Below are 57,671 nucleotides of genomic sequence, written 5' to 3'. Positions count from 1 at the left end.
CCCCGCGTCGCCGCCCGGTTCGGCCGCAGCCTGCTGGAGCTGGGCGGCAACAACGCCGCGATCGTCGCCCCGTCCGCCGATCCCGACCTCGCCGTCCAGGGCATCGTCTTCGCCGCGGCCGGCACGGCGGGACAGCGCTGTACGACCCTGCGCCGCCTCATCGTCCACCGGGACATCGCCGACAGCCTCGTCGCGCGCCTGACCGCCGCCTACCGCAAGCTGCCCATCGGCGACCCGTTCGACGAGTCCACCCTCGTCGGCCCGCTCATCTCCCCGGCGGCCCTCGACCGGATGCGCGGCGCCCTCGACCGCGCGCGGGACCAGGGCGGCGAGGTCCTGGTCGGCGGCGGCCGCCGGCTGGCCGACGCGGCACCGAGGGCCGCCTATGCCGAGCCGGCCATCGTGCGCGTCCCCGAGCAGACCGGCGTCGTCCGGGAGGAGACGTTCGCGCCGATCCTGTACGTGCTGACGTACGACACCCTCGACGAGGCCATCGCGCTGCACAACGACGTCCCGCAGGGCCTGTCGTCCAGCATCTTCACCCGTGACCAGCGGGAGGCCGAGATCTTCCTGTCCGCGGAGGGCTCCGACTGCGGTATCGCCAACGTCAACATCGGCACCTCCGGCGCCGAGATCGGCGGCGCGTTCGGCGGCGAGAAGGAGACCGGCGGCGGCCGCGAGTCCGGCTCCGACGCCTGGCGCGCGTACATGCGCTCCGCCACCAACACGATCAACTACTCCAGCCGGCTCTCGCTGGCCCAGAACGTCAGCTTCCTCTGACGTCTCTCCGCTGACGTCTCTCCGGTATTCCAGGACGGGAAACGCGGCGGCCCCCGCCCGGATTCGCTCCGGGCGGGGGCCGCCGTGGTGCCTTCGCGGACCCGGGGTGGCGGGTCAGTCGGCGCCGAACTCCATCGCGGCGCGGTCGAGCAGCTGGTCGTCGCCCGAGGCCTCGCCGCTGGAGGCGATGGCCTCCGCCGCGCCCTTGGGCATCGCGCCGATCAGCCCGGTCGAGGCCGCCTGCGCGGCGCCGATCAGCGCCGGCTGGGCGTCGCCGACCATGCCGAGCCCGGCGTACTGCTCGAGCTTGGCGCGCGAGTCGGCGATGTCCAGGTTGCGCATGGTCAGCTGGCCGATCCGGTCCACGGGGCCGAAGGCGGAGTCCTCGGTCCGCTCCATGGAGAGCTTGTCCGGGTGGTAGCTGAAGGCCGGCCCGGTGGTGTCGAGGATGGAGTAGTCCTCACCGCGCCGCAGCCGCAGGGTCACCTCGCCGGTGACCGCCATGCCGACCCAGCGCTGCAGCGACTCGCGCAGCATCAGCGCCTGCGGGTCCAGCCAGCGGCCCTCGTACATCAGCCGGCCGAGCCGCCGGCCCTCGGTGTGGTAGGCGGCGACGGTGTCCTCGTTGTGGATCGCGTTGACCAGGCGCTCGTACGCCGCGTGCAGCAGCGCCATGCCCGGGGCCTCGTAGATGCCCCGACTCTTGGCCTCGATGACACGGTTCTCGATCTGGTCGGACATGCCCAGGCCGTGCCGGCCGCCGATGGCGTTGGCCTCCAGCACCAGATCGACGGCGGAGGGGAACTCCTTGCCGTTGATCGTCACCGGGCGTCCCCGCTCGAAGCCGATCGTGACGTCCTCGGCCGCTATCTCGACGGTGGGGTCCCAGAACCGCACGCCCATGATCGGCTCGACGATCTCGATGCCGGCGTCGAGGTGCTCGAGCGCCTTGGCCTCGTGGGTCGCGCCCCAGATGTTCGCGTCGGTGGAGTAGGCCTTCTCCGTGCTGTCGCGGTAGGGCAGCCCGTGGGCCACCAGCCACTCGGACATCTCCTTGCGGCCGCCGAGCTCGCTGACGAAGTCGGCGTCCAGCCACGGCTTGTAGATCCGCAGCGAGGGGTTGGCCAGCAGGCCGTAGCGGTAGAACCGCTCGATGTCGTTGCCCTTGAAGGTGGAGCCGTCGCCCCAGATCTGGACGTCGTCCTCGAGCATGGCGCGCACCAGCAGGGTGCCGGTGACCGCCCGCCCGAGCGGGGTGGTGTTGAAGTAGCTGCGGCCACCGGACCGGATGTGGAACGCCCCGCAGGCCAGGGCCGCGAGGCCCTCCTCCACGAGGGCGGCCCGGCAGTCGACCAGCCGGGCGACCTCCGCGCCGTACGTCGTGGCGCGCCCGGGGACCGAGGCGATGTCGGGCTCGTCGTACTGGCCGATGTCGGCGGTATAGGTGCACGGCACCGCGCCCTTGTCGCGCATCCACGCGACGGCTACCGAGGTGTCGAGGCCGCCGGAGAAAGCGATGCCGACGCGCTCGCCGACAGGGAGGGAGGTGAGTACTTTGGACACAGCAGAAGTATGCATGAGCACGCATGACCATGCAAGCTCGCCTCGGTCCGGACCCCGCCGGGTACGCGTGGGGTGCGCCGAACAGCGCGCCGAACAGCGCGCCGCGTGCGCCACGGGGCAGCCCGCGGTGGGCGACCACGGGGTCAGCCCGCGGTGGGCCGGCCCGGGGCGTCGGCGGGGCGTTCGGGGGACAGGCTCCCCAGTTTGCCGAGCAGCTCGCCGGTGGACGGGTGGCCGATCTCCTCGGAGATCGCCACGGCCCGCCGCCAGGCCAGCCGGGCCGCCCCGGGGTCGCCGTCCGCGAGATGGGTGTCGCCGAGGTGGCCCAGGATCTCCGTCTCGCCGTACCGGTCGCCGAACCCGCGCACCAGCTCGAGCGCCCGCTGATAGCAGCCGACGGCCTCGGTGTACTCGGCGAGGTGGTGGTGGGCGTAGCCGAGGCTGTCCCACGCCCCCGCCTCGGCGTGCCGGTCGCCGATCTCCCGGTTGAGGGCCACCGCCTGGGCGCAGTGGTCGAGGGCCTGCCGGTGGTCGCCGAGCACGATGCGCAGCCAGCCGGCGTTGTTCAGCGCCTTGGCCTGCCCGGCCCGGTGCCCCTTCCGCCGGTACAGGGCCAGCGCCCGCTCGTTGTGGTCCAGCGCCTCGCTCTGGCGCCCCTGCTGGTCGCACACCCAGCCCAGGCCGCGGTGGGTGTGGGCCTGGTTGACCAGGTCGCCCAGGGCGCCGTAGAGCTCCAGCGCGCGGCGGAGGTGGGCCTCCCCGTCGTCGAGCCGGCCCAGCTGCGTGGAGACGTTGCCGAGCCCGCGGTGCGCCCCCGCCTCCAGGAACCGGTCGCCCAGGCGGCGCGCCGCGTCGATCGCGAGGTGCTGGGCGGCCACCCAGTCCTGCCAGTGGCCGCGGTAGTCGAAGAACGTCTCGAGGGCCCAGGCCAGTTGCCAGGCCCGGGCGTCCAGCCCGGCCCCGACCGCCACGTCCAGAGTGGAGAGCAGCACGGCGTGTTCGGTGGTGAACCAGTCCAGGGCCGCCCCGTGGTCGGCCGGCTCCAGGGGCGCCACCCCGGGGCGGGCGGCGTCCAGGGGGATCGGGTCCCGGTGCGGGTCCAGCAGAGCGGCGGCGGCGTGGGCCGTGTGGAGGTAGAAGTCGACCACCCTCGGCAGCGCGTCCTCGTCGCCGCCGGCCGGCTCCTCCCGCGCCCGTTCGGCCGCGTAGAGGCGGATGAGGTCGTGCATCCGGTAGCGCCCCGGGGTGTGCTCCTGGACCAGGTGCGCGGCCTGGAGCCTGCGCAGCAGCGCGCGTATCCGCGGCAGGGGGAGGGCGGTGAGGCAGGCGGCGGCGGGCAGGCCGATGTCGGGGCCGGGCGCCAGGCCCAGCAGCCGGAAGGCCCGCGCGGCGTCCCCGTCGAGCGCGCGGTACGAGGAGGCGAACACCGCGCGGAGATCGGCGGTGAGGTCCCCGGTGTCCAGGGCGTCGAGCCGGGTCTGGGTCTCGTCGAGCTCCTCGGCCAGGTCGGTCAGCGGGGCGTCCGGGTCCATGGTGGCGCGGGCGGCCAGGATCCCGATGGCCAGCGGAAGCCCGGCACAGTGCCGGAGCAGGGCGGCCACCGCCTCGGGCTCGGCGGCCACGCGCTCGCCGCCGAGGTGGCGGGCGAGCAGGTGGCGGGCCTCCGTGTCGCCGAGCACGTCGAGGGCCAGGGGCGAGGCGCCGTGGGCGGCGGTCAGGCCGGTGAGCCGGCTGCGGCTGGTGACGATGACGGCGCAGCCGGCGCTGCCGGGCAGCAGGGGGACGACCTGGGCGGTGTCGCGGGCGTTGTCCAGGAGCACCAGCAGGCGCTTGCCGGCGGTCAGGCTGCGGTAGAGCGCGGCCTGCGCGTCCGGGTCCGTGGGGACGGTCGACGGGGCGGCGCCGAGGGCTTCGAGGAAGCCGCGCACCGCCGTCTGCGACGGCACCGGGTCGCCGGTGGGGTCGAATCCCCGCAGGTTCACATACAGCTGCCCGTCGGGGAAGTCGTCGAGGTGGGCGTGGGCCCAGCGCAGGGCCAGCCAGGTCTTGCCGACCCCGCCCGTGCCGCCGATCGCGGAGATCACCACGGCACGGCCCGGCCCGCCCGGCCCGGCCAGCAGGTCGTCCAGGCGGGACAGCTCGCTCGTCCGGCCGGTGAACAACGGCGGTGCCGCAGGTAACTGGCGCGGCACCACCGCGGCCGCCGGCGCCGGCCGGGCGGTGGACCCGGCCGCGGGCGGGGGCGTGGGCGCGGGGGCGCTGAGGTCCGGGTCGGCGGTGAGGACCTGCTGGTGGAGCCGGCGCAGCGCGGGGCCGGGGTCGGTGCCCAGCTCGTCGGCCAGCCGCCGCCGGACGTCCTCGTACCGATTCAGCGCGTCCGCGACCCGCCCGCTGCGGTACAGGGCGGTGACGAGCTGGCCCACCACCCGCTCGTCCAGCGGATGCCGCTCCGCCCGAGCGGACAGCTCGGGCAGCAGCTCGGCGTGGTGGCCGTGGCGCAGCCGGATGTCGGCGAGGCGCAGCTCGGCGGCGAGCCGCTCCTGGTCCACGGTGGCGCGCAGCGCGTTGAACCAGGGGGTGTCCACGGAGGCGAAGGCGTCCCCGCGCCACAGCCCGAGGGCCTGCTCCAGGAGCGCGGCGGCGTGCTCGTCCCCCTCCGCGGTGCCGGCCTGGGCCACCAGGTGGCGGAAGCGGTGCAGGTCCACCGCCGAGGCATCGGCGCTGAGCAGGTATCCGCCGGGCTGCCGGGCGATGCGCACCTCCTCGGCGGCGGGCGCCAGGGCCCGGCGCAGCCGGGAGATGCAGCTGTACAGCGTGTTCAGGGCGCGCTGCGGTGGCCGGTCGGCCCACACCCGGTGGACCAGCTGCTCCGTCGGCACCACCCGGTTGGCGTCCACCAGCAGCGCCGCCAGCACGCACCGCTGGCGCGAGTGCCCCAAGTCCTCGACGAGCAGTCCGTCGATACGCGCCTCGATGGCGCCCAGCAATCCGAAATCGACCGTCACGGTCAGCCCCTCCCCTGTGTGCCCGGATCTTGCCTACCCGCTGTGGTCTGCGGATTCAAGGTTTCGCGAAGGATCCCGCAAGGCGGGCCGGGCACGGTGGTGTCCGTTCGGGGCAAGGGGGGTGCACACGGCCGGCCGCACGGCCGTGGCATCACGACCCCGGGCGGACGGGGGAGGGGCTGACCGGCCGGCGCCGGTCAGTGCCCCCGCACGGGGCCGACCGACTCCAGGGTCGGCACCACCGGCTCGATCGTCCCGTCCTCCGCGAACTCCAGACGGTCGATGGTGGTCTCGCGGTGGGTGCCGTCGCCGCCGGCCTTCCCGGGGCCGTTGACGGCGAACCGGTGGCAGGCGATGTACCAGTCGTCGGTGCCGGGGGCCTTCACCACCGAGTGGTGGCCCGTGCCCTTGATCCCGTACTCGGGGCGCTTGGAGAGGATGGTGCCCCGCTCGCGCACGTCAATGGGTGCGCGGCGGTGGGAGCGGCGAATTCCGTGGGGCGGCCCGCCCGGCGCGCGTCGACCGCCCCACGCCGGGTGCTCCCTGACGGGAGGTGCACGCCCGAGCCGGGGTGCACGCCCGGCGGACGCCGCGCACGCTGGAGACATGGCGCGGAATCCCGGCACGAGGCCGGACACGGGCCCGAGGGTGCGGGTCAACCAGGTCGGCTATCCGCCCTCCGGGCCCAAGCGCGCCACCGTCGTCACCGACGCCGCCGCACCGGTCCCCTGGCGGGTGAGCGCCGGCGACGGCAGCACCGTGGCGTACGGCACCACGACGCCGCGCGGGACCGACGCCTCCTCCGGACAGCGGGTGCACACCGTCGACTTCAGCGCGGTCACCCGGGCCGGCTCCGGGTACACGCTGACCGCCGACGGACAGACCAGCCATCCCTTCGCGATCTCCCCGACCGTCTACGACCGGCTGCGCTCCGACGCCCCGCACTTCCTCTACCTCCAGCGCAGCGGCATCCCCATCGCCGACGCGCCGGCGCCCGGATACGGCAGGCCGGCCGGACACCTCGGCGTCCACCCCAACCAGGGCGACACCAGCGTGCCCTGCCTGCCGGGGGCGGGCCGCCACCGGCTCGATGTGCGCGGCGGCTGGTACGACGCGGGCGACCACGGCAAATACGTGGTCAGCGGCGCGATCGCCACCTGTCTGCTGCTCGGCCTGTACGAGCGGACGCGGACCGCGGCCGAGGGGCGCCCCCGCCCGCCGCGCGACGGCGACCTGCGGATCCCCGAACACGGCGACGGCGTACCGGACATCCTCGACGAGGCGCGCTGGGAGCTGGAGTTCCTGCTGCGCATGCGGGTGCCCGCGGGCGAGCCGCTCGCGGGCATGGCACACCACAAGGTGCACGACGACCAGTGGACCGGGCTGCCGCTCTCCCCGGACCAGGACCCGCGGCCGCGTCATCTCCACCCGCCGTCCACGGCGGCCACGCTCGACCTGGCCGCGACCGCCGCCCAGGGCGCCCGGCTGTACCGCCCCTTCGACCGGGCCTTCGCCCAGCGCTGCCTGACCGCGGCCCGCGCCGCCTGGGCCGCCGCGCGGGCCCACCCCGAGGTGTTCGCCGACGCGGCCGACTCGACCGGCGGCGGCGCGTACGACGACGGCGACGTGAGCGACGAGTTCTACTGGGCCGCCGCCGAACTGTTCCTCACCACCGGCGAGCCCGCGTTCCTGACGGCGCTGCGGGCCTCGCCGCACCACGCGGGCGGCGCGGCCTTCCCGCCGTCCGGGTTCAGCTGGCGGGAGGTCGCCGCCCTCGGCCGACTCGACCTGGCGACCGTGCCCGGCCGGCTGCCGGACGCCGACCGGGAAGCCGCCCGCGCCTCGGTGGTGGCGGCCGCGGACCGCTACCTGGAGACGGCACACGGCCAGGCGTACGGGATGCCGCTCACGGAAGGCGAGTACATCCAGGGCTCCAACGCCGTGGTGCTCGACAAGCTCGTGGTCATCGCCACCGCCTTCGACCTGACCGGCGAGCGGCGCTACCGCGACGGGGCGCTGGAAGGACTCGACTACCTCCTCGGGCGCAACGCCCTCAACCAGTCCTACGTGACCGGATACGGCGCCCACCACTCCCACAACCAGCACAGCCGGCTCTACGGACACCAGGCCGACCCGGCGTTTCCGCCGCCACCCCCCGGCGCGCTCGCCGGCGGCCCCAGCGCCGGGCTGGAGGACCCCGAGGCCGGCAGGGTGCTCATCGACCGCACGGCCGACCCGCCCCGGCGGCCCCCGCCGCAGCTCTGCTACCTCGACGACATCGCGTCCTGGTCGACCAACGAGGTCGCCGTCAACTGGAACGCGGCGCTGTCATGGGTCGTCTCCTTCGCGGCCGACCAGGCCACCGCCCCGCCCTGACGGCCCGCCGCCCGCGCCGCCTTTCAGAGGGAATTCCCTCTTTCGGGTGGCCTTCCGCGACTGTCCCGCCCCGGGCGGGTCCGTCCCCCGGAGACTGAACGGCCAGATACGGCGGGGACGGCACATGGAGGAGGGGGACATGGCGGGCGACACCGTTTTGTTCGCGGTACGGGAGCACCCCGGGGACGACAGCGCCGGAGCCGAGCAACTGCGCAGGATCCGGGGGGAGATCGAGGCCGGCGGCCTCACCGTGCGCTGGGCGGGCGACGGTGCCGACGCCCGGACCGTGCTCGGCACCGAGGCCGGCCTGGCCGCCGCGCTGGTCGACTGGGACCTCGGGCCGCGCGACGGCGCCGACGGCGAACCGGGCGGCGCCGCGGTGCTGCGCCACATCGGCAGGCGCTTCCAGAACCTGCCGGTCTTCCTGATCACGGCCGACGAGAACCTCGAAGACCTGCCGCTGTGGGTGTCCGAGACCGTGGTCGGCTACGTCTGGCCGGCCGAGGACACCGCGACCTTCATCGCCGGGCGGATCGCCCGCGCCGCCCGCGCCTACCGCGAGGCCGTGCTGCCGCCCTTCTTCAAGGCGCTGCGCCGCTTCGACGACACCCACGAGTACTCCTGGCACACCCCCGCCCACTCCGGCGGCGTCGCCTTCCTCAAGTCGCCGGTGGGCCGGGCCTTCCACGACTACTTCGGGGAGCGGCTGTTCCGCAGCGACCTGTCCATCTCGGTCGAGGAGCTCGGCTCCCTGTTCGAGCACACGGGACCGATCGGCGAGGCGGAGAAGAACGCCGCCCGGGTCTTCGGCGCCGACCTCAGCTACTTCGTCCTCCACGGCGACTCCACCTGCGACCGGCTGGTCGGCCACTTCTGCGTCACCCGCGACGAGATCGCCCTCGTGGACCGCAACTGCCACAAGTCGGTGCTCCACGGCCTGGTGGTCTCCGGCGCCCGGCCGGTGTATCTGATCCCCACCCGCAACGGCTACGGGCTGGCCGGGCCGCTGCCCCCGGGCGAGATCCAGGCGGACACGGTGACCGCGCGCATCGGGGGAAACCCGCTCGCGCGGGGCGCCCTCTCGCCCCGGGCCCAGTACGCGGTCTTCACCAACTCCACCTACGACGGCCTGTGCTACGACGCCGTCCAGGCCGCCCGCTCCCTCGCGGCCAGCACCCCCCGGGTCCACTTCGACGAGGCGTGGTTCGCCTACGCCCGCTTCCACCCGCTCTACGCCGGGCGCTACGGCATGTCGGTGGGGCCCGACACCTTCCCCGGGCCGGACCGGCCCACCGTCTTCGCCACCCAGTCCACCCACAAGCTGCTGGCCGCGCTGTCGCAGAGCGCCATGGTGCACATCAGGCCCGCGCCGCGCGCCCCGGTGGAACACGACCGGTTCAACGAGGTGCTGATGATGCACGGCACCACCTCGCCGCTGTACCCGATGATCGCCTCCCTGGACGTGGCCACCGCGATGATGGACGGCCCCCAGGGCCGCTGGCTGATCGACGAGGCGGTGACCGAGGCGGTCCGCTTCCGCCGGGCCATGGTGCGGATCGGGCGCCGTATCGAGGCTGCCGGGGACCGCCCCGCCTGGTTCTTCGGCGTGTGGCAGCCGGAGGCGGTGACCGACCCCGCCACCGGCGAGCGGCTGTCCTTCGACGAGGCCCCGCTCGAGCTGCTGTGCACCGAACCCTCCTGCTGGGAACTGGAACCGGGGGCCGACTGGCACGGCTTCCCCGGACTCGGCGAGGGCTACTGCATGCTCGACCCGCTGAAGGTGACCCTCACCTGCCCGGGGATCGACGCCACCGGCCGGATGGCCGAATGGGGCATCCCCGCCCGGGTCCTCACCGCCTACCTGGCCACCCGCAACGTGGTGGTCGAGAAGACGGACAGCTACACCACACTGGTCCTGTTCTCCATGGGCATCACCAAGGGCAAGTGGGGCACGCTGCTCGACGCCCTGATGGACTTCAAGTCCCTGTACGACGAGGACGCCCCGCTCGACCGCGTGCTGCCCGGCCTGGTCACCGCGTACCCCGCCCGCTACACCGGCCGCACCCTGCGCGAGCTGTGCCAGGAGATGCACGACCACCTGCGCGAGGTGAGTCTGGTGCGGCTGCTGGACACCGCCTTCCAGGAGCTCCCGGAGCCGGTCGCCCCGCCGCAGCTGTGCTACCAGCGGCTGATCCGCGGCGGCACCGAGCGCGTCCGGCTGGCCGAGGCGGCCGGGCGGGTGGCCGCCGCCATGGTCACCGTCACCCCGCCCGGTATCCCGGTGCTGATGCCCGGTGAGGGCGTCGGTGGCGCGCAGGGGCCGCTGCTGCGCTATCTGACCGCGCTGGAGTCCTTCGACCGGCGCTTCCCCGGCTTCCGCAGCGAGACCCACGGGGTGACCATCGACCCGGAAAACGGCGACTATCTGATCGAGTGCCTGTCCCGGGAGCAGGGCGCCGACCACGGCGCGGACCAGGGCGCCGACCACCGGGCCGGGAGCGAGCCGCGGGCCCTCGGCGTACCGGCCCCGGCCCCCGCCCCCGGCGGTGCTCACCCCACCGGGCCGGCGCCGTCCCGCTGAGCCCCCGCCGTGAGGAACCATTCGACCGCCGCGGTCACCGCGGCGGGGTCCTCCACCGGCAGTTCGTGCCCCGCGTCGACGATCCGCACCACCGCGTCCGGGCAGCCCTTGGCCATCCGCAGCATCTGCGCCACCGGCAGCTGGATGTCGTGGTAGCCGTGCAGCAGCAGGGTGGGCGTCCGGATCTCACCGACCCGTTCCAGCACGTCGAAGGCCCGCATCGCGTCGTAGCACCGCATGACCACCTCCCGCGGCGTGGCCGCGGACGCGCGGACGTACGCCCGCACCTCCTCGCGGGGGTGGCCCGGCCCGAAGGCCCGGTGGATGTTGGCCGAGACGAACAGGCGGAACGGCAACAGCGTCGAGACCGCCATCAGCAGACCACGGCCGCGGCTGTAGGTCATCCGGCTGATCGAGCCCACGAGCACCATGCGCTCGATCCGCTCCGGATGGCCCAGCGCCAGCTTTTGGGCGATCATGCCGCCCATCGAGTGGCCGACCGGCACGAAGCGGTCCACGTCCAGGCGGTCCAGCAGGACGCGCACGTCGTCGGCCAACTCGTCGAGGGAGCGCGGCACCCCCTCGCTCTCGCCGTGCCCGCGCAGATCGAGGCGGATCACGCGCCGGTGCGGGGCGAAGTGCGCCATCTGGTGGTCCCAGCGGTGCCGGTCGGCCGTCCAGCCGTGCAGGAACACCAGCGGCACACCGTCCCGGCGACCCTCGTCGTCGAACCTCAGTCTGGCGCCACCGACCTCGATGTGCGGCATGGGTCATGTCCTTTGGACCGATGAACGTGTCGTGGTGACCGTAGCCGGGGGCCTCGGCGTACGCCACCTCCCACCGCGGCCGTCGCACCCCGACTGGTTCGATACGGGCAGGAGACGCGGCGGGGCGCGGGCGATGACGGAGAGTCGGCCCGCCGGGGAAAGACCGCCGTGGGCCCGCGGACGGGTGTCCACGGGCCCACGGGGCACGGCTCATGCGGCGCGGGTCACCGGGTCACATGACCTCGGACGGCCTTGGCGCCGGGCGACGCGTGGCCGACCGGCGCCGCGATGTGCGCGGCGGCCGCGGTGCCGGGGACGGAGCAGGACTTGCCGTTCAGGGTGAAGCCGCGCGGCGCCGAGTTGGTGCCGGTGTAGCCGCCGTTGAAGCCGACGGTCGTGGAGCCGCCGGTGGCCAGGGCGGCGTTCCAGCCGGCGTCCTTGACGGTGACCTGGGCGCCGCTCTGGCTCCAGGTGCCGTTCCAGCCCTGGGTAACCTTCTGGTTGCCGGCGAAGGAGAAGCCCAGCTGCCAGCCGTCGAGGGCCGGGCCCTTGTTGGTGATGGTGGCGGTGGCCGTGAACCCGCCGCCCCAGTCGTTGCTCACCCGGTAGTCGACCGTGCAGGTGGCGGCCGGGGCCGCGGCGGTGGTCAGCCGCACCGGCGCCGAGGCCGGGGAGCTGCGGCCGGCGGTGTCCTTCGCCACGACGCGGAAGGTGTAGGCGGTGGCCGGGGACAGCCCGGTCACGGTGGCGCTGGTGGCGGGGGCGTCGACCGTGGCGACGGGGGCGCTGCCGGCGGGGTCGCCGGAGTACACCTGGTAGCTCGCCACCGGGGACGAACCGGCGGTGGACGCCGCCCAGGTCAGGGTGGCCCGATCCGAGCCGACCGCGGAGGCGGCCGGGGTGCCGGGGGCGGTGGGCAGCTTCGTCTCGGAGGAGCCCGCGGGCAGCACGTACTCAGTGATGGAGTACGCGGGGAAGGTGGCGGTGAAGCCGCCGTCGGCCAGCGGCTGGTCGGCCAGGTGCTTGATCGAGGTGACGTCGTCCTGGCCGTAGCGGTAGACCTGCGCCGAGCCGGCCGTCCCGGTGCGGCCGGTCACGGACACCGGGGCGGTCAGATCGCCGGTGGTCTTGTTGATGACCATCACGGTCAGCGCGTGGTCGCCGCTGCGCTCGGCCGCGTAGACCGAGAGCTTGTCCTGGTCGGCACTGGCCGCCTGGACCGCGGTGTCGCCGAAGGCGCCCCCGTTGCCGTCGTAGTTGCGGAACATGCGGAAGGCGTAGGCGCCGGGATCGGTCGACTTGGGCGGCGACCACAAGGTGGCCAGGTCGAGCCCTTCTCTGCCGAAGATGCCGAGCACGTCGGCCTGCGCGAGGGCGCCGTCGATGTGGTCCAGGGCACCCCAGTTGTACTCGGTGATGGCGAGCTTGGTGCCCGGGTAGTTCTCGTCGACGAGGGAGCGCATGCGCGGAATGAACTGGACGGGCTGGTTGATCCAGCTCTCGTCCACATACGTGGGGTCCCACAGCTGTCGCGTGGAACGCAGCCGCAGCTCCTGGGTCGCGGGGTCGTCATTGCCGCTGGACACCCCGGACTGCTGCGGATAGATGTGGTTGTCGAAGTAGTCCAGGACGCGGCGGCCGTGGCTCTGCTCGTAGGCCTTCATCTGCTGGAGGTACCAGGGGGCGAACTGCTGTCCCCCGTGGGCCGCCCGGTCCGGCGGGTCGGACCAGCAGTCGCCGCCCTTCTCGCCGCAGGTCTTCTGGTCGAGGCCGGAGTAGATGAGGGAGTTCAGGCCCCAGCCGACCGGGCCGAGGGTCTTCGCGCCGGGGTCGGCATCCTTGATCGCGGCGGCGGTGGCGTACGTGCTGTCCCGCATCTCGTCGTATCCCGCCCCGGCGGGGTGGACATCCCGGTGGGTGGAGAACCACAGGTCGGGCTCGTTGTCGAGGTTGTAGAAGCGCACCCCGCCGCTGTCGGCGGCGCCGTACGCGCGGTTCAGGTACTGCACCCAGCCCTTGGTGAACTCCGGGCCGGCCGCGACGCTGGTGTCGGCCGGGTCGTTGCCGGTGACGTTGGTGCCGTCGTTCTTCACGCCGTTGCCGCAGTCCGGGCGCCACTGTGCGTCGCTGCCCTTCTGGGGCCCGTACTTGGAGATGCTGAAGCCGCAGGCGGCGTTGCGTGCCGCCGTCGTCGAGCCGATCATCGGCACGGTCAGGATGGTGTCGGTTCCGGTGCGGCGGTCCTGCTCGACGAACTTGTCGGCTTCCGAACCGTCCGGCAGCGAGGCGGTGCCGTTGTCGTAGTACAGGTTCTCGAAATACCAGTCCGCGCCCGCGTTGTAGGCGTCGAGCTTGTAGTTGTAGCGGGTGGTGGCGTTTCCGCCCCACCGCCTGACCGGCAGTCGCAGCTCCTTGGCCAGCGACTCCTCGGCGAAGTTGATCCCGTAGACGTGCGGGTCGATCGCGTGGCGCCCGGTGGTGGCGTCGACCTTGAGCGCGGGGCCCTCCGCGGCGGAGGCGGCGACCTGCCGCGCGCCCCGGTCCGGTAAGGCACTCGCCCGGACGGGATCGGCCAGGGCGGTACCGGCCACCAGTAACACCGCGGTCACCAGCGCGGCTCTCGGAGTCATGCGCATGTCTCCTCCCAGGCGGCCTGAACGACCAGAGGGGGTGAGGGGGACGGGAGCGTGGGCACAGGAGAGCGTATGGGAGCGCTCCCAAGCTCTCACATGGTCAGTGCGCCCTCAAGTGCTGTCAACCGTCTGGGGCGAAGCCGAAGAGGTGACGCCCCGGATGCGGGCCCGCACCGGCGGAAACCGCCGCCCTCGGGTCGGACCACCCCCGGCCCGGCCGCGCTACAGTCGGCCGGGTACGGGCTCGTACGAACATGTGCGAGACGGTACGAGAAGGTGCGAGACGGTACGAGAACCCCTTGCTCCGGGGAGCCACTCATGACCACACCGCGGGACCTGTTGATCATCGCCATGGACACGGTGCCCAACCGCCCCGTGGAGCGGGGGGACCTGTCGCTCGCGCTCGCCGGAGCCGAGGTGATCGACCTCGTCGAGGCGGAGGCCCTCGTCCTGGAGGGCGACCGCATCGTGCCGGGCCTCCAGCCCGCGCTCGACGACCCTCTGCTGGCGCAGGCCGCGTCGTCGCTCGAGCGGCAGGCGCCGTACGAGGCGGTCGGCGACTGGCTGTGGCGCCGGGGCCGCGGGCTGTCCTCGGCCTATCTGGCGGCGCTGGAGAGCGAGGGCGAGGTGGCCCGGCGACGCCACCGCTGGACGCCCTTCCGGAGCGGCCGTACGGCACTGGTGGACTCGCCCGCGCGCAGCCGGGCGGCCGACCGCTGGGCCTCGGGCGAGCCGGTCCTCGCCGCCCTCGCGGCGGCCGTGGGGATCGGCGACGAGCCGGCCGAGGACGCGGTGGACGCGGCCGGCGAGGCGGTGGTGACGGTGCTCGCCGCGGTGAACGACGCGGTGATGGAGCTGGGGGCCGTGCGGCAGCGGAAGACCATCGAGGACGCGGCCTTCGACAACATCTGGCGGGGCGATTAGCCGGGGCGCTCGGACGCGCCTGCCGCACGGCCGGTGCCGGTGGCGCGGTGTCAGCTCTCCTCCGCGGGCGAGCTGACCGGTTCGATCGGGGCGGCAGGGTCGGCCAGGTCGGCCGGGACGGTTGGCTCGGCGTACTGCGCCAGCCCGTGGCCGAACGACCAGTCGACCGACTCGTTCTCGGTCAGGACGACGAACACGTTGCGCGGCTCCGTCCCCGCGTATTCCTGGGCCAGCTCGGCAACCCGCCGGTACAGCGCCTTCTTCCGCTCCGGTGGGCGCCCGGAGCGCAGGGTGATCGCGATGTAGACGACGCCGTCGTCGCGGTGCACGCCGAGGTAGTCGTCGTAGCGCAGGGTGCTGACGGCGCCCTGGTGGCCCACCAGGACCTGGAAGCGGTCGTCGGGCGGGAAGCCGATCGTCTCGACCATGGCGTCGTGCACGGCGCGGCCGAGCGCGTCGAGCCGGTCTCGGTCGGCCCCCAGCGCGTCGATGCGAACGAATGGCATGTCGGCGGTTCTCCTCTCGGGTGTGTTCGGGTGTGTCGCCGACCGATCGTACATACTAGTAGGTACAGAAGCGAGGTGCCCCGGTGCGGCGGATGGTGGGTAGGACTGATCACACCGTCACGACGGGAATTCCCGGGACGGGAGTCGTTACCGAACGTCACCACAGGAGGGGCCAGAGATGACGCGCATCGTGCGCTTCGCCGACGACCGCGAGACCGTCCGGACCGGCGTCGCCGACGACGCCGGCGCGATCCGGACCTTCCCCGGGGCGCCGCTCGTCGCCGAGCTGCTGCGGCTGCCCGCGGAGGAGCTGCGGACCCTGGTCGAGGACACCGCCCGGGGCCCGGCCGGCTTCGCCGAGCGGGACGTGCTGCCGCTGCCGCCGCTGGACGGGCTGATGGAGCTGTGGGCCGCGGGGGTGACCTACGAACGCTCACGCGAGGCCAGGGTGGAGGAGAGCGCCGAGCGGTCGGTCTACGAGCGGATCTACGACGCCGAGCGCCCGGAGCTGTTCTACAAGGCGCCGCCGTGGCGGGTGGTGACCGACGGCGAGCCGATCGCGGTACGGGACGACTCCGAGTTGAACGTCCCCGAACCCGAGCTGGCGCTGGTCGTCAACCGGTACGGCGAGACCGTCGGGTACCTGGTCGCCGACGACGTCAGCTCGCGGTCCATCGAGGGCGAGAACCCGCTCTACCTGCCCCAGGCCAAGATCTACGCCGGAAGCGTCGCGGTCTCCCCGGGCATCGTGCCCGCCTGGGAGATCGAGGCCCCCGACGCGCTGGCGATCGGCATGGTGGTGTGGCGCGACGGCGCGCCGGTGTTCCGGGGCGCGACCTCCACCGCCGCGTTCCACCGCACCCCGCGGGGGCTCGTGGACCACCTGTGGCGCTCCCAGCCCTTCCCGGACGGCGCCGTGCTGTCCACCGGCACCGGCATCGTGCCCGCACTCGACTTCACGCTGAGCGCCGGGGACGTGGTGGAGATAACCATCGACGGGGTCGGCACGCTGCGCAATCCGGTACGGGGCCGTCAATCCGAGCTGGACTGGCTCGTGGAGGCGATCGACCACCCGCTGAAGCGCCGCGCGCACCGGGGGGAGTGAGGGCGCCCTCTTTGACGACAGACCCCTACGGAAGGATGGAGTCGACGTAGCCGCCGTCGACGCGCACGGCCCCGCCGGTGGTGGCCGAGGCGAAGGGGGAGCTGAGGTAGACCGCCATGTTGGCGATCTCCTCCGGCTCGATCAGCCTCTGGAGCAGCGACTGGGGCCGGTGCGCGGCCATGAACTCCCGCTGGGCCTCGTCCCAGGGCAGGTTCGCGTCCACCAGTTCGTACACGAAGTCCTCGACGCCGCCGGTGTGCGTCGGCCCGGCGATCAGCGAGTTGACGGTCACTCCCGTGCCCGCGGCCTCCTTGGCGAAGCCGCGGGTCACCGCGAGCAGCGCGGTCTTCGACATGCCGTAGTGGATCATCTCGGCGGGGATGACGACGGCGGAGTCGCTGGCGACGTTCAGGATCCGGCCCCAGGAGCGGTCCTTCATCCCGGGCAGGTAGGCGCGGATCATCCGTACGGCGGTCAGCACGTTCACCTCGAAGTAGCGTCGCCATTCGGCGTCGCTGATCTCCAGGGCCGGGACGGCGCCGAAGACGCCCAGGTTGTTCACGAGGATGTCGGCGTCCGGGACGGCGGTGCCGACCTGGTGGGCGCCCTCGTCGGTGGCGATGTCGCCGGGGGCGGGGACGAAGGCGCCCTCGCGGTCGGTCTCCTCCTCCAGCTTGGTGATGGCGGCCGCCACGGACTCCTGCCTGCGGCCGTTGACGGCCACCCGGGCGCCCGCCCGGGCCAGGCCGGCGGCGATGGCGAAGCCGATGCCCTGGGTGGATCCGGTGACGAGGGCGGTCTTGCCGGTGAGGTCGATCAGCACGGCGCTCCTCCAGAGGGGTGGGTGCGGGAAACCGCCGGGTGTCCGCGTCGGCGCCGCGGAAACAGCGCGGGGCGGCCCGGCGCCCTTGACAAGCGATCACAATAATTGCGTACGCTATTAGTTGCAAGCGCCGATTGTCACTCCCTCGCGCCCCGGGATGCCGCGCAGATGGTCGTCGAGGACCTCGCGAGCCGCCTCGGGGGTGAGGTGGCCGATGAGAACGTGGGTGGTGAGGCCGTCCGCGAGGGCGAGCAGCGCGTGGGCCGCCCGCCGCGGCTCGCCGGCGCCGGCCGCGTCGAGCAGACGGCTGAACAGGCCGTGCAGCTCCCGGTAGTTGTCCCTGAGGAGGCCGGCCAGCGACGGGGTGACGGCGGCCTGGGCGACGAAGGCGAGCCAGACGCGTGCCTCGGCCCGGCGCTCGGGTGAGACCAGCGAGATCTCGGCGGCGGCGTGTGCGAGCTCCGCCCGGGGGTCCGCCCCGCTCGTCCCGTCCTCCGCGAGCCGCTCCTCGATCCGCCCGGACACCGCCTCCCCGACATGGGCCAGCGCGAAGACCAGCATCTCCTCCTTGGTGCGGAAGCAGCGCTGCACGGCCCCCATGGAGACCTCCGCCCGCGCGGCGACATCCCGCAGCGTGACCCCCTCCAGGCCGTGCTCGTCGGCCAGCCGGCACACCGCGTCGGCGATCCGGCGGCGCCGGCTCTCATGATCCACCTGGCGTGGCATCCGTTCCGTCCTCCGCTCGATCCCGCTCAGTCCCGCTCGGTCCCGCTCGGTCCCGCTCAATATTGCGATGCGCTCGCATCGGTACGCGCTAGTCTAGGGGCGGTATCCGATGCAAGCGCATTGGTACGGCCGACGAGTGACGGACGAGCGACAGGAGCGACCCGTGATGACAGCGGACCCCGGGGCGGAGCGGAAAGAAGCCCCCTGGTGGGCGCGGACGGCCCGGGAGCAGGCCGCGGCCGTACGGGAGGGCCGGGTGACGGCGGCCGAGGTGGCCGAGAGCCACCTGGAGCGCATCGCCGAGGTCAACCCCGTGGTGAACGCGGTCACCCAACTGCTCGCCGACCAGGCCCGCGAGGCCGCGGCCGGGCTGGACCGGCGCCGCGAGCGGGGCGAGGACCTGCCGCCGCTCGCCGGGGTCTGCTTCACCGTCAAGGAGAGCATCGCCGTGCGCGGCGTGCCCACCACCCACGGCGCGACGCGTTTCAAGGACGCCGTGGCCGCCGCGGACGCGCCCCCCGTGGCCCGGCTGCGGGCGGCCGGTGCGATCCCGGTCGGGCACAGCAACATGCCCACCCTCACCCTGGCCGGCATGCACTCCCGCAGCCAGCTGTTCGGCGACACCCTCAACCCGTGGGACCCCGGCCGTACGCCCGGGGGCAGTAGCGGAGGCGACGGGGCGGCCGTGGCGTGCGGCATGGCGGGGCTCGGCCTCGGCAACGACGCGGGAGGCTCGGTGCGCATCCCGGCCGCCTTCTGCGGCACCGCCGCGCTCAAACCCACCTACGGCAGGTTTCCCGCCGACCACCGCATCGGCCCGGAGGACCCGCCGCTGGGCGCTCAGCTCTGCGTGGTGGACGGTCCGTTGGCGCGTACGGTCGCCGATCTGTGGCCGGCCTTCGAGGCCCTGGCGGGGGCCGATCCCGCCGACCCCCGCGCCGTGCCGGTGCCCCCGCGCGGCGCGCCCGTGGCGCGGCCCGTCCGGGTCGCGGTCGTCGCCGACCCGGGGGGATCGGGGGTGCACCCCACCGTACGGCGCGCGGTGGAACGGGCGGCCGACGCGCTCGCGGACGCGGGATACGCGGTGGAGGAGGTCGCCGACGTGCCCCGCCTCGGCGAGGCGCTGGAGGTCTATGACAGCCTGCTGATGACCGAGTTCTCCCTCAGCTGGCCGGCCGTCAGGACGCTGCTCGGCACCGAGGGACGGCGGTACATCGAGATGCACCTGCCCAAGACGCGGATGGTGGACCTGCCCGGTTACATAGGGCTGACCGGCGTCCTGCTGAATCTGCGGCGCGCCTGGGCGGAGTTCCTCGACCGGTATCCGCTCGTGCTCGGCCCGGTGTTCACCGAGCCGCCGGTCGAGCCGGGCGTGGAATCCCGTGACAAGGCGGGGAACGCGCGCGTGCGCGCGGCCATGCGCCTGTGCTCGGCCACCAGCCTGGTCGGGGTGCCGGCGGTGGCCGTCCCCACCGGTCTGGCCGACGGCCTGCCCACCGGTGTGCAGCTCATCGGCCGCGCCTACCGCGAGGACCTGTGCCTGGACGCCGCCGCTGCCGTCGAGGAGCGGCTGGGCGTCCTCACCCCGATCACCCCGGTCATGCCGGTCACACCGACTGTCCCGGCCACACCGACTGCCCCGGGCGGAACTCCCGGCCGGACGTGAGGTGGGGGCGGGACGCCGCCGCCGATGTCCGCGGCGTCCTGCCCCCGGCCCCGCGGCCCTGCCCCGCCCCGGCGGGGGGCCCGGCGGCCCGGGAATGCCGGGGTGCGCCAGGCGTTGAACCCTGTGTGAGTTCAGTGATCGCGTCGACTCGGTTCTCGGTCCTCGACCGCTCGCGGATCCGGGAGGGACACGGCGGTCCGCGCGCGCTGCGCGACACCGTGCGCCTGGCCCGGGAGGTGGAGCGGCTCGGCTACCACCGGATCTGGGTCGCCGAGCACCACGGGGTGCCGGGAGTGGCGGGCTCCGCGCCCACCGTGCTGGCCGCCGCGATCGCCGCTGCCACGCGCGTGATCCGGGTCGGCACCGGCGGGGTGATGCTGCCCAACCACCAACCGCTGGTCGTCGCCGAGCAGTTCGGCGTGCTCGAATCCCTCTTCCCCGGGCGGATCGACATGGGTCTGGGCCGCTCGGTCGGCTTCACGGGCGGGGTGCGCAAGGCCCTGGGCCGGGACAAGGAGGACGCCGGCGACTTCGCGGGGCAGCTGGCCGAACTCCTCGGCTGGTTCGAGGGCACCTCGCCGACCGGAGCCCACGCCCGCCCCGCCGAGGGGCTGCGCGTGCCGCCGTACGTCCTGGCCACCGGCGAGGGCGCCGCGATCGCCGCCGAGGCCGGGCTCCCGCTGGTGGTCGGCGACCTCAGGGGCCGCGAGCGGCTGCTGCGCGCGATCGACCGCTACCGCGCCGGTTTCCGCGCCTCCGCGTGGGCCGAGGAGCCGTACGTGGTCGTCGCGGGCACGGTCGCCGTCGCCGAGACCCCCGAACTGGCGCGCCGGCTGCTGGTCCCCGAGGCGTGGGCCGTCGCGTACTCGGGCACCCGCGGCACCTTCCCGCCGCTCGTCCCGGCGGAGGAGATCGAGCGCCGGGCGATGACGGCGAAGGAGCGGGACCTGTACGAGTCCGCGCTGCGCGGCCACATCCACGGCACCGAGGAGCAGGTGGCCGACGCGCTGGAGACGGCCGTCAAGGAGACAGGCGCCCAGGAGATCCTGGTCACGACCAGCACCTACGACCGGGACGCCCTGCTCGAATCCCACCGCAGGCTGGCCCGGCTCGCGGGGCTCACCGCGAGCCGGTAGCCGCGCCCGGCCCCCGGCGGTGTCGGCCCGCCCGCCCGGCCGGGGCGGCCGCCGCGCCCGCCGCCGGTGCGGTAGAGTAGGGGGCAGCCGTCAGCCTCCTCGCCGCGGACCCGTCCGCGCCGGGGAGGCTTTTTTCATGCGTGAGAAGACAAGGCCCACCATGGCCCAAGAGACCCACACCGCCGCCGCGGGCACCTGGACCCTCGGCGACCTGACCGTCAACCGCCTGGGATTCGGGGCGATGCGGCTGACCGGCAGCGCCGCCTTCGACCTCGGCGCCGCCCGTGACCGCGACCGTTCGATGGGCGTGCTGCGGCGCGCGATCGAACTCGGCGTCAACCACATCGACACCGCCTCGTTCTACTTCTCGTCCCTGCGGTCCGCCAACGAACTGATCAACAGCGCGCTGGCCCCCTACCCCGACGACCTCGTCATCGCCACGAAGGTCTGGCCGGCCAGGGACCCCTCGGGCGACTGGTGGTGGGCCACCCCGGAGCAGTTGCGCGGTCAGGTCGAGGAGAACCTCCGGCAGCTGGGCCGCGACCACCTGGACGTGGTGAATCTGCGGGTGCCGCCGAGCCGCGGGTCCGGCTCGATCGCCGAACACTTCGGCGCGCTGGCCGAACTCCGCGACGCCGGGCTCATACGCCACCTGGGCCTGTCCAACGTCACGCCGGAGCAGCTGGCCGAGGCCCGGGCCATCGCGCCGGTGGTCTGTGTGCAGAACGCCTACGGGATCGGGGCGCCGGCCCATGAGCAGGCACTCCTGCGGTCCTGCGGCGAGCAGGGCATCGCCTATGTGCCGTTCTTCGCGATCGCCGGCGCCGGGCGCGAGGCCGGCCCGAGCGCGGCCGACAGCGCTGCGGTGCTCGCCGTCGCGCGCGCCCACGACGCGACCCCCGCGCAGGTCCGGCTGGCGTGGACGCTGCGGCAGGGACCGCATGTGCTGGCCATCCCCGGCACGGGCGATCCGGACCACCTCGAGGAGAACGTGGCCGCGGCGGCGCTGCGGCTCTCGGACGACGAGGTGTCCGCGCTGACGGAGGACGCGACACCGAGCCGCTGAGCGTGTGACGCCGAGCAGGTGACGCCGAGCATGTGACGCCGGTGCGCGGGACGCGCCCGGCGGCGGACGCGCGCTCGCTCCGGTGCCGAGAGGGAGTCGGTGCCGGAGCGGGCGTGTGGGGCGGGGGAAGCGGCTAGACGCCGAAGGCGTCGAGACAGGCCTCGACGGCGAGGACGCCACCGAGTCCGAGGACCGCGAGGGTGGTGGTGTAGGTGGTGCGCGCCTTGATGGCGTCGATGACGGAGAGGTTGAAGTACTCCTTGAACATCCAGAACCCGGGGTCGTTGACATGGCTGAAGGCGATGGACCCGCAGGAGACGGCCAGCACCATCATCTCGGGGTGGACCCCGCTGCCCGCGACCAGCGGCTGCACCACACCGGCCGCGGTGACGACGGCCACCGTCGCCGATCCGAGGGCGATCCGGAGGATGACGGCGATCAGCCACGCCAGGATGATCGGCGAGATGTTCCAGCCCTCGGTGACGTCCTTGATGTAGTCGGAGATGCCGCCCTCGACGAGAACGCCCTTGAAGGCACCGCCCGCGCCGATCACCAGGAGGATCATGGCCATCGCCTGGGCCGCCGAGTTGCAGGACGCGCTGACCTCGGAGAGCGACCGGCCGATGCGCGGGCCGAAGGCCCAGACGGCCAGGAGCAGCGTCAGCAGCAGGGCGACCGGGGCCGAGCCGATGAAGGTGATGAAGGGCCGGGCCGGGTTGGACTCGGACACCGCCATGTCGTACACGGCGGCGGAAGCGATCAGCACCACCGGGACCAGCGCCACCGACAGGGACCAGCCCATGCCGGGCATCTCCTCCTCGGTGAAGGTGCGCTCCGAGACCAGGCCCTTGGGCATGGTGGGGTTCATCTTCCTGACGAACGGCAGGCGCGGCCACACCAGGGCGATGAGCGCTCCGAAGGGGATGGCGAAGAACAGGCCGTAGAAGAGGGTCAGCCCGACGGAGGCGTGGAAGGTGGCGGCGACGGCGGTGGGGCCGGGGTGGGGCGGCAGGAAGCTGTGCATGGTGGACAGGGCGATCGACATCGGGAGCCCGACCCACAGCAGGTTCTTGCCCGTCACCCGGACGATGGTGAACGCGACGGGCACGATGATGACGAAGGCGACCTCGTAGAACATGGTCACGCCCAGGAGCATGGCCGTGACCACCATGGCCACCTGGACCCGGCGCAGCCCGAAGGTGTCGACGAGTTTGCCGGATATGCGCTGGGCGGCGCCGGAGTCGCCCATGACCCGGCCGAGCATGGCGCCGAGCCCGACGACGATCAGTGTGTCGCCGATCTGCCCCCCGACGCCCTCGCCGAGGACATCCGGGATCTTCTCCATGGGGACGCCCCGGACGAGCGCCACGGCGACGGCCACGAGGAGGAGGGAGATGAAGCCGTTCAGCTTCACCTTGGTCATCAGGAACAGCAGTGCCAGGACGCTGATTCCGACTACGACAAGAGGCATGGGTCAGTTCCCCTTTGAACTGCGCTCAGGGAGTGGCTCCCGGTCCGTGGCATCACGGGCACGGAGCGGGACGGTGGGAGTGGGGGGATGGCCCGGTGTCCGGGTCCTTGTCGCTGTGAGGCAGCGGTGGCCGGGCCGGGCGGCGCGGGAGGCCGCCCGGTCCCGTATGTGAATCGGTGAGTCGGAAGGTCAGCGGCCGGCGGCCAGGGCCAGGCCGGTCTCCAGGAGCTTCTCCAGGTCGGCGAGGTCGGCCGGGGCCGGGTCGGTGAGCGGGGCGCGCACCGGGCCGACCGGCTTGCCGCGCAGCCGGGCGGCGGCCTTCACCAACGACACGGCATAGCCCGGCACCCGGTCGCGCAGTTCCACCAGCGGGACGTAGAAGTCCCGCAGGAGCGTGTCCACGCGCTCGTCGTCGCCGTCCCGCAGGGCGGTGAAGAACGCGCCCGCGATCTCGGGCGCGAAGGCGTGGACGGCGGAGGAGTACGCGGGCACGCCGACGGCGGCGTACGCGCGGGCCTGCACCTCGGCGGTGGCGGCCCCGTTGAAGAACAGCAGGTGGTCGGGGGCGGCGAGGGTCAGCCGCTGGAGCCGGTCCAGGTCGCTGTGGCCGTCCTTCACGCCGATGACGGTCGGGATCTCGGCGATCCGGCGCAGGCCGTCGATGGTGAACGCCACCTGGTCCCGCTGGTAGGCGATCAGCGGCAGCCGGGTCCCGGCGGCGATCCGGCGCACCTGCTCCACCAGGCCGTCCTGGGGCGCCTTGACCAGGTAGTGGGGGAGCACCAGGGCGGCGTCCGCCCCGGCCTCCTCCGCGATCCGGGCGAAGCGCAGCGCCTGCGCGTAGCCGTAGCCGATGCCCGCCACCACCGGCATGCGGCCGCCGGCCACGTCCACCGCGGCGGCGATCACCTGGCCGTACTCCTCCTCGTCCAGGGCGGTGAACTCCCCGGTGCCGCACGCGGGGAACACCGCGCCGGGCTCGGTGGCCAGCTGAGCGGCCAGGTACTCGCGGTAGGCGTCCAGGTCGAGGCTGCCGTCCTCACGAAAGCTGGTGAGGGGGAAGGACAGCACGCCGTGCGCCATGCCGTCACGCAGTCGCTGCGCGACTTCCTGGGCCGCCGTGTTCAGAGTCATGAACTAGTCTCCACATACATGCACTAGGTCTAGATATGGGAATGGAGGTTAGGGTGGCCCACCCGGCAGGTCAATGGGTGTGCGACCCCGCTCGCGCCGAGCGGTAGGTTCAGGGGCGGTTGCCGAGTTCGTGCTCCGCCTGAGTCCAGGCCCGCGCCTGCTCGCTGAGGGTGATGCCGAGACCCGGCCGGGAGGACACGTGCATACGGCCGCCGCTGATGTGCAGCCGCTCGTTGAAGAGCGGCTCCAGCCAGTCGAAGTGCTCCACCCACGGCTCGTACGGGTAGGCCGCGGCGAGGTGGAGGTGGATCTCCATCGCGAAATGCGGCGCGAGCTGGAGGTTCTGGTGCTCGGCGAGAGTGGCCAGCTTCAGGAACTGGGTGATGCCCCCGATGCGCGGCGCGTCGGGCTGGACGATGTCCGCGGCCTCGTTGCGGATCAGCTCCCAGTGCTCCGCCACGCTGGCCAGCATCTCGCCGGTGGCCACCGGGGTGTCCAGCGAGGCCGCGAGGGCGGCGTGGCCGCGGGCGTCATAGGCGTCCAGGGGCTCCTCGATCCAGCCGAGGCCGAACTCCTCAAGGGCCCGCCCCATGCGCTGGGCGGTGGGCCGGTCCCACTGCTGGTTGGCGTCCACCATCAGCGGCACCTCGTCGCCCAGGTGCTCCCGCACGGCCGTCACCCGGCGCAGGTCCACCTTGCCGTCCGGGTGGCCGACCTTGATCTTGATGCCGCCGATGCCCTGGGCCAGGGACGCCGAGGCGTTCTCCAGCACCTGCTCGGTGGGCGTGTGCAGGAAGCCACCGGAGGTGTTGTAGCAGCGCACGGAGTCGCGGTGGGCGCCCAGCAGCTTGGCCAGGGGCAGACCGGCCCGCTTGGCCTTCAGGTCCCACAGGGCGATGTCGAACGCGGCGACGGCCTGGGTGGACAGCCCGCTGCGCCCCACCGAGGCGCCCGCCCACACCAGCTTCGTCCAGAGCTTGGCGATGTCGCTGGGGTCCTCGCCGAGCAGGGTGGGGGCGATCTCCTTGGCGTGTGCGAACTGGCCGGGGCCACCGGCCCGCTTGGAGTAGCTGAAACCGATGCCCTGATGGCCCTCCTCGGTGGCGAGCTCGACGAAGAGGAAAGCCACCTCCGTCATCGGCTTCTGCCGGCCGGTGAACACCTTGGCGTCGCTGATGGGGGTGGCCAGCGGAAGGGTGACCGAGGACAGCTTGATCCAGGAGATCCTGTCGAGGGTCGCCTCCCCTGCCTGCTGCGCGGCGTGGGCCGGTGTGGCCGGCGTATCCGGTGTGCTCATCACTTAGCGTTCCCTGTCGGTGCGGGCGGGTCGGCCGGCCCCTGAACAGGCCCGGCCGCGGTGTCGGCGAGCGTTTCCCGCTCAGCCGCCCCTTGAAGCTAAGTCGTCGATTGATCTACGTCTAACTCAACTTTTGTATGCGCTGATACAGGGAGAGCATCATTGTTCACTCTCGCCCAACTGGCCAGCTTTGTGGCGGTCGCCGAGGAACTGCACTTCACCCGGGCCGCCGAGCGGCTCAAGATGACACAACCACCGCTCAGCCGCCAGATCCAGCTGCTGGAGGGCGAGCTGCGGGTGCAGCTCCTGGACCGCACCAACCGATCGGTGCGGCTCACCCCCGCGGGCCGCGCCTTCCTCACCGAGGCCCGCCGCATCCTGCGGCAGACCGAACACGCGGCGCTCGCCGTCCGCCAGGTCTCCACCGGGGAGGCGGGGAGCATCGCCATCGGCTTCACCGCCGCCAGCGCCTACTCCACGCTCGGCACCCTTCTGGAGACCGCCCGCGCGGCCATGCCCGGCGCGGAGATCGTGCTGCAGGAAATGGTCACCCGCGACCAGTTGGAGGCCCTCGCCGAGAACCGCCTGGACCTCGGGCTCGGACGGCCCTCCGTCACCGGCCCGGACCTGCGGTCCCGGCCCGCCGTGCGGGAACGGCTGCTGGCGGCGCTGCCGACGGAACACCCCCTCGCGGAGCGGGAGGGCGCGCTCGAGGTCGCCGACTTCGACGGAGAGCCGTTCCTGATGTACTCGCCTACCGACGCCCGCTACTTCCACGAGCTGCTCATCAGCATCTTCAGCGCGGCCCACGTGGCCCCGGTCTTCTCCCAGTACCTGAGCCAGGTCCACAGCATTCTGGCCCTGGTCAACTGCGGCCTGGGAGTGTCCCTGGTCCCCGAGGCCGCCGCGCGGCTGCGCTACGCCGACGTGGTGTTCAAACCGGTCGAGCTGGAGACCCCCGACCCGGTGGAACTCAACCTCGTCTGGCGCGAGAACAACGACAACCCCGTGCTGCACGCGCTGCTCCGCCACCTGTGAGCGCCACCGCTGCCCTCAGGACCGTCATCCGGTGCGGTACAGCCCGGTGAGCAGCTCGATCGCGGCCGGGGCCGCGGGATGCGGGTCGTCCCGCCACCACGCGAGCCGCACCGCGATCGGCTCGGCGTCGCGCACCGGCCGGTAGACGACACCCGGCCGCGGGTACTGGTTGGCGGTGGCCTCCGCCGTGATCCCCACACAGCGGCCCGTCGCGATCACGGTGAGCCAGTCGTCCACGTCGTGGGTCTCCTCGGTCGCCGGGCGGGCACCGGACGGCCACAGCTCCGTGGTGGTGGTGCCGGTCCGCCGGTCGACCAGCAGGGTGCGCCCGCCGATGTCGGCGAGCCGGACCGAGCGGCGGGAGGCCAGCGGGTCGTCGGCGGCCAGGGCGCACAGCCGCCGCTCAAGCCCCACGATGGCGGAGTCGAAGCGGCGGTCGTCGAGCGGCCTGCGGACCACCGAGAGGTCGCACATGCCCTCCGCCAGCCCCGCGGTGGCCGAGTTGACACGGACCAGGTGCAGTTCCGTCCCCGGCCGGGTCTGCGCCCAGCGGCGCTGGAAGGCCAGCGTGTGGCGGCCCAGCGCCGACCAGGCGTAGCCGATCCGCAGCCGCGTGTGGCCCGAGATGGCCTCCTGGACCAGCGCGTCCACCTCGCCAAGCACCCGCCGGGCGTGCGCCACGACACGCAAGCCCGTCCCCGTCGGCGTCACATGGCGCGAGGTCCGCAGCAGCAGCCGCACCCCCAGCGCGCGCTCGAGCGAGGCGAGCGTACGGGACACCGCCGCCTGGGAGACCCCGAGCGCGAGGGCGGCATCGGTGAAACCGCCCTCGTCGACGATGGCGACGAGGCAGCGCAACTGCCGCAGCTCCACGTTCCCGGCCGAAGCGCCATCCATGGCCCCAGCATCCATGACCCCAGCATCCATGACTTCAGCGTATAGAACGCGCCGTCGATGCATTTTGCGCAAGCGGCGGGCCGTCCCATGATCGGGCCATGCGAGCAGCATCCGCGCGCGCGGCAGCCCCCGCGCCCCAGACCGCCCCGGCGCCCGCCACCCCCGAGCCCGGCGGGGGACCGCTCGCCGGCGTGGCCACCATGGTCGGCAGCGGCCTCAGCAACCAGATCGGCGCCGCGACCGGCTCCTTCGCCTTCCCCGTGCTCGGGCCCCTCGGCGTCGTCGCGGTACGCCAGTACGTCGCCGCCGCCGTTCTGCTGGCCATCGGCCGGCCCCGGCCGTGGACCTTCACCCGGCGGCAGTGGTGGCCCGTGCTGCTGCTGGCCCTCGTGTTCGGGACGATGAACCTCTCCCTGTACAGCGCCATCGACCGCATCGGCCTCGGGCTGGCGGTGACCTTGGAGTTCCTCGGCCCGCTGACCATCGCCCTGGCCGCCTCGCGCCGCCGCGCCGACGCGTGCTACGCGCTGATCGCCGCCGCGGGCGTCGCCGTCCTGATGCGCCCTCAACCCTCCACCGACTACCTCGGGATGGGCCTGGGCCTGCTGGCCGCCCTCTGCTGGGCGTCCTACATCCTGCTCAACCGCACCGTCGGCCGACGCGTCCCCGGCGCCCAGGGATCGGCCGCCGCGGCCGGACTCTCCGCCCTGATGTTCCTGCCCGCCGGCGTCGTCCTCGTCGTCCGGCAACCACCGACCGCGCCGGCCGTCGGCTGCGCCGTCGCCGCCGGTGTCCTCTCCTCGGCCGTGCCCTACCTCGCGGACCTGTTCACCCTGCGCCGCGTGCCGGCCCCGGCCTTCGGGCTCTTCATGAGCGTCAACCCCGTTCTCGCCGCGGTCGTCGGGTGGATCGTCCTCGGGCAGCGCCTGGGGTGGACCGAGTGGGCCGGCATGGGAGCCGTCGTCGCCGCCAACGCGCTCAGCATCACGGCGCGCCATCGCGGATCGCCGGTGGTGTCATGACCCCCGCCGGTGGTGTCATGACAGCCGGTGGTCCCATGACACGGGTCACGGGCCGGTTCGAGGAAGGGCAGCCATGGTGAGTGCGCTCGGCGTCGCCGTCGTGGGATTCGGCTGGATGGGACGGGTGCACACCCAGGCGTACCTCCGCCTGCCGCACCACTTCCCCGGCCTGTCCCTGCGGCCCCGACTCGTGGCCGTCGCCGACGAGGTGCCCGGCCGGGCCGAGGAGGCCGCCGCGCGGTACGGCTTCGCCACCGCGGCCCGGGACTGGCGCGAGATCGCCGCCGATCCCCGGGTCCGGGCGGTGAGCATCGCCGCCCCCAACCATCTGCACCGCGAGATCGGCACCGCCATGGCCGAGGCGGGCAAGCACATCTGGATCGAGAAGCCGGTCGGCCTGACCGCCGAGGACGCCCGCGCCGTCGCCGAAGCGGCGGCCGGGGCCGGCGTCCAGGGCACCGTGGGCTTCAACTACCGCAACGCGCCCGCCGTCGCCGCCGCCCGGGAGCTGATCGCCACCGGGGAGATCGGCGCCGTCACCCATGTCCGCGTCCGGCTGTTCAGCGACTACGCCGCCCATCCCGAGGCCGCCCTCACCTGGCGGTACGAGCGCGAGCGCGGCGGCAGCGGGGTGCTGGGCGACCTCGCCTCCCACGGGGTGGACCTGGCCCGCTTCCTGCTCGGCGAGATCGAGTCGCTGGCCGCCGACACCGCCCGCTTCGTGCCCGAACGCGCCCGTCCCACCGGGGCCACCGCCGGCCACGCCCGCGCGGCGGGCGGCGAGCTGGGCCCGGTGGAGAACGAGGACTACGTCTCCTGCCTGCTGCGCTTCTCCTCCGGCGCGCGGGGCGTGCTGGAGGCGTGCCGGGTCTCGGTCGGCGAGCAGAACAACTACGGCTTCGAGATCCATGGCACCAAGGGCGCGGTCTTCTGGGACTTCCGCCGCATGGGCGAGCTCGGCGTCAGCCGTGGCACCGCCTACCAGGACCAGTCCGTCACCACCGTGTACGTGGGCCCCGGGCACGGCGAGTACGCCGCCTTCCAGCCCGGCTCGGCCAACAGCATGGGCTACGACGACCTCAAGGTCATCGAGGCGTACCACTTCCTGCGCTCCATCGAGGAGGGCACGGCTTACGGCGCCACGCTGGAGGACGCCGTCCGCAGCGCCGCCGTGCTGGATGCCATGGCCCGCTCCGCCGAGCGCGGCACCTGGGCGAGCCCGGCCTGAGGCCCGCCCGGCCGGCACCGGTCACACGGCGATGCCGGCGATCACGACACGGCCTGGGAGGAGCGCCCCAGCCTGCGGTTGGCCAGCACGGACACCTTGCGCCGCACGGTGGTGACCTCCTCCGGGTCCACGTCCCCCACCAGCAGGCCCGGGCCCGCCTCCAGCCGTTCCCGTACGGTGCCGTCGGGCCCGACCAGGGCGCTGTGGCCGATGCCGGTGGGGGCCGAGGTCGCGGGGGCGGGGCCGGTCGCGGCCGGGTCGGCCTGGCCGACGGCGGCCAGCCATACGGTGGCGTCCAGCGCCCGGGCCCGGGTCAGCAGCTCCCACTGCTCGCGCTTGCCGGGCCCCGCGCCCCAGGAGGCGGGCAGCAGCGACAGCCGCGCCCCGGCGTCGGCGTGGGCCCGGAACAGTTCGGGGAAGCGCACGTCGTAGCAGGTGGCCAGGCCGATCCGGACGCCGTCGAGGTCGAAGGTCACCACCCGGGAACCCGGGGCCACGGTCCTGGACTCGGTGAAGCCGAAGGCGTCGTACAGGTGGATCTTGTCGTACGAGGTCTCGACCCCGGGCCCGGTGGCCAGCAGGGTGTTGGTCACCCGGCCGTCGGGCGCCGGGGTGAACATGCCGGCCACCACCACCAGGCCGGCGTCCTCGGCGATCCGCCGCACCCCGGTGGCCCACGCGCCGTCGAGCGGCTCGGCCAGGGGCGCCAGCGGGGTGCCGAAGCACGCCATCGTCGCTTCGGGGAACACCACGAGCCGGGCGCCGGCCTGTGCCGCGCGGTCCGCCTGCTCGCGCAGGACGGCGAGGTTCCGCTCGGGCTCCGGGCCGGTGGTGATCTGGCTGAGTGCGATGCGCATGCGGGGTGCGGCCTCTCTGTCGGATGGGTGGTCCCGGCGCCGGGCGAGGTGCTCTGCATACCCCTCATGAGGAGGGTTACCCGGCGGCCACCCGCTGTCCGGCGAAGGGAGAAGGTCATGTACGCCCCGATGAGGCCTCACCACATCGCTCCTCGGCTGACCACCGGAGCGTTCATTCTGTACTCGGGCCTGCAGCATCTCCACGCCGACGAGCGGACCGGTCAGGGACTCCACAGCATGACCGCCGGAGCCTATCCCGTCGTCGACCGGATGTCGCCCCACCGGTTCACCAGGCTGCTGGCCTGCGCCGAGGTCGGTCTGGGGGCGGCGCTCCTGTCACCCATGGTGCCCACCGCCCTGGCCGGGGCCGCGCTGACCACTTTCGCGTCCAGTCTGGTCGGGCTGTATCTGCGCACTCCCGGCCTGCATAAAAAGGGCAGCCCGCTGCCCACCGAGGAGGGCATTCCCCTGGCGAAGGACTTCTGGCTGCTCGGCATCGGTCTGGGGTTCCTCTGTGACCGCCAGGCATGGACGCGGCCCTGCCTGGCGGTCTGCCGGAAGTGAGGGGTACACGCGCGCTGAACCGGCCCCCCGTCAGGCGTTGGGGTCGAATGGGATGCCGGTCGGCGTTGGCGGGCAGGCCCGGGATCCGGTCCGCCGTCAGGTGCGGCGGGTGACGGGGGCCAGCCACAGTCCGACGAGCGCGTCGATCAGACCGGTGGCCGTGTCGTGCCAGTCGGGCCGGGGCGCCGGAGAGTTCTCGGCGAGCTCGCGCTCCCGCTCGGCGCTGACGTGCAGGATCAGCTCGCGGGCCATGACGCCGCGCTCGGCGCGGACCTCGGGGGGCAGTTCGGGCAGGCGCCGGTTGAGCCCCTCGATGACGCGCAGCAGCGACGAGGAGGAGAGGGACTCCTCGACGATGATCTCGCGCAGCGCCGGGTCGGTCATCGCCTGGGCGCAGAACCGCGCGTACCACGTCGGGCTGCCCAGGGCGGCCAGGTGCTCGGGGACCGGGCGCACCAGGCAGGCCACCCAGTCGCGTATGTCGTCGGAGTCGCCGATCTCGGCCAGCAGCCGGGTGCGGATCCGGTCGATCCGTGCGGCGTGCTTGCGGGCGATCGCGCGCACCAGGTCGGCCTTGGTGCCGAAGTGGTAGCCGACCGCGGCGTTGTTCCCCTGCCCCGCGGCCTCGCTGACCTGCCGGTTGGACACCGCGTACACGCCGCGCTCGGCGAACAGCCGCTCCGCCGCCGTCAGGATCAGCTCCCTCGTCGCGCTGACCTGCTCAGCCCGCGCCGTCCTGCCAGCCATGATCACCACCGCACCGGGACTTCTCGCAGCCTTCCGACGGCCAGTCCCTCGAGCCGTCGTGGGTCATCCCCGTCCGCCATGATAGTCAAGCAATTGCTTTAAACTCACCGGTGTCGCCCTCAGGCGGCCCCGCGCTGCGGGCGCGGCGGGACGCCGGCGCCCTCGGCCAGCCGGCCGGCCACCAGCTCGTGGAGGGCGGCGGCCGGCGGCCGCTCCTGGCACAGGAAGCCGTGGCCGCCCGCGAAGTCCCGCGGCTTCGGCGGGGACGGCGTGCTCAGCCGCCACCGCTCCAGCTCCGCCGGCGACAGGCTGCCGTCGCCACGGCCGGACCACACGTGGTAGTCCGTGCCGCCACCCGGCGGCGGCGCGGCCGGCTCCCGGTAGGTGTCCAGCAGGTGCAGATCCCGGCCCAGCATCGTGACCGCGTAGTCGAGCAGGTGGGGATAGTCGAACAGCTCGGCGGGGCAGCCGCCGTCCCGCCGCAGCTCCGCGGCGAGCTCCTCCCGGGTCCTGGTCAGGAACGGGGCGCGCGGGTGCGACGCCAGGCGGGCGGTGGTCGCCGGGGACCGGGACCCCGCCAGTACGACGTCCCTGATGTGGTGGCCCTGCCCGTGGGGGAGCGCCGCGACCAGGGCATGGGCGAGGAGGGCGCCCACCCCGTGCCCCACCACCACGGCGGGCCGGTCCCCCCAGCTGCGGAACGCCGGGAGGAGCCGCTTCACGGCGTCGTCGAAGCAGCGCACCGGGGGAGCGTCGGCCAGCTCGCCCCGCCCGTCCAGCTCGAACGCGACGGCGGCACAGCCCGCCGGCAGGGCCCGGGCGAGCGGGAGCATGGACAGCGCGGTCGCCCCCGCGTCATGGAGGAGGAGCACCCGCAGCGGAAGCCTGGGATCACCGATCAGGAGATGACCGTCAACGGTGGTGATACGCACGCCGTTCCCCTTGTCCCCTGCGGATGCCCACTCTCCCGGGCGTGGCCGGGAGACGCTCGGCGATCGTCGGAACCAGGATGACTCGAACAGGAGCCGGGCGAGCCGGGACGGCGCACAGAATGGCAGGAAGATGCCCCGGCCCCGCCCGGGGGGCCACCTGCCCGCCGACGGCCGGTCCGCCGTGCGAGCGGGGGCAACCCTGGCCGAGGCGGCATTAGGATCCGCAGGTATGTCGCCCCCGCAGCAGCACCCTGGAGAAGGTCCGCGCACCTCGGCACGCCCTGACGCGGCACAGTGCTTCGCGCGCCGCTTCCAGCGCCTGCAAGAGGTCATCTACCCCGCCGACGTGGGCAGGCCGTACACGGAGCGGGAGATCGCGGAGGCCGTCGGGATGTCCGTCAGCCAGATCAGCAACCTGCGCAACGGCCGCTCGGTCCCCCGCGCGGACCGGGCCGTGGCGCTGGCGACCCTCTTCGGGGTGCGCGTGGAGTACTTCTTCTCGCCCGACGAGGACCCCTACGCGCGCGACGTGGAGGCGCATCTGCGGGCCATCGAACAGGAGCGGCGCGGCGAGCCGGTCGGCCACCGCGACCGCGCCGCCGGCGGCCCGGCGCGGGCCGGGGCCGGACTGCTGGACGACGACCAGGTCCGTCAGATCGCCGAGGGCGTCGCCGTGTTGCCCCGCGACATGCGCGAGACCGTCGGCGCCCTGGTGGACCAGCTGCGCCGCGCCGTCGGCCGCCCGCACAGGCAGCGCGAGCGGAAACCGTGGTGAACCGGCCGCCCCGCCCCCGCCGCGCCGTACGCCGGCGGTACGGCGACCTCCCGGCAGTGCGGTGACGTCCGGGCAGTGCGATGACCTCCTGACAGTCGCGTCGAGGGAAAGGACGACAGCGTGGGCATGCGGTCACAACGGCGCCGGGTGCGGGCCTTGTTGAAGGAGCTGGGCCTACCGCCGCACCCGACCCTCGCCGAGTTGCACGCCGCCTACGAGGCCCGCACCCGGCGAACGCTGCGACTCATCGAACGGGACGTGGCACCCGGCGAACCGACGGGGACGTACGAGCAGTACCTGACCCAGGACCGCATCTACTACCCCGAGCACACCAGCCCGGCCCACCAACTGCTGGTGATCTGCCATGAACTCGCCCACCTGCTGCTCGGCCACATCCCGCGCCACCACGCCATCGACCCCGCCGTGGTCCGCCGGGTCCTGGGGCGGTCCCACTACGACGACCCCACCGAACACGAGGCCGAGACCATCGGCACGCTGCTCTACCAGCAGCTGAACCTCGCCCCGGACGTCGGCCCGGCCGCCCGGATCGCCCCGTCCCTCGTCCACCGGGAGGGACGCCATGTCTGAGGGCGGCGGCCTGCACACCGTCGGCTACTTCACCGTGGGCGCCGTCACCTACGGGCTGGCCGCGTACAAGGCCCGGGCCTGGGCCGCCGAGCGGATCCCCAGCCTGCTGCTGATGGCGATCGGGGCGCTGGCCGTCGGCACCGGCTTCATCGCCGCCGCCCCGGCGGTCTACCGGTGGATCGGCGAGACCGCCGGGGTCTCCAACCTGGCCACCCTCGTCGTCTACACCGCCGTCACCGTGTGCTGCGGATGCATCCTCACGCTGGCGCTGTTGTGGTCCCCGCGGCGATCCGCCGGCGCGGAGGTCGGCCGGCCGCCCACGGAGACCGGCATGCGCGACGCCCTGGGCCGGGTCGCGCCGTACTACGGCGCCGCCACGGCCGTCATGGTGGGGCTGTTCCTCTCCGCCGACCTGCCGCCCGGCGAGAAGCCCCTGACCTTCGACACCGCCTTCGCCGACCGGCCCGTCGTGCTGGCGTTCCTGATGGTCTATCAGGCGGCGTACGGCTGGGCGATCTGGTCGATGGTGTACGTGTGCCACCGGCGCCTGAAGGACATCCCCGACCCGGTCCTGCGGGTCAGTCTGCGGCGCCTGGCGATCGGCTGCGTGTGCGTCGGAGGGTACGGCGTGTGCAAGGTCCTCGCCGTCTCCGGCGCGGTCCTCGGCTCCCACGCCCTGGACGTCCTGAGTACGGACGCGGGCCCCGCGCTGTCCTCCATCGGCGGGGTGATCATGGCCACGGGCTGGGCCGGCGCCGCCCTGCGGGCCCGCCGCCAGCGCCGCCGGGACTTCCTTGCGCTGGAGACCTTGTGGACCACCGTGACCCAGGCCGACCCCGGCGTCGTCCTCCACAGCCCGCCCTCCGGCGCCGCCTGGGACTTCCACACCCTGCGCCGCGCCCACGAGATCCGCGACGGGCAACTCGCGCTGCGCCCCTGGACCTCCCAGACCGTCGTCGACGCCGCGCGGCGCCTCACCGACGACCACGGCCTGGAGGCGCCGGAGCGCGACGCGCTGGCCGCGGCCGCGGGGATCAAGGGCGCTCTGGAGGCGCTGCGTTCGGGGCGGCCTCCGCTGCGGCCGTGCGCACGGCTGCCGGGCATCGACGTACCGCCGCAGGCCGAGCGCCGCCACCTGGTCGCCGTGGCCCGTCGGCTCGACAGCCCCCTCGTCGACCGGATCCTGGCGGAGGCGCGGAAGTGAACTCCGGGCGCCGCCCCGTATGGTGGGTCGGTCACACCCCAGGGCGGCCCGCGCCGCGCCTGCCGCCGTATCGTCCGGGAAGCCCGCATGACCCGACGCCGCCCAGATGAAGGTCAGCCGCCGGACCTGACCCGGCCCGGCCTCACTGCCCGTCCGACGCCAGGGCGTGCAGCAGCCCGACGGTGAGCGCGGTGCGGGCGGGGAGGTGGTCGAGCAGGGTGTGCTCGTGGCGGGCGTGGGCGCCGGAGCCCACGGCGCCCAGTCCGTCGAGCACCGGCCGGCCCAGGGCGGAGACGAAGTTGCCGTCGCTCGCCCCGCCGACCGCGGTCCCGCGCAGCTCCCAGCCCTGTGCGGCCGCGATGGCGCGGGCCCGCTCGAACAGCGCCGCCGACGCCTCGTGGGCGACCATCGGCGGCCGGTTCCACCCGCCGCTGACGGTCAGCCGCACCCGCGGGTCGGAGGGCGCCAGCGCGCTCAGCCCGGCGTCCAGCCGCGCCATCTCCGCCGGCTCGGCGATCCGGACGTCGATCCCGCACCACGCCCGGGCGGCCACCACATTGCGGCCCGTACCGCCGCTGATCAGCCCCACGTTCACGGTGGTCCCGTGTTCCCTGGAGCCCAGCGCGACGACGGCGGGGACGACCTCGGCCAGGGCGTGGATCGCGCTCGCCCCGGCGTACGGATCGAGGCCGGCGTGCGACTCGACGCCGTGCGCGGTCACCTCGAACAGCCCGACGCCCTTGCGCGCGGTCTTCAGCGCCCCGTCCTGCGCGGCCTCGAAGACGAACGTGGCCAGCACGTCCTCGCTCAGCCGCTCGATGTGCGGGCGGGAGGCAGGACTGCCGATCTCCTCGTCGCCGTTGAGCAGCAGGCGCACCGAGGGGTGGGGGAGCCCCAGCTCCCGCAGCAGCCGCAGCGCCCACACGGCCTGGACGAGTCCGGTCTTCATGTCGAAGATCCCGGGCCCGGTGGCGCGCCCGTCCACCACCTCGAACGGCCACTCGGCCAGCGTCCCGGCCGGCCACACCGTGTCGTAGTGGCAGAGCAGCAGCACCGTGCCGGGCGCGGTGCCCCGGTAGGTGACGGTCAGGACGTCGCCGTGCTCGCCGCCGTCGTACCGCCGCGCCTCGTCGGGCTCGCCGAGCCGCTCGACGAGCCATGACCGGATCGCGGCGAGCCCGGCGTCCAGCAGTGTCTTGTCGTCGCTCGGCGTCTCCAGCTCCACCACCCTCCGCAGATCGTCGGTCATCTCGGGCAGCACCCGCCGGGCGAGTGCGGTGATGTCGGGGAGCGCCATGGAGTGGGGGGTCCTTTCGAGGAGTTCGCGCAGCGGGGGTGTGGGGTGCGGGCGGGGGACCGGGGCCGGCGGGCCCCGGGTCAGCGGACGGGCGCGCCGGGACCGAGCGGGATGCCCAGCGCCCACCAGGCGTAGAAGAGCAGCGTCCAGGCCACCAGCATGGCCACGGACAGCGGCAGGGTCAGCGAGGCCAGGGTCCCGATGCCCGCGGAGCGCCGGTACCGCTGGAGGAAACCGAGGGCCATGATGAAGTACGCGCTCATCGGGGTGATCGCGTTGGTGCAGGAGTCGGCGATCCGGTACAGCGCCTGGGTGGCCTCCGGGGGCACGTCCAGCAGCATCAGCATGGGCACGAACACCGGGGCGACCAGCGCCCACATCGCGGATCCGCTGGTCATCACCAGGTTGATGACCGTACAGACGACCAGGATGCCCAGGAAGGCCACCGGGCCGGTCACCCCCAGGTCCTTGAGCAGGTCGGCGCCGCGCACCGCGAGCACCTGGCCGACGCCGGTCCATTTGAAGTAGGCGAGGAACTGGGAGATGGCGAAGAACAGCACCAGGATCGGGGCCATCTCGCGCATGCCCTGCGCCATGAAGTCCGGGATGTCACGGCTGTTTCGGACCGTGCCGGCCGCGCGCCCGTAGACAGCGCCGAGCAGGGCGAACAACACTCCGAGCACCACCGCGATGCCGGACAGCACCGGGGACTCGACGATGGATCCGCCCTCGCCGCGCAGCGGCGAGCCCACCGGGATCATGGCCGCCACGATCACCCCGAGGAACAGCAGCAGGGTGACGCCCGCGCGGCGCAGCCCGCGGCGCTCCTCGGGCCGCAGCTCCAGCTCGCCCAGGCCGGGGTCCTCGTCCTGGGGCTCCTCGGCCTCGGGCGGCAGCGCCGCCACCCGCTTGGCCAGCACCTTCTCGGTGACGAAGGTGATCACGGCGGCCAGCACCACCGAGGAGCCCAGGGAGAAGAAGTAGTTGGACAGCGGGGTGACGGAGTATCCGGCGTCCACGGTGTGCGCGGCGGCCGTGGTCAGCCCGGACAGCACCGCGTCCATCGGGGTGATCAGCGGGCTGGCGTCGTAGCCGGCGGACACCCCCACGTACGCCACCACGATCCCCAGGACGGGGCTGCGCCCGACCGCCCGGAAGGCCAGCCCGCCGAGGGGGACCAGCACCACGTAGGCCGCGTCGGAGGCGATGTGGGAGACCATGGCGGTGAAGGCCACGGCGAAGGTCATCCACCGGGCCGGGACCTTGCCGACCCCGGCCCGCAGCATCGCGGTGAGCAGCCCCGACCTGTCGGCGACGGCGACCCCGAGCATGACGACCAGGATCGTGCCCAGCGGTGGGAAGGTGGCGTAGTTCGTCACCGCGTCGGTGATCATCGACCGCACGCCGTCGACCGACACCAGGCTGCGCACCACCACGTCCTTGCCGCCCGCCGGGTCGGGCGCCGACACATCGGCGGCGGCCAGGACCCAGCTGACCAGGGCGAGCAGGGCGCTGAGGATCCCGAACAGCCAGAAGGGGTGGGGGAGTCTGTTGCCGGCCCGCTCGACCGCCCCCAGCAGCCGGAGCAGTCCGGCCAGCGCCGCCGAGGTGTCATCGCCGGGTCGAGTGGGCGGCCGGTGTGGGCTGTGGCCGGGCGTGGTCGGGGCGTCGTTCGGGCTCACCGTCGGCACTTCCTTACGTCAGGGGCGCAAGCGTGGTGGTCCATTAGAGAGGCGCTGATGGAATGATGCAAGTAAAAGACTTGTAACGCATGAATCATTCACGGCAGGGCCAACGCTCGCGCGGTACATTCGTACGCATGGAGGAGACCCCGCGGCTGGACGACGCCGACCTCGACCTGGTGGCCGCCCTGCAAGTGGCGCCCCGCGCACCGCTGAGCGCGCTGGCCGAGGTGCTCGGCGCCTCGCCCAGCACCGTCGGCCGCCGACTGGCCCGACTGGAGGACGAGCGCCTGCTGCGGGTGATCGGGCAGGTGGACTGGCCGATGCTGGCCGAGGGCCACCCCCTGCACGTCTGGGTGGCCACCGACCCCGGGCGGGCCCGGGAGGTCGCCCGCCACCTCGCCGAGCTGCCCGAAGTCCCGTTCGTGGCCACGACGACGGGGCGCTCCGACGTCTACTGCTCGATCCACGCGGCCCGGCGCGACCGGGCCCGGGAGCTGCTGATGACGAGCGTCCCCTCGGTGCCGGGGGTGCGCTCCGCCCACAGCGACCTGGTGCTGCGGGCCGCGACCAAGTCGGACGCCTGGCGGCTGCACCGGCTGAGCGAGGACCAGGTGGCCGCCCTGCGGGAGCTGGCCGACCCCCGCGACGAGCCGGCCGGCGCGGCCGGGTTCAGCGCCGACGAGCTGCGCGCCGTGGAACTGCTGCGCCACGACGGGCGGGCCAGCGCGGCGGAGGTGGCCCGCGCGGTCGGCATCAGCCAGCCGACCGCCTACCGGCTGCTCCAGTCGCTGCTGCGGCGCGGGCTGGTGCGGCCGCGCGTGGAGATCGAACCGGGTTTCCTGGGCTATCCGCTGGAGGCCGTCGTCGCCGTGCGGGCCGCGCCCGGCGCCGTCCAGGAGGTGGCCGACACGCTGGCCCGCCATCCCTCGGCGCGGTATGTGTCGGTGGTCGCCGGCACCTCCGCGGTGATCCACCACGGGGTGTTCCGGGACGAGGACGGCCTGGCCGGGCTGCTCACCAGCGATCTGGCGAACCTGCCCGGCATCACCGCGTGCGAGGTGTCCGTGGTGCTCGATGTGCTGCGGCGGTACTGGATCGCGCGGGAGGACGGGCGGCTGCTGCCGGACGGGTGAGCGGCCGGCCGCCCGGGGGTGAGTGCGGCGATGTCCTGACAACGCCCGTATCCGCAGGTCGATTGACGGATCAACGGTTGACTGCCCCTGGCGCGATTGACATCATCCCAATCGCCTCGTCCCGATGTCATGAACTCGGCAGACCGGCGAGGGGCGCGGGAGACGGGGAACAGGGGGAAGCGGATGCTCACGCCTGCGCACGGCCACGTGGTACCGGTGACCCGGCAGCGGCGACCGTGCCCTGCGGCGCCCCGCCGCCGCAGGGCACGGTCGGCGGGCCGTCACACCAGGGCCGGGCTCAGCTTCTCCACCGCCTCGCCGATCTTCCGCCCGGTGCCCGCCGTCATGGCGGGTATCCGCGGATGCCCGGCGCGGCTGAGGTTGGTGAGCACCCGCCCGGGGCCGACCTCCACGAAGGCCGACACCTCCTCCCGGGCCAGCAGGTCCAGCGTCTCCTGCCAGCGCACCGGAGCGGCGAGCTGACGGCGCAGCAGCTCGCGCGCCTCCGCGCCCGAGTACACGTAGCCCGCGGTCGCGTTGGCCACCACCGGCAGGGAGGGGGTGGCGAAGGCCACCGCGTCCAGCGCCCCGCCGAACTCCGCCGCGACGTCCGCCATGAGGGAGCAGTGGAACGGCGCCCCGACCCTGAGCCCGGCCACATGGCTCGCGCCCTCCTCGCGGGCCCTGCGGGACACCTCGGCGACGCCCTCGACGACGCCGGAGACCACCGTCTGCCGCGCCGCGTTGTAGTTGGCCACCTCGACGACCAGCCGCCGCCGGTGGGACACCTCCTCGCACAGCTCCCGCACCCGGTCCGCCGGGAGACCGATGACGGCCGCCATCCGGCCCGGGGTACGGCGGTTCAGCTCCGACATCAACACCCCCCGCCGGCGCACCAGCTTCAGGGCGTCCATCCAGTCCAGCACGCCCGCGACGACCAGCGCGGTGTACTCGCCCAGGCTGTGCCCGGCCACCGCGGCCGGCGCGACGCCCCGCTCGCGCAGGACCACCGCGGACACCAGGCTCGCCAGATACACCGCGGGCTGGGTGACCGAGGTGTCCCGCAGCTCCTCGGGGTCGCCCTCGAAACACAGCCGGCTCAGCGGCATGCCCAGCACCTCGTCCGCGGTGTCGAAGTAGGGCCGCACCAGGTCGGGGTGGAGCGCCACGAGATCCCGCCCCATGCCGGGCACCTGCGACCCCTGTCCCGGGAAGAGAAAAGCAACTCTGTTCACAGCAGCCTCCGTCGCCGAGGGAAAGCAATGCGCGCACCGCAACGATACGACCGGAGGGGCCACCGGGAAGCCGTAACGGGAGGACACGCGGGAAGCCCCCGAGTTCCCGACCGATCCGGGAGGTCCTGACGTCACTTCACCCCGCGTTTGACTGACTGAGCATGCATGATGAAGGAGATGACGCATGTCCGCTCCGGCGGAAGCATCCCTGGCGGATCTCAGGACCGCCTATGACGAAAACGGCTGGTGCGCCTACCCCTACCGGTTCGCCGACGACTCCGTGCGGCTGCTGCGCGACCGGGTGGCGGCGATCAGCCGGCAGCGCAGGCCGGAGGTCGTCCACGAGGCGGGCAACGACACCGTGCGCGCGATCCACGGCTGCCACGCCTTCGACGAGCTCTGCTCGGCACTGGTGCGCCACCCCCGACTGGTCTCCCTCGCCGAGGCGCTGACCGGCAAACCCGTCTATGTCTACCAGTTCAAGGTCAACCTCAAGCAGGCCCGGGAGGGTGCCGCCTGGCCCTGGCACCAGGACTTCGCGTTCTGGAGCGAGGAGGACGGAATGCGCCGCCCCGACGCGGTCAACATCGCCCTGTCGCTCGACGACGTCCACGACGACAACGGCCCGCTGGTCGTCATCCCCGGCTCCCACGGCCTGGGACTGCTCGACCTGCCCGCCGAGGACTCCGGCGAGAAGTCCGACTGGCGTCAGCACGTATCGGCCGACCTCGCCTACACGGTGAGCGAGGAGCGGGCGCGGGCCCTGGCCCGGCAGCGCGGAGAGGACAAGATCAAGGGGGCGGCCGGCTCGGTGCACGCCTTCCACCCGAGCATCGTCCACTCCTCGTCGAACAACCTCTCCGACGACCGCCGCGCGTTACTTCTGGTCACCTACAACGCGGTCGACAACGCCCCCACCCGGCCGACCCGCCCCGAGTTCCTCGTGGCCCGGGACGCCACGCCGGTCACCCCGCTCGCCGACGAGCGCCTCACCCTCGAACCCCGCTGAACGAGGGGCGGCCCCGCCCGGATGAGGGGGCGGGGCCGCCGTGGGACCTCCGCGTGCCGGCCGCCCGGACGCGCGTCACACCAGAGGCTCGTAGCGGAGGGCGGGGAAGTAGTCCTCGCGGGTGCCCTCGCGGCGCACGTCCCAGGTGGCGCAGTGGAGCGAGCCGCCGTACTCGAAGACATGGCGGAACGGCACCGGGAACACCTCGAAGTCGAGCTTGGCGAGCAGGTCCTGGAGCGGCTTCTCCCGCTCCTCGCAGATGACCTTCGTCGGCGACATGCTCAGCACGTTCATCGAGAGCCACTTGGAGGACTGGCAGTAGCGCGGCATCTCGTCGTTGCCCAGCACCGGCTGCGGGGCGTCGACCAGCTCCCAGTCGTTCGCCAGGAACATCTTCTCCTCCCCCTCGCGCAGCGGCCGCTCCGGGTTGGTGAGGACCAGCCCGGGGCGCAGCGGCACGAACGTGCAGTCGATGTGCGAGGGGAAGAAGTCCAGCGGGAAGTGCACCGTGTGGACCCGGAAGCCACGCGGCTCCAGATGCCGCCTCAGCCAGCGGATGCCCGCCCGGTTGGTGGTCATCGACTCCTGGACCAGGATGTCCCGCCCCAGCCGGCTCATGTCGGCGGCGTCGAAGACCACCTCGTCCTGGCTGACGCAGAATTCGAAGGAATGCATCCGCTCGTGCCGCTTCTCCAGCGGCCACTCCCAGAACTCCTCGCGGTACATCCCGTCGCTCATGGACGGCTTGGGCGCGGTCGTCCACTCGACGCGCGGGTCGGCGTTCCAGTACTCGTACACCAGCTTGCGGTAGGGTTGGTACTCGAAGTAGCGGGCCCGGCGGGACATCGTGGCCTCGATGATCTCGTTGCCCATCGTGATCATCACATCGCGGGGGCAGACCGCGCAGTACTGGTTCTCCACCTCGAAGTCCGGGGTGCGGACCGGGGCGGAGAAGTCGTGCGGCTCGGGGCGGCGCACCACGATCCCCTGGGACTCCAACAGGGCCACCAGCCCGTCCAGTTCCTCGTTGGCCAGCTCGACGGCCTCCTCGGACTTGGGTCCGGTGGGAAACGGCACCCCCGGCGCGTCGCGGATCGCGGGGCGGCTGCCCGGCTCGGTCGGCTCGAAGCAGGCGCGGTCGGCCGAGCCGACCACGATCTCCTGGAGCGGGTCCCACTCGTTCCATGAATTGACGACCAGCGAGTCGTGTCCCATGTCCACCTCCACCTGCGTGTTCCTCACGTCGGGTCATGCCGCGCCGGGCCCGGCCGCGAGCCCGGCGGGGGGCCTCAGGCGAGCGCTTCACCGAGGGAGCGGGCGGTACGGCAGCGGAAGACGGCCGCGATGTCGACGCCGCGCCCCAGCTCCGCCTCGATCCGGCCCGCCAGGCGCAGCGCCGTCAGCGAGTCGCAGCCGAGGGCGAACACGTCGTCGTCCGCCCCGACGCCCTCGAGCCCCAGCACCTCGGCGATCAGCTCGCACAGCCGCCGCTCCAGGGCTCCGGCGGCGGGCGTGCCGGCGCCGGTCAGGAAACGCTCCGTCGGCGCCGTCAGGGCCCCGGGCAGCTCGGCCAGGAGCTCCCGCAGGTCCGCGGCCATCTGCCGCGCGTCGTCCGCGTCGAGCAGATCGGGGCGGTGGCTCAGCTCCAGGCGCAGCCGCCGGCCGGGCGCGACCATCAGCTTCAGCGGGTAGTGGTAGGCGTCGTGGCCGGTGACCTCGGTCAGCCACAGGCCGTCCTCCGGGCTGGGCAGGGCCTCGGCGGTCGGGAAGTTCTCGAAGACGACGCAGCTGTCGAACAGCGTGCCCAGGCCCACCGCCCGCTGGATGTCCGTCAGGGCGAGGTGGTGGTACGGGAGCAGCTCGGCGTGTTCCTGTTGCAGCCGGGTCAGCAGCCCGGACAGCGGCTCGGCCGGGTCGAGGCGCACCCGCACCGGCACGGTGTTGATGAACAGCCCCACCATCTCCTCGATGCCCGGCAGCTCGGCCACCCGGCCGGAAACCGTGGCCCCGAAGACGATGTCCCGCCGCCCGGTCCGCCGGTGCAGCGCCAGACCCCAGGCCAGCCGCAGCAGCGTGTTGAGCGTGACGCCGTGCCGGCGCGAGGCGTCGAGCAGCGCGGAGGTGTCCGGCTCGGGCAGCTCGACGACGGTGCGCTCCGGGAGGACGGGCGTCCGCGCGATGTCCCGGCCGGGGCAGACCAGGGTGGGTTCCCTCAGGCCCGCCAGCGAGGCGCGCCAGGCGGCACGCGCCTCGTCGCGGTCCTGCGCGGCCAGCCACCGCAGATAGTCGGGGTAGTGGCCGGGCGTCGGCAGACCGCTCTCGTCGCCTTCGTGGTCGAAGAGCGCCAGCAGGTCGCGCAGCAGCAGCGAGGTGGTCCAGCCGTCCACGAGCAGATGGTGCACGCTCAGCACCAGCCGCCGCCGGTCCTCCTCCAGCTCGATCAGGGTGCAGCGGGTCAGCGGCGGCCGGGCCACGTCGAAGCGCCGCCGCCGGTCGGCCTCCAGCAGCTCCTCCAGCCGCGCGTCCCGCTCCCGCGGGGCGAGACCCGTCAGGTCGTGCGCGTACCAGGGCATCCCCACCTGTTCCGGGATGACCTGGACCGGTTCGCCCGACCGCCGCTGGAGGAAGGCCGCGCGCAGCATCGGGTGGCGCCTCAGCAGGGCGTCACACGCGTCGCGGAACCGCTGGGCGTCGAGCGGGCCCCGCACCTCCAGGGCGATCTGCACGTTGTAGACGTCCAGGGCCCCGCTGTCGTAGCGGGCGTGGAAGAGCAGCCCCTCCTGTGTCGGGGTGAGCGGCAGCAGCCGCGCCACGGGCATGCCGATCCGGCCGGCGAGCCGGGACAGCTCCTTCTCGTCCCGTCCAGCCCCGCCCAGCCCGGCCCCGTCTTGTTCGGCGCCGTCCAGTCCGGCCCCGCCCCGCGTCGCGGCCTGCTCGGGGGCCGCGCTCGCCCCGTACGCCACCAGCGCGCGCAGCGCCGCGAACCACAGCCGCGCCAGCTCGCCGACCTCCTCCCCGGCCAGCAGGCGGGACGCCCACAGCCAGTGGGCGACCAGCCGCGGGCCCGCCGGGCCGTCCTGGACCGCCGCGTTCACCTCGACGACATGGGTCATCGGCATCCGCGGATCGGGACCGGCCGGCAGCGCGTCCGACTCCGGCGCCACGCTCCAGTCGGCGTCCGTGGAGTTCTCCTGCCGACCCAGGTAGTTGAAACCGATCTGCGGGTCCGGCCGGGCCGCCAACTCGGCGGCCGTGTCCGGGTTCAGATGGCGCAGCAGCCCGAAGCCGATGCCGCGCCGGGGGATCTGCCGCAGGTGGGCGGCGACCCGGCGCACGGCGTCCCCGAGGCGCGCGGGGGCCGGATCGCCCGCCGGGTCCCAGCCGGCGAACCCGGCGTCGAGCCGCACCGGGTACAGCGAGGTGAGCCAGCCCACGGTGCCCGACAGATCGGTGTCCTCGGTGACCTGCTCGCGGCCGTGCCCCTCCACATCCACCAGCACCGCGGTGGCGCCGCCGGCCTCGGCGCGCCGCCAGGCGGCGACGGCCAGCGCCAGGCCGGTGAGCAGCAGCTCGTCGGTGCGGGCGCCGAGGGCGGCCGGCACCGAGGTGAGCAGCGGCGCGGTCAGGTCCTCGGGGAGCGCGAGGTCCAGCTCGCCGGCGGTCGCGTGGATGTCGCGGGACGGCGAGAGCCGGGCGTCGGTGAGGGCGAGGGAGCCCGGGCGCAGGATCCGGCGCCACACGGGGAGCTCGCCGCGCAGGGCGGGTTCCTTCGCGGCGGCCAGCAGCCGGTGGCTCCAGTCCCGCAGCGGGAGCGGCACCGGGTCCGCCGGCGCCGGGGCCCCGCCCGCCGCCGTGGCCCGCCAGGCGGTGTACAGGTCGGTCAGCAGGATGTGCCAGGAGACCGCGTCCACGGCCAGGTGGTGGACGGTGACGAGCAGCCGCCCCGGCCGGCCCTCGCCGGCGTCGAACCAGGTGGCCCGCACCATCGCGCCCTGGCGCGGGGCGAGCGCGTCGGCGTCCTCCGCGGCGCAGGCGGAGATCCGCGGGCGCACGGCGCCGGCGGGGAGGTGGGAGATGTCCACCCGGCGGACCGCCCCGCGCGACCCGCCCGGGTCCACCGGGTCCACGGCGAGCGACCCGTCGTCCCGCAGCCGGGCGCGCAGCGCCTGGTGCCGCTCCACGACGGCTGCCACGGCGGCGGCCAGCCGGTCGGTGCCGAGTCCGGGCGCCACCCGCAGCAGCGTCGACTGGTGGAAGGCGTCCACCGCGCCGCCGTGCTCATGGAGCCGGCGCATGATCGGCGTGGCGGGGACGACGGCGGAACCCTCGTCGCGGGCGGGCGCACCGGCCGTCGGGGCGGTGGCCGGCTTCGCGTCCTGCTCCAGGAACGCGGCGAGGGCCTCGGCCGTGCGATGGGTGAAGACCTGCTTAGGAGTGAACCGCAGGCCCGCCTCGCGCGCCCGCGCCACCAGCTGGATGACGGTGATCGAGTCGCCGCCGAGAGCGAAGAAGTCGTCCCCCGCCCCGGCTCCGTCCGCGCCGAGCACCTGCGCGAACAGCCTGGCGAGCGTGGCCGCGGCGCCCTCCCGTGCCCCCGGGTCCGGCCGGGCCCCTCCGGCCTCCCCGGTCCCGCGCCCGCGCGGCGGCGCCGCGGCCGGCTCCGGCGCGGGCAGCGCGGACCGGTCGACCTTGCCGTTCGGGCTCAGCGGAAGCGTGGGCAGGGTGACGAACGCGGAGGGGAGCATGTACGCGGGCAGCTTGGCCGCGATCCGCTCGGCCAGCGTGGCGAGTTCGGCCTCCCGCCCGGGCTCCGGCACCACGTACGCCACCAGGTTCGGCGCGCCGGGGCGGTCCTCCCGCACCGCCGCGGCGGCCCGGGCGACCGCGGGGTCGCCGCCGATCACGGCCTCGATCTCGCCCAGTTCGATCCGGAAGCCGCGGACCTTCACCTGGTCGTCGGCCCGTCCGCCGTAAACCACGGTGCCGTCGGGCCGCCACCAGGCAATGTCGCCGGTGCGGTACATCCGGCCGCCGGGCTCGCCGAACGGGTCGGCGACGAAGCGGGCCGCGGAGAGCCCCGGCCGCCGGACATAGCCGCGGGCCAGCACCTCACCGCCGATGTACAGCTCGCCGGGGACGCCCGCGGGGACCGGGCGCAGCCACGCGTCCAGCACATAGATCCGGGCGCCGGGGACGGGCCGGCCGATGGGCACCGCGCCCCGCGGCAGCGGATCCCCGGGCTCCAGGCGGTACTCCACACAGCCCACGGTCGCCTCGGTGGGCCCGTACTCGTTCACGACCGTCGCGCCGGGGTGGCGGGCCCGCCACGCGGCCAGCGCCTCCCCGGTCAACTGCTCGCCGCCCAGGACGAGTTCGCCGGTCGGCGAGTACCAGTCGGCGGAGTCGACCAGCACCGGCAGATGGCTGGGGGTGGCCTTGACGAACGTGGGCGCCGCGCCGGTGGCCCCGGGCGGGGCGTCGAAGTCCTCCAGGTCCACCATGCGCACCAGGCCGCCCGAGGTCAGCGGGCCGAAGACGGCGGTGACGGTGAGGTCGAAGGAGGGCGGCGAGTGCACCAGCGCGTGTCCGGCCAGGCCCGGGTAGGCCTCGCGGGCGAAGGCGAGGTAGTTGTCGACCGTGCGGTGTTCCACCGCCACCCCCTTGGGGCGGCCGGTCGACCCCGAGGTGTAAATGACGTAGGCGCGGTCGGCGGGCCGGACCGGCGCGCCGCGCTCGGCGTCGTCCACCGGATTTCCCGGCAGCGCCGCGAGCCCGGCCCGCACGGCTGGGTCGCTCAGCGGGACCGCCGACGGGTGTCCGGCGAGCTCCGGGTGGCCGGTGTCGGCGCAGACGACCGCGGACGGGGCGGCGTCGGCGAGCAGATACGCGACGCGCTCCGGCGGATACCCGGGGTCGACCGGCAGATAGCCGGCCCCCGCCTTCAGCGCCCCCAGCAGCGCCACGACCAGGTCGGTGCCGCGCGGCAGCGCCACCGCCACCAGATCCCCCGGCCGTACGCCGCGCCCCAGCAGGAGCCGGGCCAGCCGGTTGGCGGCCTCGTCGAGCTCGCGGTAGCCGAGCGTGCGCGCCGGGTCGGCCACGGCCGGGGCGTCGGGGGTCCGGCGCACCTGGTCCTCGAAGCGCCGGACGAGCGTGGCCGTGCCGGGCCCGTCCGCCGCGGGCGTCCGGGTCCCGGCGCGGCCGGCCCACCCGCCCAGCACCCGTGCGCGCTCCTGGCCGGTCAGCAGCGGCAGTCGCGCGACGGGGGTGGTGGGGGAGTGGATGAAGGCGTCGAGCAGCAACCGCAGCCGGGAGCCGATCAGCTCGAGGCGGGCGTCGTCGAACAGGCGGCGCCGGTAGCTGATGTCCAGGCGCAGCCGGGAGCCGGGTACGGCCACCACGCTCAGCGGGTAGTGCGTGGCACCGGTGATCTCCTGCCGGCCGCCGTCCTCCGGCCCCTCGCCTCCCTCGCCCGCCTCCTCGTCGGCGAGCGGGGTGATCCGCAGGCCCGGCACGCTGTCACGCACGGACGCCCAGTCGAAGGGCGCGTTGCCGAAGCCCGTGGAGGTGTCGAACAGCGTGTCAAGACCGGTCAGGCGCCGCACCTCGGCGAGCCCGAGGTGCTGGTGCGGGGCCAGCGCGAACTGTTCGTCCTGGATCCGGGCGAACAGCGCGGCCACCGTCTCCGCCGGGTCGATCCGCACCCGGACCGGCACGGCGTTCATGAGCAGGCCGACCACCGAGTCGGCGCCGGGCAGCCCCGGCGGGCGGCCGTGCACGGTCTGGCCGAACACCACGTCGCCACGCCCGGTCAGCAGGGACAACAGCAGCGCCCAGACGCCCTGCACCACCGTGTTGAGGGTGAGCCCGTGCCTGCGGGCGGTCTCCGACAGCGCCTCGGTCGCGCCCTCGGGAAGCGTGATGTGCAGCAGGCCGGGCATCTCCCCGTCCCCGGCCGCCGGCGCCCCGGCGGCCACGAGCGTGGGCTCGGAGAGCCCCTGGAGCGCCGACCGCCACGCCGCCTCCGCCGCGGGCCGGTCCTGCCGGGAGAGCCACCGCAGGAAGTCGGAGAACGGCGTGGCCTGCGCCGGCCCGCCGCCGGCGCCTCCCCCCTCGTTCTCCCGGCGGTACAGCGTGAACAGGTCCTCCAGCACCAGCGGCAGGGACCAGCCGTCCAGCAGGATGTGGTGGTACGTCAGGATGAACGCGTACTGGCGCTCGGCCAGCCGGACCAGCGCGAACCGCATCAGCGGCGGGGCCGTCATGTCGAAGCGGCGCGACCGCTCCTCCTCCAGGAAGGCCACCAGCTTCTTCCGGCGCACCGACTCGGGATCCGCGGAGAGGTCCAGCTCGGTCCACGGCGTCTTCACGGAGCGCCGGATCAGCTGGACCGCCTGCCCGTTCGCCCGCTGGCGGAAACCGGCCCGCAGCGCGGTGTGGCGCGCCAGGGTGGCGGCGCAGGCGGCGCGCAGGGCCTTCGCGGACACCTCGCCGACCAGTTCGAAGGGCGCCTGGATGGTGTAGACGTCCACAGCCTCGGAGTCGTACAGAGCGTGGAAGAGCATGCCCTCCTGCAGCGGCGTGAGGGGCAGCACGGACTCGATCGGCGACTGTGTCACTTCGTTCACTGGCGGGTTCCCCGGAGGCGGTCGGCGGCGCGCGCCGAGGCGGGTGGCGTGTCATGGGAGGGCGTGGCGACCGGTTTCGGCCGGATGCCACGATGATGTCGGGCGGCCCGACACCCGGGCCAGGCAGCCGACCGGCAGCTTCCCTGCCCGCCGACTTCTCGGCGGGCGGGCCGCGTTGCCGGTGCGCGGGTCAGCCGCGGTAGGCCGGCTCCGGCCGGGCGGACCGGGTGATCGGGTCCGACATGGAGACCAGCACCCGGCGCTCCCCGGTGAACGCCTCCCGCCCGTGCGACCAGCGCATGTTGTCGATCACCAGCAGGTCGTGGCGCCGCCAGGCGAAGCGCCGCGCGCGCCGCTCGAAGACCGCCCGGGCCGCGGCCACCAGCTCGTCGGGGATCGGGCTCCCGTCGCCGAACAGCACGTCATTGGGCAGCCCGTCGGCGCCGAACAGCGCCACCAGGTCCGCCCGCAACCCGCTGGGCAGGGCCGACTGGTGGAACAGCACCAGGTGGTTGAACCACACCCGGCGCCCGGTGCGCGGGTGCGTCACGGTCGCCGGGGCCCGGCGGACCGTGCGCAGCCGGTCGTCCTCCAGCCACTGCCACTCCAGCCCGCCCGCCGCGCAGAACCGGTCCACCTCGGCCCGGCTGTCGGTCTGGAAGGCCTCGCGCCAGTCGAGCCCCACCCCGCTGCCGTAGTTGCGCACATAGCGCAGCCCCCGCGCCTCTAGGGCCTCGACCACCTCGGCGGGCATCTCCTCCAGCACCCGCTCCACATCCGTGATCGGGGTGGCGCCGCCGGTGGCCGCCGGGGTGGCGCAGAAGAACGCCAGTCGGCCGGGCCAGGCACCGGCGTACGACGACTCGCAGTGCTGCGGGATCACCTCGCGGGCCGGGTACTCGGTGGAGGTGAACACCCCGTCGCCCACCTCGCTGCGCGGCGTCGAGCGCTCCGTGTACTCCAGCGGCCGGAACCCGAGCCCGTCCAGCGCCTGCTGGAAATCCGCCACGCCCTCCGCGCCGGCCCCCCGGATCAGCACGGCGCCACGGGCGGCGACGGCCTCGTGGATCGCCGGGGCCTGCCGCCGCGCGAAGGCCCCCAGCCGCTCGCCCTCCGCCCGCAACACGGTGATGCCGGTCAGATCGTCCACTCGTCACAACTCCCTGGGAACGGGCCCGCATCCGGTGCCCTGATGTCGGGTGCCCTGGTGTTCGGTGAGAACCCCGCCGGTCAGCCGAGCGCCTCCGCGACGGCGCCGAGCACCGCCGGAGCACCGGTGAAGAGGTAGTCGTGCCCGCCGGGCAGCAGCCGCACCGTGCACCCGGCCCCGGCGCACTCGCGCCACCGCTCCAGCCGGTCGGCGGCCACCAGCGGGTCCTCGGCGCCGCCGAACACATGCAGCGGGCAGCCGACCGGCACCGGCCCGGCGCTCCGGTACACCTCGGTGAGGGCGAGGTCGCGGCGGACCGTACGCAGCGCGTACCGCAGATACGACGGATACCGCCGGAGGTCCGGCGGGAAGCCGCCGAACCCCTCGAGCCAGGCGAGCAGGCTCTCGTCGTCCCGGTCCGAGATCCGCCGGGGCACCGGGGTGTGCGGCGCCCGGGAGGCGGAGACCAGCAGCGCGCGGGGCGCGGGCAGACCGCGCCGGCCGGCGCGGACGGCGATCTCATAGCCCAGCAGCGCCCCGAAGCTGTGGCCGAAGAGCGCGTACGGCAGGTCGAACTCGGCCGAGATGCCGTCGAGCACGGCCTCCGCCAGCTCCTCCAGGGTGTCCGGCAGCGGCTCCGCGCTGCGCACCCCACGGCCGGGCAGCTCCACCGTCGCCAGCTCGATGCCGGGCGGCGGCGCGAGGCGCCACGGGGCGTACGAGCCCGCGCTGCCACCCGCCTGGGGCAGGCAGAACAACCGCAGCCGGGGACGGGGAGCGGTCACCCGGCCGACGATCCACGGAGTGTCCACCCCGCGCGTCGGCGTGTCCGCCACATGGCAGGGTCGTACGGCGGCGTGGGTTCCCATCCCGCTCCTCTCCTCGCCCGGCACTCGCCCCGGGGCGGTGGCCCCGGCGGCCCATGGTGGCGCCGCGGTGGCCGCCGGGCCAGGCACACGGACCGGCAACCGGTCTGCCGCCGAGTTGCCCCCAGGTCTGCCTGGAGGGCGGAACCGTCGCGCGGCGAGGATCGGGGCCGACCGTTCTGCCCTTGCGCCTGAGGGGACCGACTTCCCATGACCACTGTTCCCGACGAGGCAACCGACGCCACCTTCTTCACCCTGGACGCCGTCACGGCGGACCTGATGAAGGTCGAGGCCCTCACCCAGGCGTGCCTGAACTGGGACTACGGAAAACGCGACAGCCGTGTGTGGAGCCTGTACGAGAAGAACAAGGCCTCGCAGTGGAACGCCGCGACCGACATCGACTGGGACCACGACGTCCGCTTCGGGTCCGAGCTGACCGAGGAGAACGGCGCCCGGCTCGCCGGCTTCGTCGTCGGCGAGGGCAGCCCGGTGCCGCGCGAACTGCTCACCCGGTTCCGCTGGGAGTACCAGGCCTGGATGTGCAGCCAGTTCCTGCACGGCGAGCAGGGCGCGCTGGTGACCACCGCCCGGCTGGTGGAGACCGTGCCCGACATGGACGCCAAGACCTACGCCGCCTCCCAGGTCGCCGACGAGGCCCGGCACGTCGAGGCCTTCGCGCGCTACATGGACGAGAAACTCGGCACCGTCTACCCGGTCAACCCCGGGCTCGGGACGCTGCTGCGCGATGTGCTGTCGGAGTCCCGGTGGGACATCGTCTACCTCGGCATGCAGGTGGTCATGGAGGGACTGGCGATCACCGGGCTGCGGCTCGCCAGCAGTGGCTTCGGCGACCCGCTGATCCGGCAGATCACCAAGATGGTGGCGAGCGACGAGGCCCGGCACATCGCCTTCGGCGTCACCTCCCTCACCGGCATGTACGCGGACGCCACCACGGCGGAGCTGCGGGAGCGCGAGGACTTCCTGCTGGAGTCCATCCGGCTGATGTCCCGGCGCTTCATGCTCCGCGAGGTGTGGGAGCGGATGGACCTCGACGTGGCCAAGGGGCTGCGCTTCGCCCGCACCAACCCGATGATGGCCACCTACCGGCAGCTGCTGTTCCAGCAGGTCATCCATGTGCTGCGGCAACTGGGCCTGCTGTCGGAGCGGGTGAGGGAGCTGCTGCTCGCGGAGAACCTGGTGCGCCCCGAGACCATGGCCACCCGCTGACCGGCCCCGGAACCGGGCCCGGCGCCCCACCCCGGCACACTCCACCGCTGCCCGGCGCGCACCGCGCGCCGGGCAGCGGTGGAGTGTGCCGGATCAGTCCGCCGTCAACGGCCCGAGCGCCGAGGGGAACTCCCCGGCGCACACCGCCCGCCAGATGACGCGGCGCCGCGGCTTGCCGCTGGAGGTCACCGCGATGCCACCCCGGGGCACCTCGGCCGACAACAGCTCCGCGTCGCCGAGCCACTCCGACAGCACCTCGTGGGCGGTCCGCCGCCAGCCGGGCTTGGCCGCCGCGAACAGGGCCACCGCCGTGGGCCTGCCGTCGCGGACCCCGAGCAGGACGGCCACCCGGCGCTCCGGGATGCCGCGCTCGTGCAACAGCGCCTCCAGGCTCTCGGCGAACACCATCTTCCCGCTCACCTTGAGCCCGTCGCCCAGCCGGCCGATCACGAACAGCTGACCGTCCCGCACAAACCCCGCGTCACCGGTCCGCAGCCCCTGCCCGCCGAGGCTGGTCCCCGAGGCCGAGCCGGTGTCGCCCACGTACCCGCTCGCGATCGACACCCCGCTGACCACGATCTCGCCGACCCGCCCGACCGGGAGGGCCGCGCCGTCCTCGGACACGATCGTCACCGTTCTGCCCGGCAGCGGGCGGCCGCAGCCGACCACCGCCGTACCGGCGAGGGACGCCACGTCGCCCGCGGTGTCCGGGCGCCCCGTCGACCAGCCCTCGCCCGGGGGCAGACCGGTCACCGCCAAGGTCGCCTCCGCGCTGCCGTACGCGGGGACCAGCGCGCCGCGGTCCAGCCCGTGCGGCCCCAGCAGCGCGTGGAAGTCGCGCAGCACCCGTGGGTCGATCCGCTCCGCGCCGACGATCACGGCCCGCAGCGCGTCGAAGCGCAGCCCCTCCAGATCGGCCGGCCTCACCCGGCGCGCGATGTACGACAGGCCGAAGTTGGGCATGGCCGTCATGACGATGCGCCGGTCGCTGAGGCAGCGCAGATAGCGCAGCGGCGAGCGGATGAAATCGTCCGGCTGGAACATCCACCCGTCGAAGCCGGTGACGACGACGTTCAGCAGGAAGCCGACGAGGCCCATGTCGTGATGGACCGGCAGCCAGCTCGCCGCGGGGCGCTCCGGCGCGCACCCCAGCCAGGTGCCCATCCCCGAGATGTTGGTCCGCAGCGCCTCGGCGGAGATCCGCACCCCGCGCGAGAAACCGCTCGACCCCGAGGTGAACTGCACCAGCGCGGTCTCGGGCAGCGGCAGCGGCCGCTCCAGCGGCTCGGTGTCCGCCACCAGGCCGTCGAAGGCGACCGGTGCGCCGAGGCCCACCTCCGCGGCCACCTTGGCCATCCGCTCCAGCGACTCGTCGTCGCAGACCACGGCCGCGGGGCGGACGGTACGCAGCAGATGCGCGGCGTGCTTCTCGTACTCGTCCGCACGCTGGAAGGCGAACGGCGGGGCGATGGAGCACGGTGTCGCGCCGGCGGCCAGCGCGCCGAAGAACCCGGCCACGAAACCCGGGCTGGAGCGCTGCACCAGCGCCACCACATCGCCCCGGCCGATCCCGTTCGCCCGCAGCGCGGCGGCGGTGCGCAGCACCAGCCGGCCCAGGTCGCGGTAGGACCAGAAGTCCCAGCCGTCGTCGTCGTTCGCGTAGTACAGGCCACGCTCGGTGGACGCCTCGTCCAGCCAGTCGAGCAGGCCCCGATCCGGAATACCCAACGTCCTCGTCCTTTCCGGGAGTGCACCGCCGCACAGCATCGCCACGCGGCCCGCGCGGCCACCAGGCAAGCGGCCGGTAACTCGCCCCGGCCCGGGCGGCATTTCGACCAGCAACCGCGATTGCCGGTCGATTGCCTGGTGAGCGGCCGTGCGCCGATGCAGCATCGACCGAGATCCGAGCTTCACGGTCCGGTGCACGAGAGAGCGGTTACGAACCCGATGACTTCACCCGACGCCGAGCACGGCCTGCTCCCGCTCACGGCCGCCCAGAGGGGTGTCTTCCACGCCCAGCGCCTCCAGCCGGACAACCCGGCCTACAACACCGTGGCCGTCATGGAGGTCCGCGGGCCGCTGGACGGGGAACTGCTGCGCCGGGCGATCCGCCACGCGGAGGGGGAGAGCGGCAGCTGGGACGTCGAACTGGTGGAGCGTCCGGACGGCCTCTACCAGCGGCCGGTCGCCCCCGGCCGCTCGACGTGGCGGGAGATCGACCTCAGCGGGGACCCGGACGCCCTCACCACGGCCGGGGCGCTGGTCGAACGGGACCGCGCCACCGCGCGCGACCCGCTCCGGGACACGCTGTCCGGGCACGTCCTCATGCGGATCGGGCCCGACCACCACCTGTGGTACCAGCGCAGCCACCACATCCTGTCCGACGCGTTCGGCTCGGTGCTGCACTCGCGCAGGATCGCCACCGTCTACGAGGCCCTGGCCGCCGGGACCGAGCCGGCGGGCGAGCCGCTGGGCCGCCTCGTGGACCTGCTGGCGGAGGAGACGGACTACCGGGCCTCGGACGACTACACCGCGGACCGGGACTACTGGAACGGTGTCCTCGCCGACCGGCCCGAGACCGCCTCGCTCGCCCCCGGGGTGCCGACCGGCGCCGCGGGGCGCGCCCTGTCGGCGACGACGGTCCTCTCGCAGGCCGAACTGCGGGCGCTGCGGACCGCGGGGCGGGACGCCCGCGCCCCGTGGACGGTGCCGATGCTGGCGGCCGTCGCGGCGTATCTCCAGGGCATGACCGGAGCCCAGGACCTCACCCTCGGCGTCCCGGTCACCGCACGGCTCGGCGCCCGGTCGCGCGACGTGCCCGGCATGCTCTCGAACACGCTCCCGCTGCGGATGGCCGTCAGCCCCGCCGAGGGCAGGGCACCGCTGGTCCGGCAGGTGGCGCGGCGGCTCGGCGAACTCCTCACCCACCAGCGCTACCCGTACGACGAGCTCCGCCGCGACCTGCGCCTGCTCGGCACCAACGAGCAGTTGTTCGGCGTGCTGGTGAACATCGTGCCGGCGGGCTCCGAGACCGCGTTCACCGGACGCGAGGCGCGCCTGGCCGCGCTCTCCGGCGGGCCGGTCACCGACCTCAACATCACCTGCCACCCCGGACCCGACGGCCGGGGCGCGCGCGTGGAGTTCGAGGCCAACCCCGACCGCTACACCGCCGCGGAACTGGCCGCGCACCAGGCGCGGTTCACCGACTTCCTCACCCGTTTCCTCGCCGCCCCGCCCGACCTTCCGCTCGCCCGGGTGGACGTCCTCACGGCGGACGAACGCACCGAGGCGCTCGCCGTCGGCCTGCCACCGGGTCCGGCGCGGCACGTGACGCCGCGTACCTTCCCCGAGCTGTTCGAGGACCAGGTGCGGCGCACCCCGCGGGCCTGCGCGGTGCTGTCGCCCACCTCCCGCCTCGACTACGCCGGCCTCAACGCCCGCGCCAACCGCCTCGCCAGGGCCCTGGTGGCGCGGGGAGCGGGCCCCGAGCGCCTGGTGGCCGTCGCCCTGCCGCGTGGCGTCGCCGCGCTGACGGCCGTGATCGCGGTGATGAAGGCGGGAGCCGCGTACCTCCCCGTCGACCTGGACTATCCGCGGGAGCGGGTCGCCGCCATGCTGGCGGACACCGAGCCGCTGATGCTGCTCACCACGCGGGCCGCCGACGACGGCACACTGGCCCCGGGCGTGCCCCGGCTCCACCTGGACGGCGCGGGTCACGCCACGGACACGGACACGGAAACGCACACCGACACCGATACGGATGTCGAAGCCGACCTCAGCGACCGCGACCGCGTGGCGCCGCTGAGGCCGGGGCACCCGGCGTACGTCATCTACACCTCCGGCTCCACCGGCCGCCCCAAGGGCGTGGTGGTCACCCACACCGGCCTGGCCGCCCTGCTGCGGCAGCAGACGGACCTCCTCCGCCTGGGACCGGACACCCGGGTGCTGCAGTTCGCGTCGCCGAGCTTCGACGCGTCGGTGTGGGAGCTGTGCGTGGCGCTGCTCACCGGCGCCGCCGCCGTGGTCGCCCCGCCCGAACGCCTGGTGCCAGGGCCGCCGCTGGCCGCCCTGGTGGCCGAACTGGGCGTCGACTGCCTGCTGCTCGCCCCCTCCGCGCTCACGGCCATGCCCCAGGACGGCCTGCCGAAGGGCGTCAATCTGGTCGTCGGCGCCGAGCCCTGCCCACCCGAGCTGGTCGCCCGCTGGTCCCCGGGACGGCACATGGTCAACGCCTACGGCCCCACCGAGGCCACGGTGATCGCCACCCAGACCGGGCCGCTGTCCGGCCGGACCGCGCCGCCCCTGGGGTCCTCGGTCCCCGGCGGCCGGCTCCGGCTGCTCGACTCCGCGCTGCGGCCGGTGCCGCCCGGGGTCGCGGGGGAGGTGTACCTGAGCGGCGACGGGCTCGCCCGCGGCTACCTCGGCCGCCCCGGGGTCACCGCGGAGCGGTTCGTCGCCGACCCCTTCGGCGCGCCCGGCGCGCGGATGTACCGGACGGGGGACATGGCCCGCTGGACGGCGGACGGCGAGCTGACGTACCTCGGCCGCGCCGACCGCCAGGTCAAGCTGCGGGGCTTCCGCATCGAACTCGGCGAGATCGAGGCCCAGCTCGCCCAGGCCCCCGGCGTCGGCGGGGCCGTCGCGGCGGTCCGCGCGGACCGGCCCGGGACCGGACAGCTGGTCGCCTACGCCGTACCCGCCGCCGACACCACGACGACCACGGCCACCGACACCCCCGCGAGCACCGCCACCGCCACCGCCACCGGCGACCCCGCGCCGCACGGCGGGCTCGACGCGGCCGCGCTGCGGGAGTTCCTGGCGCGCCGGCTCCCCGCGTACATGGTCCCGGCCCGGATCGTGGCGCTCGAGGCCTTCCCGCTCACGCCGAACGGCAAGGTGGACCGCGCGGCCCTGCCGGCCCCCGCGTTCGAGGCCGCGAGCGCCTACCGGGCGCCCGGCACGGAGCGGGAGCGGGTGCTGCACGAGGCGTTCACCGAGGTGCTCGGCGCGGCGCGGATCGGACGACAGCT

Annotated in this window: 42 protein-coding genes (1 of these 42 running past the window's edge); 19 read left to right on the top strand and 23 right to left on the bottom strand. The window is 73.8% G+C overall.

Annotation, left to right across the window (positions count from 1 at the left end; translation table 11 throughout):
- Positions 1-780 carry the 3' portion of an L-piperidine-6-carboxylate dehydrogenase gene (gene amaB, locus BBH68_RS34015; RefSeq protein ID WP_065967623.1) on the top strand. The gene continues 795 nt to the left of window position 1, outside the view, so only the last 780 of its 1,575 coding nucleotides appear in the window; the start codon falls outside the window, past its left edge; it ends in the stop codon at positions 778-780.
- A gap of 114 nt (positions 781-894) precedes the next feature.
- Here the strand turns inward: amaB and argG are convergent, their stop codons facing one another.
- The 3 genes from argG to BBH68_RS44130 form a co-directional block, all read right to left on the bottom strand.
- On the bottom strand, positions 895-2,343 hold the full coding sequence (gene argG / locus BBH68_RS34010) for an argininosuccinate synthase (RefSeq protein ID WP_065967622.1): 1,449 nt from the start codon (positions 2,341-2,343) through the stop codon (positions 895-897).
- Positions 2,344-2,486: 143 nt separating this feature from the next.
- Positions 2,487-5,348, bottom strand: coding sequence for an AfsR/SARP family transcriptional regulator (locus BBH68_RS34005; RefSeq protein ID WP_079151384.1), 2,862 nt, complete (start codon positions 5,346-5,348; stop codon positions 2,487-2,489).
- 197 nt (positions 5,349-5,545) lie between these two features.
- Positions 5,546-5,956 (bottom strand): family 43 glycosylhydrolase, encoded by a 411-nt coding sequence (locus tag BBH68_RS44130; protein WP_281182509.1) that lies wholly within the window; start codon positions 5,954-5,956, stop codon positions 5,546-5,548.
- On the opposite strand from BBH68_RS44130, the gene BBH68_RS33995 reads away from it, so the two are divergent.
- Both BBH68_RS33995 and BBH68_RS33990 read left to right on the top strand, forming a co-directional pair.
- The gene (locus tag BBH68_RS33995) at positions 5,955-7,724 is read left to right on the top strand and encodes a glycoside hydrolase family 9 protein (protein WP_065967620.1); all 1,770 of its coding nucleotides are present in this window, start codon (positions 5,955-5,957) and stop codon (positions 7,722-7,724) included. The two genes, BBH68_RS44130 and BBH68_RS33995, sit on opposite strands and share 2 nt — an antisense overlap.
- A 139-nt stretch (positions 7,725-7,863) precedes the next feature.
- The gene (locus tag BBH68_RS33990; RefSeq protein WP_076971254.1) at positions 7,864-10,305 is read left to right on the top strand and encodes an Orn/Lys/Arg family decarboxylase; all 2,442 of its coding nucleotides are present in this window, start codon (positions 7,864-7,866) and stop codon (positions 10,303-10,305) included.
- Here the strand turns inward: BBH68_RS33990 and BBH68_RS33985 are convergent.
- Positions 10,275-11,072 carry an alpha/beta fold hydrolase gene (locus BBH68_RS33985; protein ID WP_065967619.1) on the bottom strand — a complete coding sequence of 266 codons (798 nt, stop codon included), beginning with the start codon at positions 11,070-11,072 and terminating at the stop codon, positions 10,275-10,277. The two genes, BBH68_RS33990 and BBH68_RS33985, sit on opposite strands and share 31 nt — an antisense overlap.
- A 224-nt stretch (positions 11,073-11,296) precedes the next feature.
- Complete coding sequence (locus tag BBH68_RS33980) at positions 11,297-13,702, bottom strand: glycoside hydrolase family 44 protein (protein ID WP_065967618.1); 2,406 nt, start codon at positions 13,700-13,702, stop codon at positions 11,297-11,299.
- A gap of 321 nt (positions 13,703-14,023) precedes the next feature.
- Between BBH68_RS33980 and BBH68_RS33975 the strand changes: the two genes are divergently transcribed.
- Complete coding sequence (locus tag BBH68_RS33975; protein WP_065967617.1) at positions 14,024-14,629, top strand: GOLPH3/VPS74 family protein; 606 nt, start codon at positions 14,024-14,026, stop codon at positions 14,627-14,629.
- A 50-nt stretch (positions 14,630-14,679) separates the two neighbouring features.
- Here the strand turns inward: BBH68_RS33975 and BBH68_RS33970 are convergent, their stop codons facing one another.
- A complete protein-coding gene (locus BBH68_RS33970) occupies positions 14,680-15,135 on the bottom strand; it encodes a tautomerase family protein (protein ID WP_065967616.1) in 456 nt (151 codons plus the stop codon).
- Between the two features lie 178 nt (positions 15,136-15,313).
- Here BBH68_RS33970 and BBH68_RS33965 point away from each other — a divergent pair, with 178 nt between their 5' ends.
- A complete protein-coding gene (locus BBH68_RS33965; RefSeq protein WP_065967615.1) occupies positions 15,314-16,240 on the top strand; it encodes a fumarylacetoacetate hydrolase family protein in 927 nt (308 codons plus the stop codon).
- 25 nt (positions 16,241-16,265) lie between these two features.
- Here the strand turns inward: BBH68_RS33965 and BBH68_RS33960 are convergent, their stop codons facing one another.
- Both BBH68_RS33960 and BBH68_RS33955 read right to left on the bottom strand, forming a co-directional pair.
- Positions 16,266-17,063 (bottom strand): SDR family NAD(P)-dependent oxidoreductase, encoded by a 798-nt coding sequence (locus BBH68_RS33960; protein WP_065967614.1) that lies wholly within the window; start codon positions 17,061-17,063, stop codon positions 16,266-16,268.
- 117 nt (positions 17,064-17,180) lie between these two features.
- A complete protein-coding gene (locus tag BBH68_RS33955) occupies positions 17,181-17,789 on the bottom strand; it encodes a TetR/AcrR family transcriptional regulator (protein ID WP_065967613.1) in 609 nt (202 codons plus the stop codon).
- 166 nt (positions 17,790-17,955) lie between these two features.
- Between BBH68_RS33955 and BBH68_RS33950 the strand changes: the two genes are divergently transcribed.
- The 3 genes from BBH68_RS33950 to BBH68_RS33940 all read left to right on the top strand — a co-directional run bounded on the left by BBH68_RS33950 (position 17,956) and on the right by BBH68_RS33940 (position 21,657).
- Positions 17,956-19,455 (top strand): amidase, encoded by a 1,500-nt coding sequence (locus tag BBH68_RS33950; protein ID WP_065967612.1) that lies wholly within the window; start codon positions 17,956-17,958, stop codon positions 19,453-19,455.
- A gap of 125 nt (positions 19,456-19,580) precedes the next feature.
- The gene (locus tag BBH68_RS33945) at positions 19,581-20,591 is read left to right on the top strand and encodes an MsnO8 family LLM class oxidoreductase (protein ID WP_065967611.1); all 1,011 of its coding nucleotides are present in this window, start codon (positions 19,581-19,583) and stop codon (positions 20,589-20,591) included.
- A 160-nt stretch (positions 20,592-20,751) separates the two neighbouring features.
- A complete protein-coding gene (locus BBH68_RS33940; protein WP_065967610.1) occupies positions 20,752-21,657 on the top strand; it encodes an oxidoreductase in 906 nt (301 codons plus the stop codon).
- Between the two features lie 133 nt (positions 21,658-21,790).
- On the opposite strand, the gene BBH68_RS33935 is transcribed toward BBH68_RS33940, so the two are convergent.
- From BBH68_RS33935 to BBH68_RS33925, 3 genes are all read right to left on the bottom strand, one after another.
- Positions 21,791-23,128 (bottom strand): gluconate:H+ symporter, encoded by a 1,338-nt coding sequence (locus BBH68_RS33935; protein ID WP_065967609.1) that lies wholly within the window; start codon positions 23,126-23,128, stop codon positions 21,791-21,793.
- 189 nt (positions 23,129-23,317) lie between these two features.
- The gene (locus BBH68_RS33930; protein WP_065967608.1) at positions 23,318-24,262 is read right to left on the bottom strand and encodes a 5-dehydro-4-deoxyglucarate dehydratase; all 945 of its coding nucleotides are present in this window, start codon (positions 24,260-24,262) and stop codon (positions 23,318-23,320) included.
- Positions 24,263-24,371: 109 nt separating this feature from the next.
- Positions 24,372-25,559: an L-talarate/galactarate dehydratase gene (locus BBH68_RS33925; protein WP_065967607.1), complete on the bottom strand. Its 1,188-nt coding sequence runs from the start codon at positions 25,557-25,559 to the stop codon at positions 24,372-24,374.
- A 162-nt stretch (positions 25,560-25,721) separates the two neighbouring features.
- Here BBH68_RS33925 and BBH68_RS33920 point away from each other — a divergent pair, with 162 nt between their 5' ends.
- Positions 25,722-26,597 carry a LysR substrate-binding domain-containing protein gene (locus tag BBH68_RS33920; RefSeq protein ID WP_065967606.1) on the top strand — a complete coding sequence of 292 codons (876 nt, stop codon included), beginning with the start codon at positions 25,722-25,724 and terminating at the stop codon, positions 26,595-26,597.
- A gap of 24 nt (positions 26,598-26,621) precedes the next feature.
- Here BBH68_RS33920 and BBH68_RS33915 read toward each other — a convergent pair whose 3' ends face one another.
- Positions 26,622-27,494 carry a LysR family transcriptional regulator gene (locus BBH68_RS33915; RefSeq protein ID WP_065967605.1) on the bottom strand — a complete coding sequence of 291 codons (873 nt, stop codon included), beginning with the start codon at positions 27,492-27,494 and terminating at the stop codon, positions 26,622-26,624.
- A 98-nt stretch (positions 27,495-27,592) separates the two neighbouring features.
- On the opposite strand from BBH68_RS33915, the gene BBH68_RS33910 reads away from it, so the two are divergent.
- Positions 27,593-28,516, top strand: a complete 924-nt coding sequence (locus BBH68_RS33910; RefSeq protein ID WP_065967604.1) for an EamA family transporter — start codon at positions 27,593-27,595, stop codon at positions 28,514-28,516.
- Between the two features lie 73 nt (positions 28,517-28,589).
- Positions 28,590-29,744 (top strand): Gfo/Idh/MocA family protein, encoded by a 1,155-nt coding sequence (locus tag BBH68_RS33905; RefSeq protein WP_065967603.1) that lies wholly within the window; start codon positions 28,590-28,592, stop codon positions 29,742-29,744.
- 41 nt (positions 29,745-29,785) lie between these two features.
- Here BBH68_RS33905 and BBH68_RS33900 read toward each other — a convergent pair whose 3' ends face one another.
- Entirely contained in the window at positions 29,786-30,601 is an 816-nt protein-coding gene (locus tag BBH68_RS33900) for a carbon-nitrogen hydrolase family protein (protein WP_065967602.1), read from the bottom strand.
- A gap of 237 nt (positions 30,602-30,838) precedes the next feature.
- Between BBH68_RS33900 and BBH68_RS33895 the strand changes: the two genes are divergently transcribed.
- The gene (locus tag BBH68_RS33895; protein ID WP_342673162.1) at positions 30,839-31,165 is read left to right on the top strand and encodes a hypothetical protein; all 327 of its coding nucleotides are present in this window, start codon (positions 30,839-30,841) and stop codon (positions 31,163-31,165) included.
- Positions 31,166-31,261: 96 nt separating this feature from the next.
- Here the strand turns inward: BBH68_RS33895 and BBH68_RS33890 are convergent, their stop codons facing one another.
- Positions 31,262-31,912, bottom strand: coding sequence for a TetR/AcrR family transcriptional regulator (locus BBH68_RS33890; RefSeq protein WP_065967630.1), 651 nt, complete (start codon positions 31,910-31,912; stop codon positions 31,262-31,264).
- A gap of 119 nt (positions 31,913-32,031) precedes the next feature.
- Positions 32,032-32,844: a thioesterase II family protein gene (locus BBH68_RS33885; RefSeq protein ID WP_065967600.1), complete on the bottom strand. Its 813-nt coding sequence runs from the start codon at positions 32,842-32,844 to the stop codon at positions 32,032-32,034.
- 229 nt (positions 32,845-33,073) lie between these two features.
- On the opposite strand from BBH68_RS33885, the gene BBH68_RS33880 reads away from it, so the two are divergent.
- The 3 genes from BBH68_RS33880 (at position 33,074) to BBH68_RS33870 (ending at position 35,411) form a co-directional block, all read left to right on the top strand.
- A complete protein-coding gene (locus BBH68_RS33880; RefSeq protein WP_065967599.1) occupies positions 33,074-33,619 on the top strand; it encodes a helix-turn-helix domain-containing protein in 546 nt (181 codons plus the stop codon).
- Between the two features lie 126 nt (positions 33,620-33,745).
- Positions 33,746-34,207: an ImmA/IrrE family metallo-endopeptidase gene (locus tag BBH68_RS33875; RefSeq protein WP_079254518.1), complete on the top strand. Its 462-nt coding sequence runs from the start codon at positions 33,746-33,748 to the stop codon at positions 34,205-34,207.
- Positions 34,200-35,411 carry an MAB_1171c family putative transporter gene (locus tag BBH68_RS33870; RefSeq protein WP_065967597.1) on the top strand — a complete coding sequence of 404 codons (1,212 nt, stop codon included), beginning with the start codon at positions 34,200-34,202 and terminating at the stop codon, positions 35,409-35,411. Before BBH68_RS33875 ends, BBH68_RS33870 begins: the two co-directional genes overlap by 8 nt.
- A gap of 142 nt (positions 35,412-35,553) precedes the next feature.
- Here BBH68_RS33870 and BBH68_RS33865 read toward each other — a convergent pair whose 3' ends face one another.
- Together BBH68_RS33865 and BBH68_RS33860 are read right to left on the bottom strand one after the other, a co-directional pair.
- A complete protein-coding gene (locus BBH68_RS33865; protein WP_065967596.1) occupies positions 35,554-36,708 on the bottom strand; it encodes a M20 family metallopeptidase in 1,155 nt (384 codons plus the stop codon).
- An 80-nt stretch (positions 36,709-36,788) separates the two neighbouring features.
- Positions 36,789-38,390, bottom strand: coding sequence for an AbgT family transporter (locus BBH68_RS33860; protein WP_245738437.1), 1,602 nt, complete (start codon positions 38,388-38,390; stop codon positions 36,789-36,791).
- A gap of 137 nt (positions 38,391-38,527) precedes the next feature.
- Between BBH68_RS33860 and BBH68_RS33855 the strand changes: the two genes are divergently transcribed.
- Complete coding sequence (locus tag BBH68_RS33855; RefSeq protein WP_065967595.1) at positions 38,528-39,526, top strand: Lrp/AsnC family transcriptional regulator; 999 nt, start codon at positions 38,528-38,530, stop codon at positions 39,524-39,526.
- A 281-nt stretch (positions 39,527-39,807) separates the two neighbouring features.
- Here BBH68_RS33855 and fabD read toward each other — a convergent pair whose 3' ends face one another.
- Positions 39,808-40,761: an ACP S-malonyltransferase gene (fabD, locus tag BBH68_RS33850; protein ID WP_076971257.1), complete on the bottom strand. Its 954-nt coding sequence runs from the start codon at positions 40,759-40,761 to the stop codon at positions 39,808-39,810.
- A gap of 184 nt (positions 40,762-40,945) precedes the next feature.
- Between fabD and BBH68_RS33845 the strand changes: the two genes are divergently transcribed.
- Positions 40,946-41,770: a phytanoyl-CoA dioxygenase family protein gene (locus tag BBH68_RS33845; RefSeq protein ID WP_065967593.1), complete on the top strand. Its 825-nt coding sequence runs from the start codon at positions 40,946-40,948 to the stop codon at positions 41,768-41,770.
- A 75-nt stretch (positions 41,771-41,845) separates the two neighbouring features.
- On the opposite strand, the gene BBH68_RS33840 is transcribed toward BBH68_RS33845, so the two are convergent.
- The 4 genes from BBH68_RS33840 to BBH68_RS33825 all read right to left on the bottom strand — a co-directional run bounded on the left by BBH68_RS33840 (position 41,846) and on the right by BBH68_RS33825 (position 51,417).
- Positions 41,846-42,985: a glycine amidinotransferase gene (locus BBH68_RS33840; protein WP_065967628.1), complete on the bottom strand. Its 1,140-nt coding sequence runs from the start codon at positions 42,983-42,985 to the stop codon at positions 41,846-41,848.
- 74 nt (positions 42,986-43,059) lie between these two features.
- The gene (locus tag BBH68_RS33835) at positions 43,060-49,398 is read right to left on the bottom strand and encodes a non-ribosomal peptide synthetase (protein ID WP_065967592.1); all 6,339 of its coding nucleotides are present in this window, start codon (positions 49,396-49,398) and stop codon (positions 43,060-43,062) included.
- Between the two features lie 190 nt (positions 49,399-49,588).
- Positions 49,589-50,548, bottom strand: coding sequence for a TauD/TfdA family dioxygenase (locus BBH68_RS33830; RefSeq protein ID WP_065967591.1), 960 nt, complete (start codon positions 50,546-50,548; stop codon positions 49,589-49,591).
- Positions 50,549-50,628: 80 nt separating this feature from the next.
- A complete protein-coding gene (locus BBH68_RS33825; protein ID WP_065967590.1) occupies positions 50,629-51,417 on the bottom strand; it encodes a thioesterase II family protein in 789 nt (262 codons plus the stop codon).
- 207 nt (positions 51,418-51,624) lie between these two features.
- Here BBH68_RS33825 and BBH68_RS33820 point away from each other — a divergent pair, with 207 nt between their 5' ends.
- Complete coding sequence (locus BBH68_RS33820) at positions 51,625-52,641, top strand: diiron oxygenase (protein WP_079151381.1); 1,017 nt, start codon at positions 51,625-51,627, stop codon at positions 52,639-52,641.
- Between the two features lie 93 nt (positions 52,642-52,734).
- On the opposite strand, the gene BBH68_RS33815 is transcribed toward BBH68_RS33820, so the two are convergent.
- Positions 52,735-54,369, bottom strand: coding sequence for an AMP-binding protein (locus tag BBH68_RS33815; protein WP_065967589.1), 1,635 nt, complete (start codon positions 54,367-54,369; stop codon positions 52,735-52,737).
- A gap of 219 nt (positions 54,370-54,588) precedes the next feature.
- Here BBH68_RS33815 and BBH68_RS33810 point away from each other — a divergent pair.
- Positions 54,589-57,671, top strand: a 3,083-nt coding sequence (locus BBH68_RS33810; protein WP_065967588.1) for an amino acid adenylation domain-containing protein, incomplete at its 3' end; no start/stop codon positions are given.

The sequence above is a fragment of the Streptomyces sparsogenes genome, assembly GCF_001704635.1.
Classification (GTDB): Bacteria; Actinomycetota; Actinomycetes; order Streptomycetales; family Streptomycetaceae; genus Streptomyces; species Streptomyces sparsogenes.
This window is presented reverse-complemented; position numbering and strand designations above follow the sequence as displayed.

Excerpts from the sequence above, each read along its gene's own strand:
- BBH68_RS33950 (WP_065967612.1), top strand. The coding sequence starts at position 17,956 with ATGACAGCGGACCCCGGGGCGGAGCGGAAAGAAGCCCCCTGGTGGGCG.
- BBH68_RS33990 (WP_076971254.1), top strand. The coding sequence starts at position 7,864 with ATGGCGGGCGACACCGTTTTGTTCGCGGTACGGGAGCACCCCGGGGAC.
- BBH68_RS33995 (WP_065967620.1), top strand. The coding sequence starts at position 5,955 with ATGGCGCGGAATCCCGGCACGAGGCCGGACACGGGCCCGAGGGTGCGG.
- BBH68_RS33890 (WP_065967630.1), bottom strand. The coding sequence starts at position 31,912 with ATGGCTGGCAGGACGGCGCGGGCTGAGCAGGTCAGCGCGACGAGGGAG.
- BBH68_RS44130 (WP_281182509.1), bottom strand. The coding sequence starts at position 5,956 with ATGTCTCCAGCGTGCGCGGCGTCCGCCGGGCGTGCACCCCGGCTCGGG.
- BBH68_RS33895 (WP_342673162.1), top strand. The coding sequence starts at position 30,839 with ATGACCGCCGGAGCCTATCCCGTCGTCGACCGGATGTCGCCCCACCGG.
- BBH68_RS33970 (WP_065967616.1), bottom strand. The coding sequence starts at position 15,135 with ATGCCATTCGTTCGCATCGACGCGCTGGGGGCCGACCGAGACCGGCTC.
- BBH68_RS33940 (WP_065967610.1), top strand. The coding sequence starts at position 20,752 with ATGGCCCAAGAGACCCACACCGCCGCCGCGGGCACCTGGACCCTCGGC.
- BBH68_RS33900 (WP_065967602.1), bottom strand. The coding sequence starts at position 30,601 with ATGCGCATCGCACTCAGCCAGATCACCACCGGCCCGGAGCCCGAGCGG.
- BBH68_RS33880 (WP_065967599.1), top strand. The coding sequence starts at position 33,074 with ATGTCGCCCCCGCAGCAGCACCCTGGAGAAGGTCCGCGCACCTCGGCA.
- BBH68_RS33935 (WP_065967609.1), bottom strand. The coding sequence starts at position 23,128 with ATGCCTCTTGTCGTAGTCGGAATCAGCGTCCTGGCACTGCTGTTCCTG.
- BBH68_RS33965 (WP_065967615.1), top strand. The coding sequence starts at position 15,314 with ATGACGCGCATCGTGCGCTTCGCCGACGACCGCGAGACCGTCCGGACC.
- BBH68_RS33825 (WP_065967590.1), bottom strand. The coding sequence starts at position 51,417 with ATGGGAACCCACGCCGCCGTACGACCCTGCCATGTGGCGGACACGCCG.
- BBH68_RS33980 (WP_065967618.1), bottom strand. The coding sequence starts at position 13,702 with ATGACTCCGAGAGCCGCGCTGGTGACCGCGGTGTTACTGGTGGCCGGT.
- BBH68_RS33985 (WP_065967619.1), bottom strand. The coding sequence starts at position 11,072 with ATGCCGCACATCGAGGTCGGTGGCGCCAGACTGAGGTTCGACGACGAG.
- BBH68_RS33865 (WP_065967596.1), bottom strand. The coding sequence starts at position 36,708 with ATGGCGCTCCCCGACATCACCGCACTCGCCCGGCGGGTGCTGCCCGAG.
- BBH68_RS33820 (WP_079151381.1), top strand. The coding sequence starts at position 51,625 with ATGACCACTGTTCCCGACGAGGCAACCGACGCCACCTTCTTCACCCTG.
- BBH68_RS33855 (WP_065967595.1), top strand. The coding sequence starts at position 38,528 with ATGGAGGAGACCCCGCGGCTGGACGACGCCGACCTCGACCTGGTGGCC.
- BBH68_RS33975 (WP_065967617.1), top strand. The coding sequence starts at position 14,024 with ATGACCACACCGCGGGACCTGTTGATCATCGCCATGGACACGGTGCCC.
- BBH68_RS33870 (WP_065967597.1), top strand. The coding sequence starts at position 34,200 with ATGTCTGAGGGCGGCGGCCTGCACACCGTCGGCTACTTCACCGTGGGC.
- BBH68_RS33875 (WP_079254518.1), top strand. The coding sequence starts at position 33,746 with ATGCGGTCACAACGGCGCCGGGTGCGGGCCTTGTTGAAGGAGCTGGGC.
- BBH68_RS33840 (WP_065967628.1), bottom strand. The coding sequence starts at position 42,985 with ATGGGACACGACTCGCTGGTCGTCAATTCATGGAACGAGTGGGACCCG.
- BBH68_RS33955 (WP_065967613.1), bottom strand. The coding sequence starts at position 17,789 with ATGCCACGCCAGGTGGATCATGAGAGCCGGCGCCGCCGGATCGCCGAC.
- BBH68_RS33930 (WP_065967608.1), bottom strand. The coding sequence starts at position 24,262 with ATGACTCTGAACACGGCGGCCCAGGAAGTCGCGCAGCGACTGCGTGAC.
- BBH68_RS33910 (WP_065967604.1), top strand. The coding sequence starts at position 27,593 with ATGCGAGCAGCATCCGCGCGCGCGGCAGCCCCCGCGCCCCAGACCGCC.
- BBH68_RS33905 (WP_065967603.1), top strand. The coding sequence starts at position 28,590 with ATGGTGAGTGCGCTCGGCGTCGCCGTCGTGGGATTCGGCTGGATGGGA.
- BBH68_RS33915 (WP_065967605.1), bottom strand. The coding sequence starts at position 27,494 with ATGGATGGCGCTTCGGCCGGGAACGTGGAGCTGCGGCAGTTGCGCTGC.
- BBH68_RS33845 (WP_065967593.1), top strand. The coding sequence starts at position 40,946 with ATGTCCGCTCCGGCGGAAGCATCCCTGGCGGATCTCAGGACCGCCTAT.
- BBH68_RS33925 (WP_065967607.1), bottom strand. The coding sequence starts at position 25,559 with ATGAGCACACCGGATACGCCGGCCACACCGGCCCACGCCGCGCAGCAG.